Here is a 57,671-nt window from a genome sequence, read left to right on the forward strand (position 1 = left end):
GGTGGTAGAAAGTGGTAGAAAGTGGTAAAAGTAACTTACTTTTACTCATTAAATCATGCCATAGTCTTAAAATGTCCTATTTAACCGGTGAATTTGAATGTAAGCTGGATCCTAAATCAAGGATGATGATACCTGCTGGGCTCAAAAAAAAGCTTCCTGAAGCTGAAACTGAGGGCCTGGTGATCAATCGCGGATTCAAAAACTACCTGGTTATATATACTAAAACAGAATGGGACAAAAGGCTGGATGAACTGAGCAAACTTAACGAATACGAGGAAGATAACATAGAGTTTATCAGATATTTCACCCGTGGCGCTACTGAGCTTTCGCTTGATGCGGCCGGTAGGGTGTTGTTGCCGAAGTTTTTGTTGGATTATGCAGGTATAAAAAATGATGTAGTGCTGGCTTGTCAGTTAAATAAAATTGAAGTGTGGGATGCTGATGCGCATAAGACTGCGTTCTCCAATGAGCCGCAAAACTTTAGTGCGTTGGCGCAGCGGGTTATGGGTAATAAAGCAAGGAGGGGTGATGAGTGAGTATCATGTACCGGTTATGCTCGATGAGTGTATTGAGGGTCTTGCCATTAAAAAGGACGGAACTTATGTGGACGTTACTTTTGGTGGTGGCGGTCACTCACGTGAAATATTAAAACATTTGGGGCCCGATGGCACTTTGTTGGCTTTTGATCAGGATGCCGATGCGCAGCAAAATTTGATTGAGGACAAACGTTTTGTATTTGTTGATCAAAACTTTCGCTATCTCAAAAACTTTTGCCGTTTGCACGGCGCTATCCCGGTTGATGGTATACTGGCCGATCTGGGTGTTTCATCCTATCAGTTTGATCAGGCCGAACGGGGTTTTTCAATCCGCTTTGATGCGGAGTTAGATATGCGCATGAACCAACTGGGTGATCTTACGGCTAAGGATGTGGTTAATAACTATACGGTTGCGGAGTTACACCGGATTTTTGGCATTTACGGTGAGATTCAGAACGCGAAATCGCTGGCCGAAACTATCGCGACAGCTCGTTTAAACGCGCCGATAGTAACCATCGCCGATTTGAAAAATGCGATTAGCAACCGTATCCCCCGGGGTAAGGAAAATAAATACCTGGCACAAGTGTTCCAGGCGTTACGCATTGAGGTTAACCAGGAGCTGGAAGCATTGAAGGAGTTTTTGGTTCAGTCGGCAGAGGTTTTAGCTGTTGGCGGCAGACTGGTGGTAATGTCATATCATTCGCTGGAAGACAGGCTGGTGAAAAATTTCATCGCCAAAGGCAAGTTCAGCGGCGAGGTGGAGAAAGACTTTTACGGTAATAACAATAAACCATTGGATGCAGTAAGCCGTGGAGCTATAACCGCATCAGATGATGAGATAAAGAATAATAATAGAGCACGGAGCGCTAAATTAAGGATAGCTGTAAAAAAATGACAAATCGTTTGCGTACAGAAATTCAGGACGAAGAAGAATTAGAACAGGATCTTATCGTGGAGGAAAAACCTGCGCGCGAAATCCAGGACAATCTTTTTACCCAGTTTTTTGCCAAAGGCTTTATCACGAAAGAAACAGCCACAGGTGCGCTACCATTTATTATGTATATAGCCCTGTTGGGTATGATATACATTGGTAATATGCACCTGGCCGAAAAAACGATACGTGACATAGATGATATTACCAAAGAGGTAAAAGAGCGTGGCTGGGATTACAAAACCGCCAAAGCCGATATGGCCTTTAAAAGTACATTAACCGAGGTTGCTAAACGTGCCGATACCCTGGGGGTAAGGCAGTCTGTTGAGCCGCCGCAAAAAATAACAGTAAAGGAGGATCAGGATGGGAATTAGAACCAACATTCTGCTGCGGGTATATATCGCTTTCGGGCTGATATTGCTATTTGCTTTTGCTGTAGTAGTGCAGTTATGCCGTGTGCAATTTGTACAGGGTAAAAAATGGAAAGATATGGCAGCCAGTCTTTCGGCCCAGTATCAAACGGTTGAAGCTGCCCGTGGTAATATTTTCTCTGCAGATGGTAGTCTTTTAGCTACTTCTGTTCCGGAGTATGAGTTACACATGGATATGATGGCCGGCGGTATTGCCGAGGATAGCGTGTTTAATGACAACATTGATCAGCTGGCTATGAACCTGTCAAAAATGTATGGCGACAGAAGTGCCCGTGAATATTCCAGAATATTTCGCGATGCCCGCAAAGAGGGCTCGCGTTATCAGTTGTTAAGACGGCGGGTAAGCTATCAGGAATTAAAAAAAATCAAAGAGTTTCCGATTTTCAAAAAAAGGAAGACCAAAAACTGTTTGATTGTACTGCAGCAAAACAAGCGTATACGACCGTTTCACTCGTTGGCAGCCCGTACTATTGGATATAAAAATGAGAATGTAAAAAACGCTGTAGGCCTGGAGGGGGCCTATTCGTCTTATATCAATGGCGAGAATGGACGCAGGTTAATGCAGCGCATTCCAGGTGGAACCTGGATGCCTGTTGATGATGACGAAGAGATAGCCGCTAAAGATGGTGCAGATATCATATCCACCATCAATGTGAATTTTCAGGATGTGGCCCAGGAGGCGTTGATGAAACAGTTGACCAAAAGTGAGGCTGATCATGGTTGTGTGGTGTTAATGGAAGTAGCTACCGGCGAGGTGCGGGCAATAGCCAACTTTACCCGTACCAAGGAGGGGGACTACGAAGAAAGGATGAACTACGCTATCAGTAATGCTATTGACCCGGGTTCAACCTTTAAGCTGGCATCGTACATGACCTTGCTCGATCAGCATAAGATTGATACCAGTTCTATAGTAAATGCCGAAGGTGGTAAATACAAATTCCCGAAAGGGCCAACCATTACCGATACCGAGCATGATAACTATGAAATGAGTGTTAAACGGGCGTTCGAAGAATCATCAAACGTGGCGGCAGCTAAATTGGTGACCAGGTATTATCACGATAACCCGTGGGAGTATATCAATAAATTGTACAGTTATCATTTAAACGAAAGGTTAGGGTTGCAAATCCCGGGCGAAGGTAAACCGGTGATCAAAAATCCGTCAAACCGCAGCTGGAACAAGAACTACACCTTGCCCGAAATGGCCTACGGTTATGAAATGAACTTGACGCCACTGCAAATGCTGGCTTTTTATAACTCGGTACCAAACAATGGTAAGCTCATTGCACCCATTTTTGTGCGCGAGATACGCCGCCTGGGTAATCCGATAGAGCAGTTCCAGGCCCGGGTTATTAATGAGCATGTATGCTCGGACGTTACAGTAGGTAAATTGAAGGGAATGTTAGAGGGGGTGGTACTTAACGGTACTGGTAAAAATGTAATTAAAAACAAGCTTTATAGTGTAGCTGGTAAAACCGGTACGGCGCAAATAGCCGACGGACGTAAAGGTTATACTGCTCATAAAACATACCAGGCTTCTTTTTGCGGTTATTTCCCTGCCGATCATCCTAAATATTCCATGATCGTGGTGATCAATAACCCAACAAAAGGTAATTATCTGGCGGCCCTGGTTGCGGGTCCGGTTTTCAGGGAAATAGCCGATAGGGTGTATGCCAATGATATGGAGATAAACCAAAGTCCGGCTACAAATTTGGTGGGTAATACCAGTATGCCAAAAGTAAAGCAGGGTAATTTAAAAGCATTAAAAAAGGTGTACACCAAATTGGGTGTAAAACCGCTGTACGCTTCGGCAAATGCCAACACAGGCGGCGTTGATACCAGCAACGGTATCCCCTTTGAAGAAGTAAGATATAAGAATGGCACCGTTCCGGGAGTAACCGGCATGGGCCTTAGTGATGCCCTGTATGTATTGGGTAACGCGGGTTATAAAGTAACGGTACGCGGCAGCGGCGTGGTAACCACACAATCGGTTACCGGTGGCAGCCTCATACCAAAAGGATCACGAATAACAATTGAATTACAATGATGTATTTAAGTGATATACTGGATGGATTGGCTTTTACTGAATTACAGGGAAGCGCTGATGTGGAAATTACGTCTGTAACCTTTGATTCGCGCAAAGTTGAGCCCGGTTCATTGTTTGTTGCTGTAAAAGGCACGCTGGTTGATGGTCATGACTATATTGATCAGGCTATTAAAAGCGGTGCTATAGCTATTATTTGTGAAGATCTGCCCGCGCGTACCGTAGCTGAGGTGGACTTTCTGATGGTGGCCGATTCTGGTAAGGCATTGAGTATTGTTGCCGCCAATTTTTATGGACAGCCATCCGAAAAGCTTAAGCTGGTTGGTGTTACCGGTACCAATGGTAAAACTACAGTGGCTACTTTGCTGTACCAACTGTTTCGAGATTTGGGATATAAATGCGGTCTGTTATCAACTGTCGAAAACCAGGTCAATGGTACGGTAATTCCATCAACCCACACCACTCCCGATCCCATTGAGCTGAATAGCTTATTGGCAGAGATGGTGGAGCAGGGATGTGATTATTGCTTTATGGAAGTGAGTTCGCACGCCATAGCTCAGCACCGTATTGCCAACCTGGTGTTTTCGGGTGGGATATTTACCAATTTGACGCATGATCATTTAGATTATCATAAAACTTTCGATAGTTATCTGAAAGCTAAAAAGGCATTTTTTGATGGCCTGCCAAAAACCGCCTTTGCGCTTACCAATAGCGATGATAAAAATGGTAATGTGATGCTGCAGAACACCCAGGCGCATAAAAAAACCTACGGACTAAAAACTATGGCCGATTATAAGGCCCGTATCCTGGAAAATCAGTTTGAGGGCTTGCTGCTGCACATTGATAGTGAAGAGGTTTGGTTTAAAATGGTTGGCACATTTAACGCCTACAATTTGCTGGCGGTTTATGCCACTGCTATGTTGCTCGATCAGGATAAAGCTAAAGTATTAACCAGCTTGAGTAAACTGACGGGTGCCGAAGGTCGCTTTGAATATATAGTAGCGCCTAATAAGGTAATAGGCATAGTTGATTATGCCCACACGCCTGATGCTGTACAAAATGTACTGAGCACCATTCATGACATCCGTAAGGGTAACGAGAAAGTGATCACCGTAATTGGCTGCGGTGGCGATAGGGATAAAACGAAACGCCCGATCATGGCACGTGTAGCCAGCGAGTGGAGCGATAAGGTAATATTAACTGCCGATAATCCACGGACGGAAGATCCGGGTCAGATCATTAAAGATATGGAGGAAGGGGTTGATCCGGCTTTCAAAAGACATGCGGTGAGCATTGTTGATCGTCGCGAAGCAATAAAAACAGCCTGTATGTTGGCCAATCCAGGTGATATTATACTGGTAGCCGGCAAAGGGCACGAGAAATACCAGGAAATAAATGGCGTGAAAAATCATTTTGACGATATGGAGGAGTTGGAAGAGCAATTTAAGTTATTGTCATAGATGTGCAGATTTCAGATGTGCAAATGTGCAGATGAGGAAGAAGATGAAAAAATGACTGGATTGAAGTAATATAAAATGGATGAAAAGCCTAATCTGATAGTTGACCTGACATTTAAGTTCTCGTTGAAGATAATAAGCTTTACAGAAAAGCTGGAAACAGAAAGGAAATTTAATATGGCGAATCAGCTTTTTAGAAGTGGAACATCAATCGGAGCGAATATTTGTGAAGCACAGGGAGCACAGAGCAAGGCTGATTTTAAACATAAATGTAAAATAGCTTATAAAGAAGCCGAAGAAACAAGATACTGGTTAAGATTATGTCAACAAGCGGAAAGTTATCCATTTGAACAAGCAATGCTTGATGATATACAGTCAATAGTTAAAGTTTTAGGGAAGATAATTTCATCAACCAATTAATAAGTAACAAAAAAAATCAAAACATAAACCGCACATCTGCATATCTGCACATTTGAAATCTGCACATCTGCACATCTGCACATTGAAGAAGAGATGTTATATTATTTATTTACATATCTAAGTAAAAACTACAGTATTCCGGGAGCGGGGGTATTTCAGTATATCACTTTCCGTACGGCAATGGCTGTAATAACATCATTGCTCATTACCACGGTATATGGCCGCAGACTGATCGATTATCTGCGTTTTAAACAAGTGGGCGAAACGGTACGGAACCTGGGTCTGGAAGGTCAGATGCAAAAATCAGGTACGCCTACTATGGGTGGTATCATTATTTTATTGGGTATCCTGATCCCTACGTTGCTGTTTGCTAAACTGAGTAACGTATATATTATCCTGATGCTGATCACCACTGTGTGGCTGGGCGCTATTGGTTTTCTGGACGATTATATCAAAGTATTCAGAAAGAATAAAGAAGGATTGGCAGGCAGGTTTAAGATCATCGGTCAGGTAGGGCTTTCGCTGATCATCGGTTGGACAATGTATTTCAATACCGATATCGTGATCAGGCAGGAAGTAAAACCGCCTGTGAAGGTTGATGCCCCGGTGGAGTTCCATATGAAGAGGGATGTGCCGGTTTATACACAGGATGTGCGGTCGACAAAAACCACGATGCCTTTTTATAAAAACAATGAGTTTGACTACGCCAAGGTATTAAAATTCCTGGGTCCTGGTTATGAGCAATACGGACTGGTCGTGTTCCTGTTTTTTGTAATACTGATTATCACATTTATATCAAACGGAGCCAATATTACCGATGGTATCGACGGATTGGCCACCGGCACATCGGCTATTATCGGCATTACGCTGGCTATACTGGCTTACGTATCTGGTAACATTGCCATGGCCGATTACCTGAACATTATGTTTTTACCTAACTCTGGCGAGCTGGTAATATTTGCCGGTGCATTTGTGGGTGCTTGTGTAGGCTTTTTATGGTACAACTCGTATCCCGCACAGGTGTTCATGGGCGATACCGGAAGTTTAGCCATTGGTGGTATCATTGCTGTTTTTGCCATTGTGATACGCAAAGAATTATTGCTCCCGGTATTATGCGGCGTATTCCTGATCGAAAACATATCGGTGATTATGCAGGTAGGCTGGTTCAAATACACCAAGAAAAGATCGGGCGAGGGCAGGCGGATATTTTTAATGGCGCCGCTGCATCACCATTATCAGAAAAAAGGATTCCATGAAGCCAAAATCGTTACGCGCTTCTGGATCATTGGTATCATGCTGGCTATTATAACGATTATAACATTAAAGCTGAGATAGATTTTAGAACCAAGAGATAAGAATCAAGATATAAGACAAGAATTATAGTGCAATGAATCAACAGGGACACAAAACACAAAACTCATCACTCACCACTCAAATGTTAGCCATCCTTGGCGCTGGCGAAAGCGGTGTGGGTGCGGCATACCTTGCCCAGCAGCAGGGTTATGATGTTTTTGTTTCGGATTTTGGCGCTATTGCCGATAACTATAAAAAACAACTGCAGGATTGGAATATCCGTTTTGAGGAAAATCAACATACCGAGGCTGAAATACTGAACGCGGTTGAAGTGATCAAAAGTCCGGGGATCCCAGAAAAAGCTCCTATTGTTAAAAAGCTGCGTGAAAAAGGCATTCCTGTTATTTCTGAAATAGAATTTGCAGGCAGGTATTGCCATGCAAAGATCATCGGAATCACGGGCTCAAACGGGAAAACTACTACCACCAGCCTAACCTACCATATCCTTAAAAACGCGGGATTAAATGTGGGTTTGGCGGGTAACATTGGTAAAAGCTTTGCTTACCAGGTAGCTACTGAAAAATTTGAATATTATGTGTTGGAGCTAAGCAGCTTTATGCTGGATGATATGTACCGGTTTAAGGTTGACATTGCTGTTTTGCTCAATATTACGCCTGATCATTTAGACAGGTACGATTACAAGCTGGAAAACTACGCGGCATCAAAATTCCGTGTTACGCAGAATCAAACAACGGCTGATTATTTTATTTACTGCGCCGATGATCCGGAAACCATCAAAGGGATGACCAGGCGTATGTTTGAAGCACAGCAATTACCCTTTTCAATTGAAACTAAGATTAAACCGGGAGCATATCTCGAAAACGACAATATTGTCATCAACACACAACAAGAACATTTTCAAATGTCAATTAAAGAATTAGCCCTGCAGGGCAAGCACAACATTTACAACTCCATGGCATCAGGTATTGTATCAAAGGTGTTGGAGCTGCGCAACGAAACGATGAGAGAGAGCATGGGCAACTTTAAAAACATCGAGCACAGGCTGGAGTCGGTTGGCAAAATATCGGGCATTAGTTTTATTAATGACTCTAAAGCCACCAACGTTAACTCAACCTGGTATGCGCTGGAAAGCATGACTACTGATGTGGTATTGATCCTGGGTGGTGTTGACAAAGGGAACGACTACAGTATGTTGAAACAGCTGGTAAAGCAAAAAGTAAAAGCCATTGTGTGTTTAGGCAAGGACAACAAGCGTATCCATGATGCCTTTGAAGATGATGTGGAAGTGATCGTAAATACAGGTTCGGCGCAGGAAGCAGCACAAGTGGCATTTCACCTGGCCGAAAAAGGCGATACCGTATTGTTGTCGCCAGCTTGCGCCAGTTTTGATCTGTTTAAAAATTATGAAGATCGCGGCAATCAATTTAAAGCCGCGGTAAGGGAATTGTAGGTAAAGAGGTCCATAGTCTATGGTCGATAGTCAATGGAAAAAGAAAATAAGATCTATCGACCATGGTCCATGGACAAAAAATAAAAGTAAGGCAATGCACAGGATACTCAGTAATACAAAAGGCGACCGCTGGATATGGCTTATAGTCATATTGCTTTCTGTTATATCCCTGTTGGCGGTATACAGTTCAACCGGTACGCTGGCTTATAAGCGTGGCGTTGGGGTCGAGTCGATCCTGATGAAACACCTGGCTATGGTGGTAGGCGGTATCGCACTGATGTATATTTCCCATAAGCTCGACTATCGATATTACGCAGGTATCTCCAAGGTCATGATGATCGTGACTATACCTTTGTTATTATACACATTGGTATTTGGTAGTCACATCAACAACGCCAGCCGCTGGATCAATATCCCGGTAATTGGCTTGAGTTTCCAGACATCCGATTTGGCTAAACTGGCTTTGATCACTTACCTGGCACGTACATTATCGCGCAAGCAGGAAAATATTAAGGATGTTAAAGAATCCTTCCTGCCCATAATGGGTTCTGTTTGCCTGGTGTTTATACTCATCGCGCTGGCCAACTTGTCAACCGCGCTAATGTTGTTTGGGGTTAGTATTTTACTGTTGATCATTGGTCGTATCAGTATTAAACAAATAGCGGTGGTGTGTGTAGCCGGATTTATATTGTTAATGGGCGTTTTGTTCTTAGGGCCGCGCCGTCACATGTACGCTACTCGTGTAAGTACATTCCTGCATCCTGAGCAAGCTAAGCCCGATAAATCGTTCCAGTCTGACCATGCTAAAATAGCTATCGCCAGCGGCGGGATATTTGGCAAAGGTCCGGGTAACAGTACCGAAAGAAATTATCTGCCAGAGTCCTACTCCGACGAAATATACGCCATTATTATTGAGGAGTATGGACTTGTAGGCGGGTTTGCCTTAATTGGCATTTACCTGTTTTTACTATACAGGTGTATAAAAATTGTGACGAAGGCCCCCAAGGCGTTTGGGGCCTTGCTGGCTTGTGGTTTAAGTTTCAGTTTAACCATACAGGCGTTTGCTAATATGGCGGTGGCAGTGGGTTTAGGTCCAGTAACAGGTGTCCCGCTACCATTTGTGAGTATGGGGGGGACGTCGATATTATTTACCAGTGTGGCGTTTGGTATCATATTATCGGTAAGCCGTGATATTGAAGAACCCAAAAAAGTAGTGGTAGGAGAGATCAGAACGGCGTGAGCTTAATTAGTGAGTTGGGATTTTTAGGATTTAGAGTTTAGGTTTTAGAATTTAGTTTTTAGAGTTTATAAAAAATGGCAAAGAGAATAATAATTAGCGGTGGCGGAACAGGAGGACATATCTTCCCGGCTATTGCTATTGCCAATGCTTTAAAAAATATTGACCCAACTATCGAGATATTGTTTGTTGGCGCTAACGGGCGCATGGAGATGGAAAAAGTTCCGGCTGCCGGCTATAAGATCATTGGTCTGGATATTCAGGGGATACAACGTAAATCAGTTTGGAAAAATGTGATGTTCCCCATTAAGCTAATGAACAGTGTGCGCCGGGCGCTTAAAATTATTAAAGATTTTAAACCCGACGCCGCAGTAGGTGTTGGAGGCTATGCTTCGGGGCCGTTATTATACGCGGCATCGTTAAAAAATATACCCTACCTCATACAGGAACAAAATTCCTATGCAGGTATCACCAATAAGTGGCTGGGTAAAAACGCTCAAAAAATATGCGTGGCCTTTGACGGGATGGATAAGTTTTTCCCTGCCGAAAAAATTATTAAAACAGGTAACCCCATCCGCCGCGATTCGGTAAATGTGGCCGGTAAACATATGCAAGCCCTGGAATTGTTTAAGCTTTCGGCATTTAAAAAAACAGTACTCATAACCGGCGGAAGTCTTGGTGCACGTACGCTAAACAATAGTATAGCTGCCGGTTTAGATAAATTGATTGCCGCTGATGTGCAGGTGATATGGCAAACTGGCAAATACTATTATAAACAGATCATTGAAAAATTAGGTGAAGACCATCACCCCGATGTGAAGATCAGGGAGTTTTTAACCCGTATGGATCTGGCTTATGCCGCTGCCGATATCATTATATCACGCGCAGGGGCAGGTACTATTGCCGAATTATGCATGGTTAAAAAACCGGTGATCCTGGTGCCATCGCCTAATGTAGCCGAAGACCACCAGACTAAAAACGCGCTGGCACTTGTTGAAGAGGATGCCGCTATTTTTTTAGCCGACAGGGATGCCGAAGAAAAGCTGGTTGATAAAGCGCTTGAGTTGTTACACGATAGGAATTTACAAAAGAAACTGGGTACTAATATTGGTAAAATGGCTATGCCTGATGCCGACGAGGTTATTGCCCGCGAATTATTAAAAATAACAAGCCCCACCTAAATCCTCCCCGGCAGGGAGGACTTTAGAAAAGAGCGAAGTTAAAGTCTCCCCTTCCGGGGGAGATTTAGAGGGGGCTGAATAGTTAAACAATAAACAACAACAATTAAAATTATGGTCCTCCTTCTCCCCAAAAGAGGAGGGCCTTTTTTAAAATTAAAACAATGGAACTGCATAACATTAAAAGAGTTTACCTTATAGGTATAGGCGGCATCGGGATGAGCGGCCTGGCTCGTTATTTCCATCATTTAGGGTGTGTTGTTTGCGGTTATGATAAAACGTCTACAGACCTGACGAATGATCTGCATAATGAGGGTATACAAATCATTTTTGATGACCGGGCCGATTGGATTCCATTGAGTTTTCAGCAGCTCTGCGATGATACCCTGATTATTTATACACCGGCCGTTCCTAAGGATTCGGTTATCTTAAACTATTTTAAAAATAAGGGCTTCGAGTTGTTCAAGCGGTCGCAGGTTTTAGGGTTGATCAGTAAGAGCTCCTTTACTATAGCAGTTGCGGGTACGCATGGCAAAACTACCACATCAACCATGGTAGCACATATCCTGAAAGATTCTGGTAATGATTGTTCGGCATTTTTGGGTGGCATATCATCCAATTACCAGAGCAATGTATTGTATGGCAAAAACAATGTAATGGTGGTAGAGGCCGATGAGTATGACCGTTCGTTCCTTACCCTGTTTCCGGATGTAGCTATCATTACTTCAATGGATGCCGATCACCTGGATATTTATGGCGATCATGCTCATTTGACGGAATCGTTTCAGCTGTTCGCTTCACAGATAAAAAGTGGGGGTACACTGGTTCATAAAAAAGGGCTGCCTTTAGATACCGGTTATACTTACGCTATCAGCGATGTTACTGCCGATGCGCATGCAGCCAACGTACGCATTGAAAACGGTGATTTTTATTTCGATTTCATCAATGCCGATGTTACTATCCCAAACATCAGAATGGGCATAGCCGGCACGCATAATGTAGAAAACGCGGTTGCAGCTATCGAAGCTGTTTTGCGATTGGATATCAATACCGATGCTATAAAAAGCGCGCTTGGATCTTTCAAGGGTGTTAAACGCCGCTTTGAATATATCGTAAAAACACCACAGCATATTTATATTGATGATTATGCGCATCACCCTGAGGAATTAAGGGCATGTATATCCTCAGTAAAAAAACTGTATCCAAACAAAAAGCTGACCACCATTTTTCAGCCCCATTTATATACCCGCACACGTGATTTTGCCGAAGGCTTTGCCGAAGTGCTGGACATGGTTGACGAATTGATCATGCTGGATATTTATCCGGCACGTGAATTGCCTATAGAGGGCGTTAACTCAGAAATGCTGCTGAACAGGATGGAGCTGCAAAATAAACGGAAGCTAAGCAAACAGCAAGCGCTGGATGCGATAGCTCATGAAAAACCCGAATTATTACTGACCGTAGGCGCGGGTGATATTGATACTTTGGTAAACGCTTTAAAAGAAATATTGAGTAATGGATAAGAAACTCATTTGGAGGCGTGTGTTGATTATATCTGCCTGGGTAATTTGCCTGGGTGGGCTTATCACGCTCATGAGTTTTATTGAAGTAAAAAAGGCCGGTGTTATTTGTACGGCTGTAAAAGTTAACATACCCGGCAGTCAGTATTTTATTGACAAACAGGAAGTCGACCAGATCTTGCAAACCAGCAGTCATACGCTCATAGGGCGCAAACTGGAAGGAATCAATATACAGGACCTGGAGAACAAGCTAAGGGCGAATCCATTTATTGAATTTGCCAAGGTTTATACCGAAATGGATGGTGTTTTAAGGGTGGAAGTAAGTCAGCGTCAGCCTATACTGCGTATCATGAACCATTATGATATGGATTTTTATGTTGATCAGCATGGTTTAAAAATTCCGCTGTCGCCAAACTTTACCGCAAGGGTACTGGTGGCTAATGGCTTTATAGACGAGCTGTTTACCAACCACGTGGATTCATTGCATACCAAATTGGCCAAGGATCTGTTCCTGACTGCCGATTTTATTCGCAAAGATTCCCTATGGGATGCGCAGATAGCACAGCTGTATGTCAACAAAGATCACGAAATTGAACTGATCCCACGTGTTGGAAGCCAAAGAATATTGATTGGTAATGCCGATTCGCTGCAGGTGAAATTTGCAAACCTGATGGCGTTTTATAAACAGGTATTACCAAAAGTAGGCTGGGATAAATACAGCACTATCAGCATAAAATACTCCGGCCAGGTGGTTGGTATTAAAAATGAAAATATGAAGGCAGATTCGATCAAGGCAAGCAAGGCCAAAAACCTTAAGCCCGATTCTGTTAAAATGGAAAAGGATACATCTCAAATAAATTAGGAATATGGACAAAAGCTCAACTCAAGACAAAAGTTCGCCAATTGTAGTAGGATTGGATATCGGAACGACTAAAATATGCGTCATCGTTGGACGCAGGAGCAAGAACGGGAAGATTGAGGTATTAGGAATTGGCAAGGCCGAATCTGCGGGTGTTACCCGTGGTATGGTATCAAATATTGATAAAACAGTACAAGGGATTTCCCAGGCGGTTGATGTAGCCGGGGCGCAATCCAATGTAGATATTAAGGTGGTTTTTGTAGGTATAGCAGGCCAGCATATCAAGAGCCTGCAGCACCGCGGATTAATAACCCGTCGTGATCTGCAATCAGAAATTGGTCGTAAGGATATCGATAAGCTCATTGAGGATATGTACAACCTGGTGATGCCTCCCGGCGAGGAGATCATCCACGTATTGCCGCAGGAATTTACGGTAGATAATGAGCCGGGTATTAAAGATCCGATTGGTATGGCCGGCGTGCGCCTGGAAGCCAACTTCCATATTATATCCGGCCAGGTTACGGCTATTAAAAATATTGTAAAATGCGTTAACAAGGCCAGCCTGGATAGTCAGGATCTGATCCTGGAACCATTAGCTTCTTCCGAATCAGTATTGAGCGAAGAGGAAAAAGAAGCTGGTGTGGTACTGGTTGATATTGGTGGTGGTACAACCGACGTGGCCATATTCCACGAAGGTATTATCCGTCATACTGCGGTGATCCCTTTTGGTGGTAACAGCGTAACAGAGGATATTCGCGAGGGCTGCTCCGTGATGCGCAACATTGCCGAGCAGTTAAAAGTAAGGTTTGGATCGGCCCTGGCTGATGAAAATAAAGAGAACGAAATTGTTTGCGTACCCGGTTTACGTGGTCGTGAACCCAAAGAGATCTCGGTAAAAAACCTGGCTTACGTAATTCAGGCCCGCATGGAAGAAATTGTAGAACATGTGTACTACGAGATCAAATCATCAGGTTACGAGAAAAAACTGATAGCTGGTATTGTTATAACCGGTGGTGGCGCGCAACTGAAGCACTTGCGCCAACTGGTGGAGTTTGTTACCGGGTTGGATTGCCGCGTAGGTTACCCAACCGAGCACCTGGCCAAAAACGAAGTATTGCCAAAAAATATTTACGAGGAGCTGCAGAGCCCAACCTTTGCAACAGGTATTGGCTTATTAATAAAAGGTATTCAGAAAACGGAGTACATGACTGCAGCGCCTGCAACAGATACAAGAACTGAAAAACCAAAATACGAACCCAAGAAAGAAGGTGGTTTGTTTGACAGGTTACTGAAAAAAAGCATCACGTTTATAAAAGATGATATAAACGATGAGGACTTTTTGAAGTAGGTGAATAGTGAATGGGGAGTAGTGAGTGGTAAACTTGAATAGTTTAGAAACGAAACCACTCACCACTCTCTGCTCACCACTTACAAATTATTCACATAAAGCAACTTTTCCACATTATTGACAATTGTGGAAAACCTTTGTGGAAAAAGTGTTATTATTACGATGGTAAAATCTAAATATTGGTTGAATCACATATAGCTGAAAACGAAGATTATGCAGTTTGAGATGTTAAAAGAAAAATCGTCAATCATCAAAGTAATTGGTGTTGGCGGTGGCGGCGGTAACGCGGTGAACCATATGTACAGGCAGGGAATTACCGGTGTTGACTTTATAATTTGCAACACTGATGCCCAGGCGCTGGAGTTAAGTCCTATACCTAACAAGGTACAGTTGGGCGCAAGTCTTACTGAAGGAATGGGTGCCGGTTCAATACCCGAGGTGGGCAAAAACTCAGCTATTGAGAATATCGACGATATTAAGCAAATGCTGGGTGTTAATACCAAAATGTTGTTTATTACAGCAGGCATGGGCGGTGGTACAGGTACAGGCGCAAGCCCTATCATTGCCAAAGCGGCCCGTGAAATGGATATATTAACGGTAGGTATTATTACTACGCCGTTTTCCTTCGAAGGTAAACGCCGCAAAATGCAGGCGGATGCAGGTTTGGAAGAGCTGAAAAAATATGTCGATTCATTCCTGGTGATATCAAACGACAGGCTGCGTCAGATATTCGGTAACTTAACCATGAGCTCTGCTTTTGCACAGGCCGATAATATATTAACCACAGCTGCTAAAGGTATAGCTGAGATCATAACCTTACCTGGTTATATCAACGTTGACTTTAAGGATGTGCGCACTGTAATGAAAGACAGCGGTGTATCCATCATGGGTAGCTGCTCTGCCGAAGGCGAGAACCGTGCTTTAAAAGCGGTGGAAGGCGCGCTGGCATCACCGTTGTTAAAGGATAATGAAATTGAAGGTGCACGATATATATTGCTTAACATCAGCTCTGGTATACACGAAGTAACCATGGATGAGGTAAGCATTATTACCGATTACATACAGGAAGAAGCCGGCTTAGCTGCCGACCTAATATGGGGTAATTGCGTGGATGATAATCTGGGCGACCAGTTATCGGTTACCATCATTGCTACTGGTTTCCAAACCAAGGATGAGCGCGAAAAAGAGAACAGCAACAAAAAAATCATCTCTATGCTGGAGCCTGAGGCCAAACCTTTGGTAAAACCAGTAAATGAGTTTATCAACCCGGTTAAAGCCACTGCTACTGCCGAGCCTTATATTAAAGCAAAGGATGAGCCAAAACAAACTGGCTTGTTTGATATGTTTGCTGCCGGTCGTTCTGAAGAAAAAGAAGAAGTGGTAATGAGGTATAACCTGGACGAAGAGGAAGCAGAGGAAGATCATGAACCGGATACCGCAGGTTTTACTTTTAAAATGAGCGAGCCTGAATCATACGCGCCGGTTAGAGAAGAAAGAATGCCTGAGCCACCAGCTCCTGAACCGGAACCAGAGCCGGTAGTGGGTGCTGATGATCATAAAACAAATGAATCCATTGAGGAGCAATTAAAAAAATCGCGCGAGCGTATCATGAGGTTGAAAGACCTGAGTATGAAACTACGCAGCGGCAACATACAGGAACTGGAAAATGTACCTGCCTATAAACGCAAGGAAATAGCCCTGCAGGAAACCCCGCAATCTGACGAAAGCCAGATCTCAAGGTTCAGCCTGATGCCGGATAACGAAGGTAATACCGAGATCCGCAAGAACAACTCTTTCCTGCATGATAACGCGGATTAAGAAGTAGAATCAAGATTAAGAGTCAAGATACAAGACCTCAATAATTAAAGGCAGGAAAGCTATCATGGAAATAATTCTTAGATAACTTTCCTGTTTTTGCTTAAAAGGAAACAGGTTTTCAAGTCTTGATTCCTGATTCTAATAGTCTTGACTCTATCTCGTAGGTTATAACCTATTCTAAAAAGTTATAGCTATTGCTGCGAGCTGAATAAACGGCTATATTTGTATTTTAAATACTATCTACAAAAGCATACTATTTTGGATCTATTTGATAAAATAACGAAAAACTCTGGCGGCCCTATCGGTCAGCATCAAAAATGGTCGCACGGTTATTTTTCATTCCCTAAACTGGAAGGAGAGATCGGCCCGCATATGCAGTTCAACGGCAAAGAACATTTGGTTTGGAGCCTGAATAATTACCTGGGCTTAGCCAATCACCCCGAAGTAAGGGCGGCAGACGCGAAAGCCGCTGCCGATTATGGTATGGCTTACCCTATGGGTGCCCGCATGATGTCTGGTAACTCCATTCACCACGAAGAGCTGGAAAATAACCTGGCTACATTTGTAGGTAAACAAGCCGCTTTTTTATTGAACTACGGCTACCAGGGTATGGTATCCATTATAGATGCACTGGTTGACAGGAACGATGTTATTGTTTATGATGCCGAGTCACACGCTTGTATCATTGATGGTGTGCGCCTGCATATGGGCAAACGGTTTGTTTATCAGCATAACGATGTGGAAAGCTGCGAAAAACAACTGGAACGTGCTAGCCGTTTAGTGGAACAAACCGGTGGAGGTATATTATTGATTACCGAAGGTGTTTTTGGCATGTCTGGTGTTCAGGGCAAGCTGAAAGAAATTATAGAACTAAAAAAGAAATACGATTTTCGTTTACTGGTTGATGATGCGCATGGTTTTGGTACCATGGGTAAAACAGGTGCCGGTACGCATGAGGAGCAGGATAGTGTTGATGGCGTTGATGTTTACTTTGCCACTTTTGCCAAATCGATGGCAGGTATCGGCGCTTTTGTAGCTGCCGATGAGCAGATCATCCATTTTCTGCGTTATAATATGCGTTCGCAAACATTTGCCAAAGCGCTGCCTATGCCTATGGTAATGGGCCTGAAGAAACGTTTTGAAATGCTGAAATCTCAGCCTGAATTACGTGAAAAATTATGGCTGATCGCTTCTACCTTGCAAAAAGGTTTAAAAGAGCGTGGTTTTGACCTCGGGCAGAGCAACAGTATGGTTACCCCGGTATTTTTAAAGGGCGACTTGTTTGAAGCTACCAGCCTTACCCGCGATCTGCGCGAGAACTATGGTATCTTCTGCTCTATCGTGATCTATCCGGTGATCCCTAAAGGATTGATCGTGTTGCGTATCATACCAACCGCTGCCCATTCGTTAGAGGATGTGCAACGTACCCTTGATGCTTACAGTGAAATGGCTGAAAAACTAAAATCAGGTTATTACAAAGAGGACAAGCTGGAAATAGCTTAAGTTTTAAGATATAAAAGAAAAGCCCCGGTTTACCGGGGCTTTTCTCGTTTTTAAAACGATTGGATAGTGATTTCGTTAACTAAAAAAAGTATGTCATTTCGAACGAGGTACGAGGAGAAATCTTATAAAATATGCAAGATGGGCAATGCAAATTGTATAAGATTCCTCTCTTCGTTCGAAATGACATGCTTTTTGTTAACATAAGGCCTCTATTTCTTATCCCGAACGCACGTTAACTATTTTTCAAAATACTGGATTGCCTGATAGCCAAATTCGTTTTTAATACCTCTTTGATATATGCTCCTCCCGGCTCACTAACTTGTTTTAAAAAGATATTACCAGCTGCAACACCAATCTCAAATGCCGGTTGAGCAACGGTGGTTAACGGAGGATCAATAACAGTAGCCGTAGGGTCATCATTAAAACCGACAACAGCAATACCATGAGGGATGTTGATTCCCTTTTGCTTTAAGGTGAGCATTACGCCGATAGCTACAGGATCACAAACCGCGAATATGGCATCGATGGAAATTTGATCAGCCAGCATTTTTTCAGTTGTAGTTATCCCCTGGGCTCTTTCAAAACCGCATTCATAAATCAATTCGTCATTTACCGGGATGTTGTGCTTGCGTAAAGCATCTTTATATCCCTGCAACCTGTTTTGCGTCAGCGTAATGTTTAACGGCCCGGTAAAATGGGCTATCTTTTTGCATCCCTGCTCAATCAGGTGTTCAACAATTTTAAAAGCGCCTTCATAATCATCAACCGATACACTGTTACTTTGGATACCGCTGGGGAGCCGGTCGAAAAAAACCAGCGGAATATTTTTGTTTAAAAACAGTTGAAAATGATCCATATTAACAGTCTCTTTTGAAACAGACACGATCAGGCCATCTACCTTGGCCGACAATAATGTTTTCGATACGATCACTTCTCTCTCATACAGTTCGTGCGATTGGCAAATGATCACCTTATAGCCTGCTTTATAAGCCACTTCTTCTATCCCGGCTATTACTGTTGAAAAAAAGTAGTGGGATAGAATGGGGACAATAACCCCAATGGTTTTGGTCGATTTTTTAAATAAGCTTGCTGCAATAGCATTGGGTTGGTAATTATATTTCTCGGCCAGTTCCAATACCGCTTTCTTGGTGGCAGCGCCGATGGAATGATGATTCTGTAGGGCACGTGATACCGTGCTTTTAGAAACGTTTAATTCGTTGGCTATATCAATTAAAGTAACCTCTTTATTGGATTGATAACGATCCTCTATACTCATGCCTACTCAAATTTACTCATTTGTTCTGATATCAAACCTGGTAAAGATAGCATCCCTATAACCCGATGGCTCAACGATATATAAAAATAGGAAGCAAAAGCTTTTTTATGAATATTTTTATATATTTACGCAACCGGTTGCGTAAATATATATTTTACCATTATAAACTAAAAGAAGAACATGAGAAAAATTCAACTGATGGCAACTGCATTGGGTGCAGGTTGCGTAATGCTGCTATCGCAGTGCACAAAAGACGTAAAGCACAATCCCGTAAACAATGGAGTTTCGCCAATCACCGCAACGCCGAAAATACTCTCGGTATTGTTTAATGGTGATGCCTCCCGTGGATCAAGCAATGTATGGAAGGATGTAAACATCGAAGGCACAGGCGCGATGACCAGCGTTACTGATGAAACAGGCACACTTTGCTGGCAATTTACAAAACCGGCAGGCAGTCACCGCACCGAAGGCCACGGCGCCAAAAACTACCAGGCATTAAATGGCTCCGAGTTTTATATCGGGTGGACAGACAAACTGTATATGCCGACCTCGCTAAAAACGGATGCGGTATTTCAGTGGAAATCTTATCCTACCAGCACCACGGCCAATCATCCTTTAATGCTGCGTACCGTTAGTGGAACTTTACAACTACAGAACTTTGACGAGAACCATGTGGCCACTGTTCCCTGGTCAATCCCGCTCTCAGTGAGTACTTGGCAATCATTTGTTTTGCGTATAAAATTATCAACAGATCCAACTGACGGCTACATCGAGTTATGGTATAACGGCGTAAAGCAAACGTTTACCAATAATAGCCAAAGGTACTACTGCCGCACTTTCGACAGCGACTCCTGCGATCCGAAATGGGGCGTATATGGCGGTGATTCCTCCCAGGCAACCCACATCGTTAAAAAGATACGTATTGGTACAAGCTATGATGATGTAGCTCAATAAGGTAGAAAGAAAGCCCTGGTTTACCGGGGCTTTTCTTTTATCTTCCTCTTGTGCGTCATTGCTACGCCGCGCTCGCAATGACGTTATAAAATATTTTATTGTTCAATTGCACGCACACATTTTATTGCCATATTTGTTATCAAACTGATTTTAACAAATTATCCATTAATATAGGTACACATGCAAGAATTAGACCCCTCCGTACTACAAAAAGTAAATACATGGCTTCAAGGCAGCTACGATGCTGATGTTAAACAACAGATACAAAAATTACTGGATGATAAGGCATATACAGAGTTAACAGATTCATTTTATAAGGACCTGGAATTCGGAACGGGTGGTCTTCGCGGTATCATGGGGCCTGGCTCTAACCGCGTTAATAAGTACACCATCGGAACTGCTACCCAGGGTTTGGCCAACTACCTGAAAAAAACTTATCCCGGCGAAAAAATTAAAGTAGCCATAGCACATGATAGTCGCAACAATGCCGATTTTCTAGCCTCTACCACGGCCGAGGTTTTTTCGGCAAATGGTATTCATGTGTATTATTTTGAAGCGCTGCGTCCAACGCCTGAGCTTTCCTTTGCGGTACGTCACCTGGGTTGCAAAAGCGGTGTTATGCTTACCGCATCCCACAATCCAAAAGAATATAACGGTTACAAAGCCTATGGCAATGATGGAGGCCAGCTGGTTGCCCCGCATGATAAAGCCGTAATGGACGAAGTAGCGGCTATAAAAAGTATTGATGAGGTTAAATTTAACCGTGTTGAAGAAAATATAGAAACGATAGGTAAGGATATTGATGATCTGTACCTGTCAGAAATTGTGAAGCTTTCTGTATCGCCCGAAGCTATCAAAAGACAAAAGGATCTTAAAATCGTATACTCGCCCATTCACGGTACAGGTATCACTTTAACACCTAAAGCATTGCAGCTTTTCGGCTTTGAAAATGTGATACTGGTTGATGAGCAAACCACGCCCGATGGTAATTTCCCAACCGTGGTATATCCAAATCCCGAGGAAAAAGAAGCGTTAACGCTGGCCCTTAAAAAAGCTAAGGAAACAGATGCCGACCTGGTACTGGCAACCGATCCCGATGCCGACCGTGTAGGCATAGCCGTTAAAAATGACCAGAACGAATTTATACTGCTTAACGGTAATCAAACTGGCAGTTTGCTCATTAATTATCTGTTGACTGCATGGCAGGATAAAGGCAAGCTTACCGGCAAAGAGTACATTGTTAAAACCATTGTAACCTCCAACCTCATTGAGGCAATAGCCAAAGCCAAAAATGTAACCTATTATAATACACTTACCGGTTTTAAATATATTGGCCAGCTGATGACTGAATTACAAGGGAAACAAACCTTTATTGGTGGTGGTGAAGAAAGTTATGGCTACCTGATAGGTGAGTTGGTGCGCGATAAGGATGCTATTGTATCCAGCGCCTTTATTGCCGAAATGACAGCCTATTATAAAGATAAAGGCACCAGCTTGTTTGAGGCCCTTATTGATACTTATGTACAGTATGGTTTCTATAAAGAAAAGCTGATCTCGATCACAAAAAAGGGTAAAACCGGTGCTGAAGAGATCGTTGCGATGATGGATAAATTCAGGAACAATCCACCGGCTACCTTGGGTGGTTCTAAGGTGATCACGCTGAAAGATTATGAAAAAGGAGTAGAAACAGACTTGAACAGCAATACTACCAAAGCGCTGGAATTGCCAAAATCGGATGTATTACAGTTTATTACCGCCGACGGAAGCATCATATCTGCCCGTCCTTCAGGTACCGAACCTAAGATCAAATTCTATTGCAGCGTAAATGGTAAACTGGCCAGCAAAGCCGCTTACCACGAAACCGATCATCAACTGGAAGCAAAAATTGATACCATTATGAAAGATCTGGGAGTTTAAGTATATCCCATCAAACAACAAAGGCGCCAACAGGCGCCTTTGTTGTTTGATAATAAAATTTTGTCATGCTGAACGCAGTGAAGCATCTATTATACACCTTGCATCTTTTACAATAGATCCTTCACTGCGTTCAGGATGACAAAGGGAAGAAAGGTCTTGCTAAAACCTTTTAAAATAAAATCCTAATATCTTTCGGATAACCAAAGGCTTTTATATTTTTACGGCTACCATTAAAAAATCTTTATGCTCACCAGAAGACATTTTATCAAACTGAACGGCGTAGCCGCTGCGGGTATTACCCTGGGTGTTACACCGTCATTATTTGCCAGCACTTTGCCTGCGTTTGAAAGCAAACGCCCTAAACTGGCCGATCGTAAATTTACCAGTAAGGCGGTTGAGGCCATTATTCAAAAGGTGAAAAAAGATATTAAAGATCCGGAGCTGGCCTGGCTGTTTGAAAACTGCTATCCCAATACCCTGGATACTACCGTGAATTACTCAGAAGCCAATGGTAAACCCGATACGTTTGTGATTACCGGTGATATTAACGCCATGTGGATGCGCGATTCATCGGCACAGGTTTGGCCGTATTTGCCGCTCATCAAAACTGACACGGCGCTTCAAAAGCTGATACTGGGGGTATTGAGCCGTCAGGCTAAATGCGTACAGATAGACCCGTATGCTAATGCCTTTAACCAGGGCCCAACCGGCAGCGAATGGGATACCGACGGTACCGATATGAAGCCCGAGCTGCATGAACGTAAATGGGAAATCGACTCGCTTTGCTATCCTGTACGATTAGCTTATAATTATTGGAAGATTAGCGGCGACAGTAGCTTTTTTGACGAAAGCTGGCAAAAGGCAGGTAAAATCATCCTGAAAACCTTTAAGGAGCAGCAGCGTAAAGAGGATAAAGGCCCTTACCATTTCCAACGTAAAACCGAAGTGGCCAGCGATACCGCACCTAACAGAGGCTATGGTAACCCGGTTAAACCAGTAGGTTTGATCTGTTCTATCTTCCGCCCGTCTGACGATGCTACCATTTATCCGTTTTTGATACCCTCAAACTATTTCGCGGTTACCAGTTTAAACCAAATGGCCGAAATGTATGCCACCATTGGTAACGATAGCGGAACATCTGCTGCCTGCCGTGCCCTTGCTGCCGAAGTGGAAGTCGCCCTTAAAAAATACGCGACAACTCAACATCCGGAATATGGCAAAATATTAGCTTTTGAGGTAGATGGTTATGGTAACCAATTATTCATGGACGATTCCAACGTGCCTAGCTTGCTGGCCCTGCCTTACTTGGATTCGTTGCCTGTTACCGACCTGTTATATCAAAACACACGTAAGTTTGTGCTGAGCGAAAACAATCCATACTTCTTTAAAGGAAAAGTGGCCGAAGGTATTGGCGGCCCTCACGTGGGTATAGGTTATATATGGCCTATGGCTATTATTATGCGTGGCTTAACCTCTACACATAAAGACGAGATCACGGAGTGCCTGCGTTTATTAAAGACCACTCACGCCGGTACAGGCTTTATGCATGAGTCGTTTAATAAGGATAATGCCGATGATTTTACCCGAAAATGGTTTGCCTGGGCCAATACTTTATTTGGCGAATTGATCATTAAAACACACCAGCATTACCCGGATATATTGCAGAAAATGATTTAATACGGTTTTAATATATGAATGGTATTAAAATATGCTTTGTTTTAACTAAAATTATATAAAATATTATTATTTTAAGTTATTTTTTGTATTAAATATTTATATATAAGATATTGTTAAAAATATTTTATTGTTTTTTGTTTTTAATATAATATATATTCACTTAAATATTCACTAACCCTTTAAAATGTGGAAAAAAACCACTTTTAAGGCAGTATTTTTTTGCTTTAAAAGTTTTTAATTAAAAAAAAACATTATAGATTAGCTTTAGTTAAAACAATAAACCTCAATAATTTTAAAAGGAGTAATTAAATGAAAAAATTTACTGAAGTAAAAGAGCTTGTAGCTTCATTGGAGGCCGACGCCGACAAATTCTACAACAAAGGAAACAGCGCTGCCGGAACACGTGTTCGTAAAGGCATGCAAGATCTTAAAAACCTGGCACAGGCTATCCGTCTGGAAGTACAGGAAGCTAAAAATAAAGAAGCTTAGTAAGATTTTTCTTATTCCAATAAAAAACCCGGTTATCATATAACCGGGTTTTTTTGTTCGGGATAATTTGTTTGTTTTTTTATGACAACTTTCCTGTTTCCAATTTAATGGCCTCGGCTATCTTGCTGCTTACAGGTACCAGTGGCAGGCGCAGGTGCTCATCGCAAACGCCCAAATGTTTCAGGGCGTTTTTAGCACCGGCCGGGTTGCCTTCCACAAACATTAGCCGGGTAAACTCAACCAGGCTGGCATTTATTTTTTGCGCGGCTTTGTAATCGTTAATCAACAACAGGCTGATCATGGCCGATAATGGTTTGGGCACAGCATTGCCAATAACTGATATCACGCCCACGGCTCCCATCGCCATCATAGGCAGGGTAACCGGATCGTCGCCAGATATTACTAAAAACGCCTCCGGCTTATCGCGCATCAGTTGATTAAACAAGTCGAAATTTCCCGAAGCCTCTTTAATACCAATGATGTTTTTAAAATCGCGGGCCAGGCGCACGGTTGTTTCCGCAGCTACAGTGCTACCGGTACGGCTGGGTACGTTATATAAAATTACCGGAAGTGGTGCTGCCAGTGCTATAGCTTTATAGTGCTGGTATATACCCTCCTGGGTAGGTTTATTATAATGCGGACTTGATGATAGTATGGCATCGTAACCGGTAACATCAAACTCTTTTATTTGCTCAACTACCTCATGAGTATTGTTACCGCCTATGCCGGCAACCAGGTTTACGCGCTTCTTGACAACTTTCGCGGTAAATGCCCAAACCTGCTTTCGCTCGTCGGCATTCAATGTGGCGCTTTCGCCGGTTGTACCTAATGATACCAGGTATTGCACCCCGCCATCAATCAAATATTCAATAAGGTTTCTCAAACCCTCGTAGTCAACTTGACCATCCGCCTGAAAAGGGGTCACCATGGCTACCCCTGTTCCGTAAAATATATTCATGAGTAAAATTAAAGGACGCTAATATAGTGATTAGTGGTGAGTAGTGAGTAGTGATTAGTGAGTTTTGAGCAATGAATAATAAGCATACAGGGTTTAAACGTGGTTTTTACTTCGTTTATAAAAAGAACTGTCATCTCGAACGAGGCACGAGGAGAGATCTTATACGTTGGATGTGCAAGTTGTACAAGATTTCTCCTCGTGCCTCGGTCGAAATGACAATCAAGGAGGACTAAATATTATTTAGCTACTCAAACTTAAAAGCTCACTCCCAGCCTGATAGCCGAATTGGTGTTGCTGCCGCTGTTGAATGATTTGCCATACATCAGCCTGATATTTAAATATTGCAGACCGAAACCCAGCTCGGTATAATTTTTAAGGGTAGGAGTATACAGGTAATTTACGTCGACGATTTCCTGTAGTTTTAACTTGCGAATGAGCGGTATCTTATTGGTAATAAAGCCCATGAAGTTGTGCTCCAGGTGACCTTCGGCATATTTATCGGGTGTGCTGAAATTGTAATAATCTAACAGCAGGAAGCGGTTAATGCCCGGGGTATAAGCCAATAGCTGGTTGCCGTCGAAGTGTTTATAATCCGGGAAATATAATTTATTGGCATTCAAAAATTTACCTGCACCTACAAAAAAGGAGGTTTTGCCATAAAAGCCCATGTCAATGTCTGATTTAGATATATCGGCGCTTAGCAGGTCGTAGTCTACATCAGATCCCAGTACATTTTTTATGCCCTTGGTATAATTTATCCCGATGGTAGGATATTTTGATGGCAGGTACCTGCGACCCGATGGATAGGTTTCATACTGATCGCTAAAATCATAGCTGGTACGTAAAGCTATTTTGAACGACTGGTTTTCCGGAAACAAAGGACTATCCTGTGCAGGGTTTAAAGGATTGTTGGAGGTGAACTGATGATTCTGCGGACTAAAAAAACTATAGGTAGAAGTGTTACTCAGTGATTTGCGGTTGGCCCACTCTACGGTTGCACCTGCCAGCCACCCGCCCACTACACGACCAGACAGTGAAGCCGATACAAATTGCTTTTGATAAAGCTTCTGATAGTTTTGCCGCTCAAACAAACTGTACAGGGAGTTAACCAGGGTAGATACCGGCTGCTGGTTATTGAGATCGGTGATATCTGATCCGCCGCGGATACCCAGAGTGAACCGCTGACCTACAGGTATAGCTGCTCCCGCGTTGCCATTCAGTAAATGGTTGGAGAAACCATAACGCACATGGCCATCCAGCAGCAGCGAACGGTGGTTAAGCGTGTCGATCAGTTTCCTGTACGATATCCCGTAGTTGATAGCGAAACCCTCCACCGTATTATAAAGTGCGGATCCCAGCAAACCATCATAATGCCAAGTTTCCTTTTTATACCGGTTACGGACATCAACACCGGTGAGTAATATCCCCAGTGGTTTAATCTCGTTATTGGCTTTATCCAATGAATCGAGGTATTGTTTCGATTCGCGCTTACGGGCCAGTTTATCCTTGTTGATATAATCGGTTTTTTCTTCACCGGTTAGGGGAATAGGGCGTTGCTGGTTCCAATAGGTCGAATCTTTTTGGGTGCCTTTATCAATACGCAAAACCTCGGCAAAATTGGTTTTGGCAAAGCTGGGCTCCAGGTCGTAATTTTTGTATATGGAAATGTAATAGCCGCCTACTTTAAAGCCCAGTAGGCCACCGGTAAATTCAAATTTAACGCTTGCCGGCATCCAGGCGGTATTGTTCACCGGGTAAAACTGCTGGTTTACTTTAAGGGTATCAACCAAATTGATATTGGCCTTTTTAGTGATGAACAGTTGCAGGGCCGATAACCGCCAGCTATCATCCAGTATATAAATATAGCCCTCAAAGCAGGGGTCATGAGCGCGTTTTGGGGTTACCTGTATCTTATTGATGGTTTCGCCGTTCTCAACAGAAATACCCATCCATTTGTAGTTATAATAGAACAGGGCGTTATCGGCAATAGGCGATACCAGCGGACGGTTGCTCAGTCCTTCCCAGGTTTCAAAATTCTCATAAAAATTAACCGCCATATCTGATGCCCGGTTAAAGCTGAAAGCCCTGTTTTGCCCCGATACTTTGGACGACACCTGTACCTCATGTACCTTGTTGGGCCGTATAAAGCTATATTTTGATTCAGATTCTGATAAATAAACAATGCCCCTACGGTTGGAGTCGAGACCTGCCTCGTTAGTAGCTTTTTGCACGTCGAAACCCAGGATCTTTTTTGGTGCGGCCAGCAGCTTTTGAAGGCCCTTGATATAAATATCGCAGGTGTAGGCTTTCACCTCGTTTAAGTAAGTTTTACGCTTTTTAATGGCTTTACGAATGATGGCGTAAGCCGGATCTTCGCCGCCGGCATGAATGGCTACTGCCTTAAGCTGGTAAGTTTCTGTTTGGAGCGAGATATTGATTACCTGGTTGCCGGTAAGGTTTACCTGGCGGCTTTGCTGTCCATAACCAACCGCTTTATATTGCAGCTCATAATTACCTGCGCTTAATTGCAGCTGATAAACTCCTTCGCTGTTAGCCGAGGTTCCTTTGGATGTATTTTTGACATAGATGGATGCAAAAGGGATAGGTTTGTTATGCTCGTCGGTTATTTTGCCGTTGATATTAAGTTGCTGCGAAAAAACACGGACGCCGGATATTAAAAGTAGGATAGATAGTAATGTAAATTTCATGTAGTAAGGTAGTTTGTACTAAGATGAAGCTTATTTACTAAATGTTACAACACAGTTTTGTTAAATAATGTGAAATTAATTGAAGACAGAAGATAGGGATTGATTTTTATCTCATATCTCAATCATCGCCAATAGTTCTTCATCGCTGATGATGGGGATGTTTAGCTTTTGGGCTTTTTCCAGTTTGGCAGGTCCCATATTATCGCCGGCAACCAGGTAGCTGAGTTTAGCCGATATGCTGCTCAGTATTTTACCACCATTTTGCTCTATCAGGTCCTTCAGTTCATCGCGTGAGAATTTCTCAAATACGCCGGATATGATGAAGCTTTGCCCACTTAACTTTTCGCTGGCCAGTTTCACTTCTTTTATTTCGACTACGAATTGTAGTCCCAGGGCTTTTAATTTTTCAATTTCTTCCCGGTGCTTTTCATCCGCGAAATAATCAACGAGGCTTTGAGCTATGCGCTCGCCAATTTCATCGGCGGTTACCAGCTCTTCCTGGGTGGCAGCCATCAGTCCGTCTATCGATTTAAAGTGAATGGCCAGCTTTTTGGCAACGGTTTCGCCAATATAGCGGATGCCCAGGCCAAACAGGACTTTTTCAAAAGGCATTTGTTTCGACTTTTCGATACCATCCAGCATGTTGGTAATGGATTTGTCGCCAAAACGGTCCATCTGTTTGAGCTCATCGGCATGTTCATACAGCTTATAAATATCGCTGATATGGCTAATAAATCCCCGCGAGTACAAGGTTTCGATAGTTTCGTCGCCCAGGCCATCAATATCCATCGCCTTGCGGCCAATAAAGTGCTGCATTTTACCCACAATTTGCGGCGGGCAGCCTTCATCGTTCGGGCAATAAAAAGCGGCTTCGCCTTCCTTACGTTCCAGTGGGGTATCACAGGCAGGGCAGGTGGTGCGGTATACTACGGGTACGGCGTTCTGTGCCCTTTTATCAGGATTTACACTGATGATCTTCGGGATGATCTCGCCGCCTTTCTCCACAAAAACGGTATCGCCTTCGTGCAGGTCCAGGCGGATGATCTCGTTGGCATTATGCAGGGTAGCGCGTTTAACGGTGGTACCGGCCAACAGTACCGGTTTCAAGTTAGCTACCGGGGTAACGGCACCCGTGCGACCAACCTGGTAGCTTACGCTCAGAAGTTCGGTCTGCACCCGCTCGGCTTTAAATTTATAGGCTATGGCCCAGCGTGGCGATTTGGCCGTAAAGCCAAGCTCCTGCTGCTGCGAATAGTTATTTACCTTGATCACAATGCCGTCAATATCATAGCTCAAACCAAACCGGTCTTTATCCCATTTGGCTATAAACTCAAATACCTCATCAATGTTATTACAAAGGCGGCTATGCTCGTTGGTATGGAAACCCCAGCTTTTAACAGCCTGCAGGCTTTCCCAATGGGTTTTAAATACGGGTTTTTCGGTATACAGAAAATATAGGAAACAATCCAGCGGGCGTTTAGCCACCTCGGCCGAATCCTGCATTTTAACAGTGCCAGAGGCAAAGTTACGCGGATTGGCATAAGCAACCTCTCCGTTCTCCAAACGTTCGTTATTGAGGCGATCAAAGGCCTTGCGGTGCATAAAAACTTCGCCGCGTATGTCAAAGTAGTTAGGATAGTCGCCGCCTTCGTACAGGCGTTTAGGTATAGTGTTGATGGTGCGTATGTTGGCCGTCACTTCATCGCCCTGAACGCCATCGCCACGGGTAACGGCACGTACCAGCTTGCCATCCTCATAAGTTAAACTCATAGACAGGCCATCAAACTTCAGTTCGCACACATACTCAAAATTATCCCCAATGGCCTTGCGGATGCGCTGATCAAAATCAAGCAATTCCTGCTCGTTATAGGTATTACCTAATGATAGCATCGGCCAGCGGTGCCTGTAGGTCACAAACTCCTTGGTAATGTCGCCACCAACTTTTTGCGTAGGCGAATCCGGATCTGCAAACTCCGGGAATTCCTTTTCCAGCTTGTTCAGCTGCTCTAATTTCTTATCGAAATCAAAATCGGCAATGGTGGGCATGGCCAGCACATAGTAGTTGTAGTTGTGCTGTTTTAACTCGGTTGTTAAGGCCTTGATCTGGTTTTTGGCTTCCGCTGGTGACATAGATGCGAAGTTAAGAAATTACTTTATTCCATAGTTTACAAACTAAAAACTCTGTTTTGGCCAAATATAAAAATGAATAAAAAGTTCAATTGTTGCTTAATAATAAATATTTAGTTTCGTTATGCGCAATAATAGCCAAGTATTTAATTATTATTCAACTTAAACCAAAACAAAAATGAAACAAATTAGACTGCTGCTACTCGCAGTATTGCTGATGCCTTTCTTTGCACAGGCACAGGTATCCAAAAAACATCACAGGCTACATGCCAAACATCATGACAAGAATGGCCTGGTAAGGGGCATCAGTTATGCCGACTTTGTAAAATCGGTATCGGACTTTGCCGACAGTACCAAAAAGCCATTAGCCGACACCGCCTGGAGGCTCTGGAAAGAAGAAAAATGGGACAAATTGGAACAATTTTTTACCGCCAACAACCTCAATGGTGGCTGGCCGCCAAACCGCGGCGCGGTCGACCTAAAAATAGTGACCTTACCAGCTGGTATAGACATTGACCGTTACGGTGGCTATTTTGATGCCGACAGCGTGTTCCAGGATCGCGGTACCTTTGTATCCAAAACAGGCGTGCCTTTTCCGCAGCGTGCTTTACCCGATAAAACACTAAATTCGCCTTACCGTGTTTATACCATTTTAAAACCTATAGCTAATGTAAGGCAGGGCACCATTATCCCCTGGTTTGGTAAACCGGGTTTAGGTATCCAATACGAAGTGCCCTACATTATTAACGACCTTAAAAAAGAAGGTTACATCGCAGAGAAAAAAACTAAATAATAGAAGCATGATCATAAAACAGGAGAAGATAGGATCATTGATCTTTGACGGGAACGAACAGGATGTGGTATCCCGCTCCTTCCAACCGGATACCCAAACAAACCTTGGAGGCGCTATTGCATTTGATGATTTTATCAATCATGATTTTGAAGATCTGCAGGGGCTTATTGGCGATGATGATTTTGAATCCATTATCAAAACCGGGGATTTTACCCGCGATGGTGGCTTTTTGCACCAATACCATGGCAGCGATAACCTGAAGCTATATTTCTTCCAAAGAGATAAAACAATTGTTGTTTTTGCCTATGGCGAATTTCAGCCAACGCGGTATAAGTTGTACCTGGAAGGAGTGTGGGTAGTTAAGTAAAGATTACTGAAGACTGTCATTTCGAACGAGGTACGAGGAGAAATCTTTTGCGACCTGCAATTTGCACCTAAACACAGCAGAAGATTTCTCTTTCGCACCATGCTCAAGCCCACCCATGCTCTATCGAAATGACATCCGTTTTATATAAAAAGCCTTTGCATGTTATTCCTGCAAGGGCTTTTTCTTTTGGTATTCAATCAATTACTTATCCGTAGTTACCGACTCATTCACCACGCTCATCGGGAAGCTCACGCCGCCGGGTACTTTGGGGTTATCTTTTATATCTACCGTACCGCTGATCACTTGTTTGGTTTTGGATTCGCTGATCCAGCCGGTTACTTTGTCGACTTTAATGTCGGCGGTCATGGTGCCGGTCATGTTATATTTCATGGGCATATCGCCTACTCTTTTAAAATCGTCGGCAGCGTTGGTGGCCAGTTTTCCTTCGCCATGGATTGAATAGCTGGTTGGGCCGATATCGGTTAACTGGTAAACGGTACTTACCTTGGCCGACATGGCACTTTCCAGGTTGGTATTGATGGTCCATTTATCATTTTTGGATACCGGTGTTTCGGGGAAAACGGCTATTGCCAGTTCAATACTCCCTTTAATAGCTTTGGCACCAAACGATTGCAGGAACTGGGCTTTGATCTGCTCTTTCTGCGGCCCCTGTACCTGCGGGAAGCTATCCAGTACCGATGAGATCATGTTCTCCACATTCTCTACCGATTTTACTCTGCCGCTTTTGGTAAACGTAGCCGTAAAAGGTTTGTTCACCAGTCCGCCCAGGATACCCGACATAAAATCGTTCGGGTCATTTTTTTGCGAATCATAGCTCACGGGGCCGTTGGGGAGCTGCATTTTTAAGGCCAGGCTTTTATAATTAACCTCCATGTAGTATAAGGAATCGTCGGCATTTAATACCTTGAATGAGGTAGTGCCATTAATGGTGATTTCGATATGATTATCCATCCCGCTAACGGTTTGCTTAATGGCCGATGTAGTATTGGTTACCATATTGTACGTATTGCCTTTAACCAGGTGCAAGGCCAGTTTTATTTTTTGCGCTTGTACCGATAGGCTAATGCTGAGTATGATAAGCAGACTAAAAAGATATTTCATAGTGTATTTATTGCGTGTTAAAGTTATTACAAAAATCTTCATCAAAAAATGCAGCAAAACATAACAATTATTTAAAAGTAATTTCGTTAACTTTATAGTAATCAATGCTCTTTATATTTCATTAGTATATTTTAACAACGGAAAGGGGTTTTTATGTTACAGCAAATAGCATTTATACCACAGCACCAGTTTCATGTGTTGATCAATTTTAAGGATGATGAACGCATTGTAGCCGTTTTACCGAATGAAGCAGGACGATTCCGCGTGGTTGATCAGGGTAAAGTTATTGCAGAAGTTGATCTGGATGATAGCAAGCACAATGTGGTTTGCTGCCAGGGTAAGCTGGAGGATAACATATTAGCCCAGCTGGAGTACCAGATTATACATCATTACGAAAATCATTACGCCTAGTAAAGCATACAAGAATTTGATAGTTCATGGGTGATGGCTTATGGTTCATAGTCCATGAGTTTTTATTATTCATGGGCTATCTCTTTTTTTGGGGAGCCCCACCCAAACCCTCCCCAGAAGGGAGGGCTTTAAAATAAAAGGACAATCAAAAGTCTCCCCTTCCGGGGGAGATTACTCACATTTTATTTATTGTTTAATGCGTTCATGAGGGCTTCGCCGTTTAGAGGGGGCTTAATTCTTACTCGCAGCCGGTTTGGCCAGCATGGCCTCTTTAATAAACTTAACCGGGGCGCTGCCATAGCTCAGGAATTTCTCGTTAAAATCCTTCAGTTTATATTTATCGCCCATTTTTATCTTGTAGGCATCGCGCAGGTCCATGATCTCTTTGTAGCCGGTGTAGTAGCTGGTTAACTGTACACTGCTTACGCTTACCCTTTTCCATTTACCTTCGGCTTCAGCCTGTTGCTGAAAGGCTTCGGCAGTGAGTAATTTGATGGCCTGTTCTTTGGTCATGTCGTTGTTATGCACACTGTAATCCAGTATGGTATTACAAACCGAGCGCAGGTTCCATTTATACCACATCAACCGCATTTCGGGTTCGTTGTTGCCATAGCCATTATCCAGCATCATTTCTTCGGTGTATACCGCCCAGCCCTCATTCATTGCGCCATTGCCAAATACCGATTTAATGATGCTTGGCGCTTTATTGGCATAAACGCCCTGCACATAATGCCCCGGGACGGCCTCATGGATACATAATATCTGGATAATGTACTGGTTATATTCGCGCAGGTAGCTTTCGGCCTTTTCGGGGCTCCAGCCGGCCAGGCTGCCTACGTTGAAATAGGAATTCCCATTTTTATCGTACGGACCCGGGCCGCTCATAGAAGCGCCGGCTACACCCGCCATATAACCCGGTTCTTTACGGATAATAAGTGGTTTGGTAGGATCAAGCGTAAGCAAGTCCTTGGTTTTTACAAAGTCTTTTAACTTGGGGATCAGCTGCACAATGGCCGACTGAAACTCATCTGGCTTCACGTGTTTGGATGATAGCGTATCAATCATAGCCCTGATCAATAGGAGTGTATCACCCGGCATCGCTTTACTGCCAAAATATTTTGGCCATAGTTCGCGGCTTATTTTAGCCATTTGGCCGTGCAGGTATTTTTTACGCTGCATAGCCGCGTTATAAGTTTGCTGCCCGTTACTGGCCGCTACGTTTTCGTACTTGAATTTATCTTCATACAGATCTTTCCCCAGGCGGAAACTGCGCGGATGATCGTTCTTCAAAGCCTTAAGCCAATCGGTATATCCTTTGATAGCCTGCACCGCAAGCGCGGCACGATCGGTCATCTGTTTTTTTTCGGCTTTGGGGATATCGGTTTTTTTGAGCGAATCGGCAAAATCTTTTTCCATCACATCAAGGCCGCCCAGGTTTTGTTCAATAGCCAGTGCGGTAAGTTCGGTAACTGGGTTTTTAACCTGTTTTTCGGCTTCTTTGTAATAGGCAGGCACACTGGCCAGGCGCTGATAAAAATTGTGCAGACGCTTAGCCAACGGAGCATAATGCTCATTGAGCATATAAGCAAAAGTGCCAATAACGTTATAGGTCGCCGGATCCCACTCGTATGATTTCAGTCGTTCAATTTGCCATTGGGTAAAGTCCAATTGGTTTTGCATTATTTTATAATCAATCCGGTTACCTTCGTTCAGGGTGTTTACCTCAAAACGACTTAAAGAATCGATCTGGAATTTCACAAACTCCAGCATTTTGCTCCGGCTTTGTTCGCTGGGGATGTACAATAAGCTGTCGTACTTGTGATACCCAACCGAAGTGGCCCAATTGGGATTAAGCTTCCATAAATGCTCCAGGAAGGAATTTTCATAAGTGGCAAAAGCTGCGTCGTCCTTACCTAACAGCGCGCCGCTGCCGGCACCGCCCATATCTTTTTTACAGCCGGTAAAAGCAACAAGGAAAATAACAATGGCCAGGGCCAGCCTTACGAATATATTTTTTATGATCACGGGATAATGAGATTTTTAATAATGCACGATAAACTTAAAACATTTAAGGCATATAAATCAAACCGTAGATTAATTTGTTACTTTATTGGACTTTTGGGACTATGGGATTTTTGGACTTGGAGACTTTTGGAGCAAAGATATTGGGACTTTTAGACTATGAGACTTTTGGACTTTGTGCGAAGACTTTTTTAATCTTTCACCTCTTGCTTTTTGTTCCAAATATCTTTGTTCCCAAAGTCTTTACTTTCTTAGTCCTCGCTCCCAAAGTCCCAAAATCCTAGAAGTCCAAAAATCCAAATGTCTCAAAAAAACTAATTATAATGGAAGAACACCAGATATTGATAGATGAACTGCTGCACCTGCTGAACGGGGGTAATGCTCATGCCGACCTGAAACGTGCGCTGAAAGGCTTGCCTGCCGATTTAAGAGGGGCGAAACCCGATAAGCTGCCTTACAGCATTTGGCAATTGGTAGAACATATCCGTATTGCCCAATGGGATATGTTGGAGTTTAGTAAAGACGGCAGTCATGAGTCGCCGAACTGGCCCGACGATTACTGGCCCAAAGAAACAGCCCCAAAAAGTGATGAAGCCTGGAACAAATCTGTCAAACAGATAGAGCTTGATCGGGAGGAATTTATGGATCTGATCAAAAAGGGCGATCTGTACAGTAAAATACCGCATGGCGATGGGCAAACCATCCTGCGGGAGGTTTTGCAGGCTGCCGATCATGAGGCTTACCATGTAGCCGAGATTATTGTGATCAGGCGGCTGATGGGCGCGTGGTGAGCCCCCTAACCCCCTGAAGGGGGTAGTATCGAATAGGAAATGTTGAATATCGAATGATGAACTTTTGAAGACCGGGGAATGTGCGATTCCTTCCTTGGGGAAGGGGAGGAAGGGGTTTGACCAATAGGTTTTATGGTATAGAAACCCCTCCCTGCCACACCACAAATCATCGCGCCCCTCCCGTGGGGAGGGAACTGGAATATTGAAAATTGAATGAGGAAGGAAAAACTTCGGTGTTGAAAATTCAGGATTCGCTATTCAATATTATTGAGATAAGCTTTTTTCTTCTGCCGAAATTTTCGTATATTTATATAAACCAAACAGCCCGGTTCTCTTTGATCAGAGAACCGGGCTGTTTGGTTAAGAACAAAACGGGTCAAAAATCGACTGTTTTGTATATAGTTATTTGAATATCAATAGTTTAATTCTTTTTAAAGTTTTCAAAACGCATTAAAACCATGTTGAAATTTGTTAAAAAGTGTTAAAATCGATGGTTTTGGATCAATTTTTAAGCGTTTTTACCTCGTTTTTGAGCAGAAATGTGTTAAAATTTAAGGTTTAAAAAGTTTTCTCTTCAGCTTATTTAACATTTTACTTCTGCTTATTTAAAAAGCTGATCAGGGCTTTTACAAATTCAGGTTTCAGAGGGAGTTCGGGTTCGTTGTACGTGGCTATATTTTTTTCCTTGTCGGCCGGGGCATCTTTCAGGATGTGGTTCATGTCCGGGATGATATCCAGTATCGCATCTGATTTAGCTTTCTTTAGTTTTTCGGCATCGGCTACGGTTACCTGCAGGTCGGTTGTACCCTGAACAATCAGGATAGGCATTTTTATCTTTTTGATCTCGCGGATAGGATTATACCTGAACCACGACATCAGGTACTTTTGAATGCTTGGCCTTGCATACGGGTAAAGGGAAGGGTCGATATTATCGGTGGTTTTACCTTTCTTCAGGCTATCCAGCATGCGATTAAAGCCATCGGATATCAAGGCACCTTTTGATTTCATCTGCTCGGTCATGATCTTATCTGCAGAGTCACCTGCTCCGGCAGCGGATATAAAAGCCTTAACAGGCTGACCATTAGCGGCCATCATGCCTACCAATGAGCCCTCGCTGTGGCCCAGGATAATGATCTTGGAAAAGCGTTGGTCGTCATTCAACATGTTGATCAGCCCAACAGCGTCATCAACATAGTCCTCAAAGCGCAGTTCGTTCTCCTTGGTGGAGCTAACACTTTGGCCAACCAGGCGCTTATCATAACGCAGGGAGGCAAAACCGTTCTTACCCAATTCGTTGGCTATCATTTTATAGGCATTGCTGATTAAGCCCAGCTTAGGACTATTACCGTCGCGGTCTGTTGGGCCCGAGCCTGCTATGATAAGCACAACGGGTATTTTGTCGGCAGCGTTTTTAGGCATGGCCAATGTGCCAGAAATAGATCCCGAAAAAGTTTTTAAAGTTACCGGCGATTCGGTGACTGATGGATCGATAGGCAAAGTTGAAGCAGGTTCAACCTTAGCGGCTTCAGTTACGGGGGCCTGATAAGGTTTTAAAAGTAAGCCTGTAAACTGGGTTTGTGAGTTTACCGATAGGTTCAACAAAAAGGTGCCTTTTTGAAAAGTGGCTTTATAGTAAGCTAATGGCGCTTCATATTTGATGAAATCGGCATCGGTAAGGTTGCCCAGCTGTGTTTTTAACTGGAGCGTAGTGCCTTTGAACTGATCGGCAGGTAAGGCCGCTTTCATTTCGGAGCTAAACATACTAAATATGCTATCTGGCTGACCGGCATTGTACAGCCGTTTAAACTTGCTTAAGGCAACTGCATAGTTAGCCGGTGCCGGCTGTGCCGCTGCTATAATGCTGGTTGTAAAACAACAAATGATCAGAATAAAAAAGCTTACTTTCTTCATGTTTATGGTAATCAAAACAGTATAGTGGTCTGTTGGGCCGAAATTAAATAAAAATTGGTTGTTTTTAACTTATTGGGTATAGATGTTCATTTAAAAAAAAAGATAACGTTTGCAGGTTGACACTAAATTATGAAAATTAAAATCCCGGCAACATTTATTATTTAGGTATCGTAAAATTATCAATATGTGATTTATAAGGTTTAATATATTGTTACTATATTGCGGTACAATATCAAATCCAGAATATAGAAAATTTCTACACTACTTATTAATGAAGGTTTTATTTGGGGGCTTATTCTCGGCGTTTTTAGTCGGGATGTGTTTTTTTTCTTTTGCGCAAACAAAACTTTCGGCAATACAGGGCAAAGTTCTGATGGAAAACAATGAGGTGGCCGAGGCTGCGACCGTTGTTTTGTTAAAAGCTGCCGACTCATCGGTGGTACGGTCGGGTCTGGTAGATGCGGCCGGTAAGTTTGAATTTACCAGTGTCGCCCCCGGTGCGTATCTTCTTTTAGCCACCAGTATGGGTTGTAATAAAGTTTATTCAAATCCTTATAAAATTTCAGAGGGACAAACTCTAGTAGCCGGAAATATAGTTCTAAAGCGTGTAAGCAACCAACTACAGGAGGTTAAGGTGGTTGCCAAAAGACCATATATTGAGGTAAAGCCCGGGAAGATAGTACTTAACGTGCAGAATAGCTTAACCGCCGAAGGAAACTCGGCTTATGATATACTCCGGCAATCGCCAGGGGTGCATGTAAATAGTACCAACGAAGCCCTGATGATCAGCGGAAGGCAGCCAGCTCTGATCACTATTGACGGCAAACCCACCAACTTAACCGGCGACGATCTGGTGAACCTGTTGCGCAGCTTGCAAAGCAGTACTATTGACCAGATAGAGATGATTACCAGCGCATCGGCAAAATATGATGCCTCGGGAGGGGGGATCATCAATATCATTTCAAAAAAGGGTACTAATGTGGGTACCAACGGTACCGTTACCCTGGGTGGCGGGTATGGCAAATATTACAAAAGCAGGGCGGGCATCACCTTCAACAACCGCACGGCTAAGCTCAATATTTTTGGTAATTATACATTTGACGATAATAAGACCAACAGATACATTAATACTAACAGGAATATTATTTATAAGGATGTTTTAAGCAATTACGATGTTGATTATAATAATATCCAAAAAACATATAATCACAATTTTAAGCTTGGGGCCGATTATGCTATATCATCTAAACAAACTATAGGTGTGCTGGTAACCGGGGTTGTGCGGGAAGATGATTTTCTGAAGAATAATAACTTGAATATATCCAACCAGAACCGGCTCGACTCGGTGATCATTGCCAAATCAACATTGGACAGAGGGAGTAGCTTTTTAAATTACAATATCAATTATAATGGCACACTGGATAAAAGCGGCAAAAACCTCTCGGCTGATGTGAATTATTCAACGTATCATCGCCATTCGAACGAGTATATAACCAATAATTTTTATACCCCGGCCGGCGTAAAGTACCGGGATTCGCTGCAATTGGAAAACCTTTCTCCATCTGATATCCGCATATGGACAGCAAAGATTGATTATGTAAATCCCCTTTCCAAAACCTCCAGGCTGGAGGCCGGTGTGAAATATAATTACATCCAAAGTGACAATAATCTGGTATTTGGCCCTTTGATAAATAACACCTACCGGGCCGATCCTGATTACACTAACCGTTTTATATATACCGAAATTGTAAGCGCGGCTTATTTAAACTATGTAAATAAGATTGGTCAATTTAATATTACAGCAGGGCTGCGGGCCGAAAAAACAAACACCACAGGCAGTTCAATAGGAGTTGATCAATCCAGCCAGGTAAGCAACAAGAATAACTATTTTAATCTATTTCCGCAGGTACAGCTCAATTACGAGGTGGATAAGAAAAATGTATTAAACCTGAGCTATAACCGCGGTATTCACCGCCCCGATTACCAGGATATTAATCCGTTTTTATACTATACTGACCTATACGACTATAACTCGGGCAACCCTAATTTAAAACCGGAGTACACCAACTCTATACAACTATCGCATACCTATAATAATACTTTTATAACCACTTTGTATTACAATGTTACTAATGATGCTTATGACTTCCCGGTATATGAGCAAAATGATTCATCAAAGGTTAATATAACCATACGGCGGAATTTTGGGAGAATATTTGTTTACGGAGCTACATTTTTTGCCCCTGTTCAATTTAACAACTGGTGGAACGCCAGCTTTAATCTGGATGCTTCCTATCAGCGTTATACCTCTTATGCCATATATGGCAATTTTAGCCGCGGCATGGAGGATATTATTTTTAATACTACACAAAACTTTACCTTGAGCAGCACCATAGCCGCCGAACTATCGGGCATGTACGAAACACCAACACTTTATGGCATAAATGAGCTTAAGCAACGCTATACCGTAAATGCAGGGATAGGCAAACAGATCTTTAATAAACGCGGCAATTTAAAGTTGAGTGTTATTGATATTTTTAACAGCGACCGGTACCGGTATCATGTAGGGTATCAGAATATTGATTTCACTGGTATCGACAAGAGAGAAACCCGCAGGGTAATGATCAACTTTACGTACCGTTTTGGTAAAACCTCCGTTAAATCGGCAAGTAAGCATAGTACCGGTAATGATGATGAACAACGACGTACGGGTAATAGGAACTAACCGTTATCTGACGCGTAGTTCAGGATATTTGCCTTTTATTTTAGTGGAAAAATAATTGCCCAGCGAGTTGGAATTAATAAACTTTTGGTAGGCGGTTACCGGAAACCCAAAGTATTGCCATACGCCGCCGCTATCCCTGAATTCTACTTCTAAAATTTTGGTTGAGGGATCGTAACCTAAACTATTTAATGCTGCTGATTCAACTACATGCCGTTGCATATATATTATAATATATATTGGCAGCAAAAAGTTTTAAATAATTAATTATTGTTAGAATATTTAACCGGCATGGCCGCTAAGCATACTGGCCATAATGATAAGTAAAACCAACACAGTGATGCCAATATACAGGTAATCTTTTTCAAGTATGAAACCGATGGCCGAAAATATTACTCTTATAATAGGCGTGGCAATAAGTAAAATAATACCTGCCTGTATAATAGCCCGGCCCCTGAAAGTAATGATGCCATTAAGTATGCCCCTGGTATTATGCACGAAATCTGGGACACCCTTAAATGTATGGTAATCGGCAGTAACATGACCATGCCTGTAAAGGTATATGATACCTCCTATAAAAATAATACTCATAGACAGCAATACACCAAGGCGTAATATCCAGCCGATAACGGCTTGCATGTCGGTATCTCTAAAGGTTTTGTTCATTATCTTTTGGTCATTAAGTCATTGGTGTCATTAAATCATTTACATTAATGATTTAATAACAATCATCAATGACCTAAACTATATTTTCCCTATAAATCCGTTATATATCATTTGTACTGCCAAAAAGGTCACCACCACAGCAAACACCCAGCGTAACCAGCCCGATGAGTTGGTATGTACCAATATTTTTGATCCGCTTAAAGCACCCAATAGCACACCAATAGCCACAGGCATCGACAGACCAGGATCAATGTATCCGCGCTGGAAATAAACAACGGCACTTGCAGCGGCGGTAACGCCTATCATAAAGTTACTGGTAGTGGTTGATACTTTAAAGGGGATACGCATAATGGTATCCATCGCCAATACTTTTAATGCGCCCGAGCCTATGCCTAGCAAGCCGGATATTACTCCGGCAAAAAGCATCATGAAAAAGCCACCGCCTACGTTTTTTACGCTATAGTTTACAGGTCCGTTAGCCGTTGGGAAGCTGCTGTTGAGCTTTAATTTTTCGGCCAGTAAGTTTTTTTCCTGGTTGATCAGCTCCGCTTTTTTACGTAACGACATAATAGCCGATATGATCAGGATAATGCCGAACAGGATAGCGATAAAGTTGGTAGGGATATACACGGCTATCAAGGCTCCAACCATGGCTCCGGCAGTTGTGGCAATTTCCAGGAACATGCCCAGCCTGATGTTGGTAATACCTTCTTTCACATAGGCCGCTGCCGAACCGGATGAAGTGGCGATCACCGATACCAGCGAGGCGCCAATAGCATAATGAATATCAACATGCAGTACCAGGGTAAGCAGCGGAATGATAACAAAACCACCACCTAAACCGGTTAATGACCCTAATAAACCCGCAAAGTACGAGCCGATAAAGAGGATAAGCGTTAATACAATTACCGACATCATTTGCTTTAACTTGAACTGCGAAAGTAGCAAAAAATGGTCATTTAAGTCGTTGAATCAGAAAGAGATTAGGTATTTAAAATGTCTATAATATCTACAGATAAAATAACTAACCACTTAATGTCCTGACCATTAAATACATGTCCTGAAAGTAAAAATGACTAAAGTACAAATGTCCCAATGACTAAATTTGCTACTTTCGTGGCATGGGTTACAAAAGTTTACAGGCCTGTATTGCCGATCTGGAGAAAAATGGTCACCTGGTGCGTATTAAGGAAGAGGTTGATCCGTATTTACGGATGGCAGCTATTCATTTGCGGGTATTCGAAAATCAGGGGCCGGCCATACTGTTTGAAAAGGTAAAAGGTAGTAAGTTTCCGGCTGTATCCAATTTATTTGGTACGCTGGAACGCTCTAAATTTATATTCAGAGATACGCTGGATAAGATCAAAACCCTGGTTGAGCTCAAGAACGACCCTTTAAAGGCCATTAAACATCCTTTTCAATATACCAACGTGGCGCTCACGGCGTTATCGGCCCTGCCCATGAAAAAACGTGTTGGTGCACCGGTTAACTTCGGTAGATGTAAAATAAGTGACATTCCACAGATCGTAAACTGGCCTATGGACGGCGGCCCCTTTGTCACCATGCCGCAGGTATATACGGAGGATCCAGATAAACCAGGAATCATGAATGCCAACCTGGGTATGTACCGCATACAGCTGGCTGGTAACGATTATATCCTGAATGAGGAAATAGGCTTGCATTACCAGATCCATCGCGGTATAGGCGTGCACCAAACCAAAGCAAATGCCAAGGGGCAGCCTCTAAAAGTAAGTATATTTATCGGTGGCCCGCCATCGCATCCGGTAGCAGCCGTAATGCCGCTGCCCGAAGGCTTATCAGAAATGACCTTTGCCGGTGCATTGGGCAATCGCAGGTTCCGTTATTTTTATGACGATGAAGGTTTCTGTATCTCCTCTGATGCTGATTTTGTGATTACCGGGACAGTAATGCCTCATGACAACAAACCAGAAGGGCCTTTTGGTGATCACCTGGGTTATTATAGCCTGGTACATCCATTCCCATTGCTTAAAGTGCATAACGTATATCACCGTAAGGATGCTATATGGTCGTTTACGGTGGTGGGGCGCCCTCCGCAGGAAGACACCAGTTTTGGGGCATTGATCCATGAAATAAGCGGCGCGGCTATCCCGAAAGAAATACCCGGTTTGCACGCGGTGAATGCTGTTGATGCTGCTGGTGTACATCCGCTGCTGTTTGCCATTGGCAGCGAACGTTATACGCCTTATATTAAAGAACGTAAACCCCAGGAAATATTAACCATTGCCAATCATATACTGGGTAAAAGCCAGCTGAGCTTAGCTAAATACTTGCTAATTGCAGCAAAGGAAGATGATCCGGCATTGGATGTAAATAATATCGGTGCGTTTTTAAATCATATCCTGCAAAGGATCGACTTAACGCGTGATTTACATTTTTATACTCGCACCACTATCGACACGCTCGACTATAGCGGCAGCGGATTAAATTCGGGCAGTAAAGTTGCCATTACCGTGGCTGGGGATATCAAACGCGAACTCTGGACAGAACTGCCCTCATGGTTCGACCTGCCAAGGCCTGTCAACAATTACAAAATGGCCATGCCCGGTGTGCTGATGGTAGAGGTACCCAAACATGTAAATCATAAGGATATTGATAACATAGTAAGCATCATCGAATACAGGTTAAAAGAGGAGGAAGAAGAATTGGAGGGTCTGCCGCTAATTGTGCTTTGTGATGATGCCGCTTTTGCGTCCCAAAACGTAAATAATTTTGTCTGGGTAACCTTTACCCGCAGTAACCCTTCACATGATATTTATGGCGTAGGTAGCTTTACCGAGCATAAGCATTGGGGCTGCACAGGTCCGCTCATTATTGATGCCCGCATCAAACCACATCATGCCCCGGTACTTGAAAAAGACCCCGAAATTGAAAAACTGGTTGATAAAATGGGCGAAAAAGGCGGAGCATTACATGGAATAATTTAGGATTTTTGGAACAAGAAGCAAAGACTTGGGGATAAAGGATAAGAGACAAAAGAAATCATGAAATCCTTTAATCCTAAAAATCATGGTTCAGAAAAAAATCAGCGAAATCAACGTAATCACAAAAATCAACGGTTAACTTTGCCCCTTATGAAAAATGCCCTGCTTTGTTTAATAATTATCATAGTCGCTTTCGGCTGTAAAAAAAGAGATGTACCGCATTATATCGTATCAAGAGTGGTTAAAAGCGATACGGCCAGTAAGCTTATTGTTAATATAGGTACACGTTTAAGCCAGACTGATCTGCTGGGTATTGCTGCTAAAATTAAAGGAGATAGTTCGGCATTGAGCAATTTACAGCTTTGCTATATGTTGCCAGGGCATAATGATAAAAATACAGGGCCCGATAACTTTTACGCTATCGCCAAATACCCCAATGCTTCTGTAACCACTATGCAGGATACCCTGAAAGATGTTGATGGTAATGTGGTGCGTTTAAATATCAAAGGCTTATCGGCACAGGATGCCAAACATTTATTGGAGCTTGCCCCTAAGGAGATACAAGGTAAAAATATCCTGGGAAAGTTTATCGATGATAGTAATCATACGTTGATAGTGCCTTTTACAGAGGTTAATGATCCCAAGAAAGAAGTATACATTATTGAATTCGATCATGCCGGCAAAGTGGTATCGGCAACCGTACCCATGCGCGATAATAAGGATGGGATCGAAAAGCTTATTGTGACCCACCGGGGCGATTATTGTACGTTAAAAGATAGTATACTTACCCAATATTCCATTGACGATTTGGGTTTGCCGTACAATAGCATTAAATCAGGTATTTAATATTCCTGTCTTAAAATTAGCAAATTGTTGGATTAGTATGCGAAAATCACTCAAAACTAATAGCTTAGTTAAAAAGCCGGGTTAAATAGTAATAATCTTTACTTTTTATAGAATATACTAATATATTTATAGAGTATAAAATATTATAGTATATGACCCGAAACTTTACCAAAATTTTAGCACTAAGTGTTGCTGGGGTTTTTAGCGTTTGCTGCGCTATAGCCCAACCCCGATTGCCGGAAGGTTATTTCTGGAAAAAGCTTCCAAACGGCCTGGAAGTAGTAGTTATTGAAAACAGTAAGGTACCGCTGGCCACCATTGAAATTGCTGTAAAAAACGGGGCCTATACCGAGGGTCCCGAATTTAGCGGATTATCGCACCTTTTTGAGCACATGTTTTTTAAGGCCAATAAGGATTATCCAAATCAGGAGGCATTTTTAAAACGTACACAGGAACTTGGCGCCATCTGGAATGGTACTACAGATGTGGAACGGGTTAATTACTTCTTTACGTTTGACCGCGATAGCCTTAAAGCGGGTTTAAAATTCATGAATGCAGCTATCCGCTTCCCGATATACCGCGAAGAAGATATGAAAAAGGAACGCCCTGTTGTTGACGGCGAATTTCAGCGTGCCGAGAGCGATCCGGGTTTCCAGCTTTGGTTTGGTATCCAGCAAAAGCTTTGGGGCGATCTCATCACCCGCAAAAACCCTATCGGGATCCATGAAGTGATCAATACCGCCACACCAGAGAAGATGATGGTGATTAAGGATAAATATTATTTCCCCAATAACAGCCTGGTAACCATTTGTGGTGATGTAAAACATGAAGCCGCGTTTGCCCTGGCCGAAAGTATATTTGGCGATTGGGCCAGCAGTGGCTTTAATCCGCATGAAAAATATCCTATCCCACCATTCAAGCCTTTAACCAAAAGCGAGTATTTTATTAAAGAAACTTCTATTGCGCAAACACCTTATATGCAGCTTTCATGGCAGGGGCCGGCTTACTTAACCGATTCTGCTTCAACCGTTGCTGCCGATGTGTTTTCGACAATTGTTGGTTTAAACGCATCTAAATTTCAACAATCACTCATCGATAAAGGACTGGCCAGCTCTGCTTCTTTGGGGTATACCACCAGCCGGTTTGTGGGCCCTATTGATATTTTTGTGGTGCCCAATCCCGGTAAATTAAAAGAGTGTTATGATGAATTGCTTAACCAGGTTAGCCAGTTCGTGAAATCAGATTATTTTACTGACGAACAGTTAAATGATGCCAAAGCTATTTTATTGAGAAACAGTGTTCACCGCAAAGAGAAACCATCTACACTGGCAAGCCAGATGAGCTACCAGTGGTGCAGCACCTCACTTGATTACTATACCGATTTGGACAGCAATTACCAGAAGGTGAGCCGTGCCGATATACAAAAGTATGTAAGCACCTATATAACAGGTAAGCCGTATGCAGCAGGTATTATCATAGCACCAGAGTTAAGTAAACAACAAAATGTAGCTTCATTTTTTGTAGCTAAGTAAAATTAAAATCTTATCATGATGAAGAAATATGTATTCACCCTGCTGATTGCAGCGGCGATAGGAAATATAAAAACGGTACAGGCACAAAATAAAGCTTATGAAACCACGGTTGATGGCGTAAAGGTGATTGTGCAGCCAAGCGGCAACGATATTGTAGAGATACAAACTATTATAAAAGGTGGCGTACAAAACTACAAGGCTGATAAAATGGGCATTGAAGCTATGGCCATGGCCGCGCTTACCGAATGCGGAACCATCAAACACGATAAAAATGCTTTTAAAGATCAGTTGGATAAAGTGAGTGCTACGGTTGATGGCAGCAGCAACAAAAATTACGCTACTATGCGGATGAATTGTATCAAGAGTGATTTTGATATAGTTTGGCCTTTGTATGTTGAAGCTTTAACACAACCACGTTTTGATGCCAAAGAGTTTGCACGTATTAAACAGGATGCGATCAATAATATTAAACAAGCTGATTCGCAGCCAGACCACGCGATTGATCAACTGGCAAATAAAACGGCATTTGCTAACCGTGATTATGCAAAAGATCCTAATGGTACGGTAGATATCGTATCTAAATTAACTCCCGAGGAAACCAAAGCTTATTACCAGTCCATATTAACCCGGTCGCGTTTGGTTATTGTGGTTGTAGCCGATTTGGACAAGGCGGTTATCGAAGCAAAGGTAAAAGCGATGCTGGGCGGTATAAAACAAGGTACTCCGTTTGAGTTTAAAAAATCATTCTTCCGCGTATACAAAAACTCATTCAATGCCGAATCGCGCGATCTGGCTACCAATTATGTAGAAGGCATTACCAGCGGTCCGCAGCCGGGTGCACCAGATTTTGATGCGTTCAACGTAGCGATGAGGATATTTGCAAATCGTCATTTTTTAGATGTGCGTACCAACAATGGTTTATCATACGCGCCACAGGCCTGGTTTAGCGTTGGACAAACATCTACAGCCAGATTCTCGGTATCAACAACCCAGCCCGATAAATACATTGCCGTATTTGATAAACTGGTTGACAAAATAAAAACAGAAGGTTTTAAAGCTGAAGAGGTTGCTAATATGAAAGTTACCTATCTTACCGGGTTTTATTATAAAAACGAAACCAACAGTGCGCAGGCATTTTCTATGGCATCAAACGAAGTGTTGTTTAACAACTGGAAACGGTCGTTAACGCTGGTTGACGATGTTAAAAAGCTGACACTGGAAGAAGTAAGCGATGCTTTCCGTAAGTATATCAATAATATTGTTTGGGTTTACCAGGGCGATCCTAAAAAGGTGAACCAGGTATTATATATCAATGGTACCTTAAATAAAGGCGATAACCCGGTAAGTCATTAATCAATCGGAGCCAAATAAAAAAGCCAGGCAAATACGCCTGGCTTTTTTTTATTGAAGGTGTTGAGTCTTATCTAACATCTCTTTTAACCTTGTTCAAGGTACTTTGACCTGGCAAATAGATCTGGAAGCCAAAATCTAAAGTCAGTTTGTTTTGATAACCTAAGCTACCAAAACCAGCGGTACCGTTGTATTTTAGCAAAGTTTCTAAACCGATGCTTGGTGTAATAAAATAGGCAAAACCAGGGCCGAAGCTAAAATCTAAACCATTGGTTGAACCACCCGGACCGCTTGGATTGAAACCGCCCAGACCAACAGTAGCTTCACCAAAAAAACGACCGTGTTTTAATACCTCAACATCCGACCCGGTGTAGTAGCGACCTAATGCACCTACTCCGTAACCAACATCCGTACCGGCTCCTTTGGCTGTAGCAAGATCTAATTTAGCATAGGCACCAAGGGCAACATTGTCTTTAATAAACCAGGCTGCTTTAGGCGTAAGATCCATAGTGAAATTTTTGGCACCGTTTAAACCCAGTGAAAAGTTGCCGATGTCACCACCCATTAAGACATTTCCTTTCTGTATTTGTGCGCTTGCTGTGAAGCTGAAGCCGATAAATGCCAATACGGCTAATAATGTAAACTTTTTCATAGTGCTGTTTTTTAAGTTTTTAACTTTAAGTAAATTTTAATAAGAACTCATTAACAATTGCTGTGCCATTAGAAATATGGAAGGATAAAAACAAGTTCTGCCAGATTGAAATATATTGATAATAAAGCGGTTATATGATAGTTTAACCCTTTAATAGTTGAGTGGATTTACAATTATATGTATATTAATAAACATCGCGATGTATGTTAATTTATATACAGTTATTAAATAAAACAGGGAGTCTGGTTGTAGTAATATACCGGATGGTAGCATGGGGAGACAGTACTGATCTAGTACTTTAAAGCTGATTGTAGCGTAGTTAATAACGAACAAAGCTCGCTGATATGCGGGCTTTGTTCGTTACTTTGATAAATTAAAGTATGTTATTTTAATAAATTTCTCCAGCTAACCAGGTCGCCGATAATTTTGTCAAGCTGATCGGCAGGAACGCGTTCCTGTTGCATGCTATCGCGGTGGCGTATGGTTACGGTATTGTCTTCGAGGGTCTGGTGATCAACCGTGATACAGAAAGGTGTACCAATAGCATCCTGACGGCGGTAGCGTTTACCGATAGCGTCTTTTTCTTCGTACTGGATATTGAAGTCTATCTTTAGTTTATCCATGATCTCGCGGGCTTTCTCGGGTAGACCATCTTTCTTGGTGAGCGGGAAAATGGCGGCTTTAACCGGGGCCAGGCATGGGTGCAGGTGCAATACGGTGCGGCTATCCTGTTTTTCTTCGGTGCTCAGATCTTCTTCCTCGTAAGCGTTGATCATGGTTAACAGGAACATCCTGTCTAAACCGATAGAGGTTTCAATTACATAAGGCACATAGTTACCGTATGGTTTGCCGGTTTCCGGATCAACCTCAGGGTCAAAATATTGCATTTTTTTACCAGAGAATTTTTCATGCTGGCTCAAGTCGAAATCGGTACGGCTGTGTATACCTTCCACTTCTTTAAAACCGAATGGGAATTCAAATTCAATATCATAAGCAGCATCAGCATAGTGAGCCAGCTTTACGTGCTCATGATAACGGTATTTAGCCGCGTCGGTACCCAAGGCCAGGTGCCATTTGAGGCGGGCTTCTTTCCACTGGTTAAACCATTCTTTTTGAGTGCCGGGGCGTACAAAATATTGCATTTCCATTTGCTCAAATTCGCGCATGCGGATAATGAACTGACGGGCGATCACCTCGTTACGGAAAGCTTTGCCAATTTGAGCTATACCGAAAGGGATCTTCATCCTGCCCGATTTTTGTACATTCAGGTAGTTTACAAATATACCCTGAGCAGTTTCCGGGCGCAGATAAACCACGTCGGCATCATCAGCAACAGCGCCCATCTGGGTACTGAACATCAGGTTAAACTGACGAACATCGGTCCAGTTGGCTGTTCCACTAACAGGACATTTAATGTTTAGTGCTATTATTAAGTCTTTTAAACCTACAAGATCTTCATTTTTAAGGTGCTCATTAAGCTTAGTATTGGCTTCAATCGCTTTTTTAAAATAATCAGATTCTAAAATTAGATGGGTAAACCAGTTAAACGCCTCGCTTTTTCCACCAGGGGTGTTAATGTAACGATGCTCCCCAGCATTTATGTCTATACCTGAAACTATTTCATTAAAAAGGTTGACAGTTGATTTCTCATTATCAATTTGTTCTTCTAATTCGATGCGAGTATTATATTTTTGATTTGTTTTATTTTTAGCCTCGTCAACAGCCTCTTTGATCAAAGAAGCTATCTTGTCTTCCAGTAACTGGTCGGCACGGTAGCGTTTTTTAGAATCTTTATTATCGATCATCGGGTCGCTGAAACCATCAACGTGCCCGCTGGCTTTCCATATTTTAGGGTGCATAAATATGGCCGAATCAATACCTACAATGTTATCATGCATTTGCACCATGGCTTTCCACCAATAAGTTTTGATGTTGTTCTTCAATTCGGCGCCAAACTGCCCGTAATCATAAACAGCACTCAAGCCATCATAAATCTCACTTGAAGGGAAAACAAAGCCATATTCTTTGGCGTGCGATATAACATTTTTAAAAAGTTCGTCGGTTGATTTGCTCATAATAGCTGCAAAGATACAATTTAGGGAGAAAGCTGAAAGCGAAAGGCGAAAACCTTAAAATGATAAGTATCAATTTGCTAAATTACCCTAATTAAAACCAAAGGGCCTCTAATTTCATTATACTATAACCAATTAATTTACCGCAGCCATGGAACATATTGTAAGAATATTAGATATCCATAACGTTACCCATAACGTTAAACAATTTATAGTAGAAAAGCCTGATGGTTTTACATTTACACCAGGGCAGGCAACAGAACTATCCATCAATCAACCACAATGGGAAGGGCAGCGGAATCCATTTACGTTTACCTGTCTTACCGATGAGCATTACCTGGAGTTTACCATTAAAATATACAATGATCATCCCGGCGTTACCAATCACCTTGGTGAACTGGAAGTAGGCGATGAACTGATACTGCGCGAAGCCTGGGGAGCTATTGAATATAAAGGGCCGGGATATTTTATAGCCGGTGGTGCCGGTATTACGCCATTTATAGCCATATTGAGGCAGCTAAACCAACAAGGCGCTATAGGAGATAACAAGCTTTTCTTTTCTAATAAAACTGATGAGGATATTATCCTGGCTGCTGAGTTGAAAAGTATATTAGGCAAAAACGCCTTATTCACCATAACTAATCAGAAGGACAGCGCACATGACCAGCGCCGCATTAACGAAGACTTTTTAAAAACCGAAGTAAAGGACTTTAACAAGCACTTTTACGTTTGCGGCCCCGATGCCATGGTGCAGGAAATAACCGGGCTATTAGAAAAATTAGGCGCAAAGTCCGATGCTGTTATTTTTGAAAAGTAACACGGCATCATTGACAAAAAATCAATAAATCCGAAATCGAAATTCCGAAATCCGAAATACTCTTTTACATTTGAGCTATGAGTATCCGGGTTGAATCGTTGTCAAAAGTTTACGGAACGCAAAAAGCGGTTGATAGTATCAGCTTCAGCGCGGAGCCTGGTGTGCTGGGCTTTTTGGGCCCAAATGGTGCGGGTAAATCCACCACCATGAAAATCCTCACCTGCTTTATCCCCCAAACCTCAGGCACAGCATCGGTTTGTGGATTTGATGTCATGTCACAGTCATTGGAGGTGCGAAGGCACATTGGTTACCTGCCCGAGAGTAATCCGCTGTACCTGGATATGTATGTTAAAGAATCATTGGGCTTTATTGCCGGTATTCATAAGGTACAAGAACCCGAAAAACGCATAGCTGCTATTATTGAGCAAACAGGCCTGGGGCCCGAGCAGCATAAGAAAATAGGACAGCTTTCAAAAGGCTACCGCCAAAGGGTAGGACTGGCTCAAGCCATACTACATAACCCGGATGTACTGATATTGGACGAGCCAACCTCCGGGCTCGATCCTAACCAACTGATCGGTATCCGCCAGTTGATACTGGAACTGGGTAAAACCAAAACTATTATCCTATCTACCCATATTATGCAGGAAGTAGAGGCGGTATGCAACCAGGTAATTATTATTGATAAAGGTAAAATTGTGGCCAATGATACCCTACTGGGGCTTCGCCAAAAAAACAATGATCATACCCTGGAGCAGATATTTATATCACTTACCGGTGACAATTAAATATTTTGATTTTTAAAATAAACTTTTATTTTTGTGCCGCCTAGTTACTTTATTAACAAATAAAATAGATACGAACTCCCTGCCGCCCATGGTGAGTATCTATATTATTCTATTGATTATTACTTTATTTACGAATTAAACCGATACAAAAGCACCGCCGCCCAAGGTGTGTATCCCATATTATCTTTAGATTAATATGCTAAAATCACGTATTTAATAAAATATTAAAAGGAGATTGTAACGTTTGCTTAATAGCAGCGTCTATATTCTCAGGAAAAAACTGCGTTATAGGAAAATCCTATTAACGTTGTGTTAACAAACAAACATCAATCAATAAATTATGAAAAAAGTTCTATTAGCCTTAGCTATTATTGCTGGCACGGCATTCACAACCCTCGCGCAAACCAAATCTGGCGACAGCGGTAAATTCAGTATCGGAGTTGATCCGGCACTTCCACTTGGCAGTACGAAAGATATATCTTCTTTCGCTATTGGTGCAGATATTAAGTATGAGCTCCCAATTGCGCCAAGTACATTATTTACAGTTTCAGCAGGATACACTCGTTTTTTATATAAAAGCGCATTCAAAGACGGTCTGAAAGCATTAGGTATCGATAAATCTGGAGAGGGTTTTGTTCCGGTGAAAGTCGGTATTAAATACTATATCGAGAATGGCTTTTTTGTTGAAGGTCAGGTAGGTGCTACGTTTTCTACAGAAAGCGGTGGTGGTACTGCATTTGCTTACTCTCCAGGTGTAGGTTATACCTTTGACGGCGGTTTTGAAGCTGGTCTTCGTTATGAAGGCTGGTCTCACAATGGTTCAGTTAGCCAACTTGGTTTACGTTTAGCTTACCGTTTCTAAACAGAAAATTAACGATTAAAATTTAGGTAAAGCCCGGGGGATAATATCCCCGGGCTTTATTATTATAAATATTTTCTGGCGTATTAAACGTTGTGTGATCGTGCACGTCAAATAAACCGACAGCGGTAAAAAACAAATCCGCATTAATCTTATTACAAAATTATTTTATGAAAAAAATCCTATTAGCCTTAGCATTTATTGCCGGCACGGCTTGCACAACTTTCGCTCAAACTAAATCCGGAGACAGCGGTAAATTCAGCATCGGTTTGGAAGGTGGACTACCTGTTGGCGATTTCCACAACTACTCTAATTATATTATTGGCGGTTCGCTCAAATATGAGTATCCTGTAGCCAATAATTTATTTATTACTGCATCGGCCGGATATAGTAGTATCCACATCAAGAGTTTCGATCTTTCCTATAATGATCCGAATTTCAGTCTTCAATATCACAGTGACGGCGGTTCTTCTGGTATAATACCCGTAAAAGTTGGCGCCAAATACTATTTTGACGGACACTTTTTTGGTGAAGGCCAGTTAGGTGCAGCCTTTGCAACCGGTAATGGCAGCGGTACAGCATTCGTTTATTCGCCAGGCATTGGATATACATTTGCAGGCGGCTTTGAAGCAGGCGTTCGTTATGAAGCGTGGTCAAACAATGGTACTATCGGTCAGCTTAGTTTGCGTTTAGCATACCGTTTTTAAGCAAATAGCAACAATAAATGGAGGGCGCCGGAATAGTATTCCGGCGCTTTTTTTATATAACTACCACTAAAGGAATGTGGGCTTTTAAGCCAAATATTACGGTGAATAACGGCATAACTATTCGACATAAGGCAAACAATATGTTTACAGCGCTGTATTGTTAAAAATCACACAGTCTTAAAAAACATGAAAAAAATCTTATTAGCCTTATTCATTATTGGAGTTACTGCAATGCAAAGCTTTGCGCAATCCAGGGGCAGAAACAACGGAATATTCAGTATCGGTTTTGAAGCCGGTTTACCTACAGGCGACGCGCACCATCTTTTTGGTTCGGTATTAGGCGCTTCGCTTAAATATGAACTTCCGATTGAGCGTAGTACCTGGTTTACCATATCGGGTGGCTATAACTCATTTCAACCAAAAGGGGTATACAGCGATTTTGGTGGCCCCGCAATTAATGCCATTCCCTTAAAAGTAGGTGTTAAATACTATTTTGACAGGAACTTTTTTGCTGAAGGCCAGATAGGTGCTGCCTTTTATACCGGAAGGGCCAGCGGAACAGCATTTGCCTATTCGCCGGGAATTGGCTATAGCTTCAGGGAAGGTTTTGAGATTGGCCTGCGTTACGAAGGTTGGTCTAAGGACGGTACGCTTGGCCAGGCGGGTTTGCGTTTGGCATACCGCTTTAAATAGAAATAGCCATTCAAATTCAAGGCCCGGTGAGTATATTGCCGGGCCTTATTTATTATTAAGGCTTATGTTAATGAATGTTAAAAGCTATGGGGTGAAATAATATCCTGCAAAAATAAGCGTCTGTGTTATCAATCGGCCGGTGCAGTGGTACCCTGCGTGGCCGGTAATTTAACTTTACACACATTCAATATGAAAAAAATCCTATTTACGCTGGCCGCAGTATGCGGCACAGTGTGGGGCAGCTTTGCTCAAACATCAGCATCTGGTACAACATCAATAATACCGTCTTCTCCGGCAGATCACGCTCAGTTCAGTTTTGGGTTGGAGGGTGGAGTTACTTTAAATCATGTTCGGGGTAATTCTACAGCTATCTGGGGGGCATCGGTCAAATATGAGTTGCCTATCGCCACCAAAACCCTGTTTACCATATCGGCCGGATATACCTACCTGCCATATACCAGTTTTGAAAAAAGTTTTCTGAAGGCGGAGGGTAATAATAGCGCAGGGGCCAGTTTTATACCGGTTAAGGTGGGCATCAAGTATTATGTTAGTCATGGCTTTTTTGTGGAGGGCCAGGCTGGTGTTGCATTTGCTGTTAAAGGGCCTAATTACAAAACATCATTTGCATGGTCGCCGGGAGTGGGTTATACCTTTGGCAATGGTATCGAAGTTGGCGCCAGGTTTGAAAACTGGTCAAACAGCGGCGCCCTTAACCAGGCCAATTTGCGTTTAGCATACCGCTTCTAATAAACGAAAGATTAAATAAAGAGTCCTGAAACAGCTAGCTGTTTCAGGACTCTTTATGTGAAAAAGCATCTTCACGCTGATTCAGTCCGGAAAATACAAACGCTGTACGCATACACCAAATGATGGTTTACACTTTTATCACCATATTGGAGTTTTTTTTTGTATAATTATTTGATTACCAGTAAAATAAATAAATGTTAACCGTAAAAAGTGTAAACCATGTAAACCCACTTTTGAAGGAAAATGGGTTTACAGTCCTTGCTGTTACAGATATGCCTTGAGGGATAGCACAGTATATTAATTGTCGTAAAACACCCTGATAATGTCATTTTGCACCCTCTCTGCCGCTTTGTATAAGCGCTAACTTTGGTATAAACAAAATTAAATTATCATGACAACTAAAGAAATTGTGTTACAAGTTATTGACGCTTTTGATAATAACGACGTAGATAAAATATTAGACCTTTTTGCCGATGACGTAATATGGACAATGAAAGGTTCAAACCTCACCATCAGCAACGGGAAAGATGAAGTGGAAAAGTTTTTAAGCGGAATGGAAGATGTAAAGGTTGTTTCATCAACCTACGACCACCTCATTGTTGACGGTAATAAGGCTGCCGTTGATGGCTTTATACAATGCAAAAACAAAAACAGCGAGGAGATAAACATGCACTACGCCGATTTTTATGAGCTGGAAAATGATCGGGTGAAAATACTTACATCTTATATAGTTGATAAAAAGGATTAGATTAATTTTCTTTTTGAGAATTCAAAAAAAACGCGTCATTGCGAGGTACGAAGAAATCTTTAAGCTATACAGGGCGGCTCTGCTTATCGGGGATTGCTTCGTACCTCGCAATGACGCGTGCGAGAAGGAGGGCTTACCTTGCGCGATCACCAGGATAAGCACATTATACATAAACCCATAAACCAATAAAAAAATATTGTAATTTCGGCGCTTAACACCCGATCAAGAAAGTGCTAAGCATCCTTAAAAAAGAAATCGTTTCTTACCTCAGTTCGCTGGTGGCTTATGTTACCATTGGCGTGTTTTTATTGGTATTGGGTTTGTTTTTGTGGGTATTCCCAGATTCGAGCATTTTGGAGTATGGCTATGCCGGGCTCGAAAGCCTGTTTAGTACCGCACCATACCTGTTCATGTTCCTGATACCGGCCATCACCATGCGGTCATTGGCCGAAGAGCGCAAGGAGGGTACTTTTGAGCTGTTATTCACGCGTCCACTTACCGACTGGCAAATTGTATTAGGAAAATACCTGGCCAGTGTGCTGCTGGTGCTTTTTGCCTTGCTGCCCACGCTGGTTTACTATTTTTCAGTCAGTACACTGGGTACGCCTCAGGGGAATATTGACAGCGGAGCAGTTATCGGCTCCTACATCGGTTTGTTTTTATTAGGGGCGGCATTCGCGGCTATTGGTCTGTTTGCATCATCTATTACTAAAAACCAGATCATTGCCTTTACAGTGGCCGTTTTCCTGTGTTTCTTTTTTTATAGCGGGTTTGATTCGCTGAGCCAGCTGCTGTCGTTACAGGACCTGGGTTTACAAAATCTGGGTATCACGGAGCATTATCAATCGGTAAGCCGAGGTGTGCTGGATACGCGCGATCTGACTTATTTCATTGTAGTAACCGGTATATTTATATGGCTTACGCTGTTCGTGATTATCCGTCAGCGTAAAAAGAAACTGTTTTCGGCTACTATGATGGGATCTATGGCGGCACTCTTGCTTGTGGCTATTATCGGCAGTCTCGCTTTTACCCGTTTTGATTTTACTACCGAAAAACGATATACTCTTTCGCCTATCAGCAGGCAGATTATGGATGGTTTGCAACAGCCGGTAAAAATTACCGTGTATTTGCAAGGCGGAAGTCTGCCCGGAGGATTTAAACGACTGCAGGGAGCCACTCGCGATATGTTGAACGATCTGCAGGCATACAGTCATCGTAAACTGCAGTTTGAATTTGTTGATCCGCTGAAAAATCTCTCCGGCGATCAGCAGAATGAGGCTATCCAAAACCTGGAAGCCAAAGGTATTGAACCAACCAACCTCAGCGTAAAAACGGACGATGGCGTATCACAAAAATTGATCTTCCCCGGCGCGCTGGTATTGGCCAATGGTAAAGAGATCGCCGTGAAATTATTACTGAGCAGGATAGGGCTTTCGCCGGATGAAGTGCTGAACAACTCTATCCAAAACCTCGAATACGCTTTTTCATCGGCCATAAAAAAAGCAACCAGCGGTGGCAAACCCGAAATTGGTTTTACCGAGGGACATAACGAACTGAGCGACCTGCAACTGAACGACGCGATGAAATCGCTCTCGGATGGATATAAGGTTGGTCGGGTTAATTTAACTACTATTACTATAGCCGGTTTGCAACAGGTAAAACTGTTGGTGATACCCAAGCCCGATAAAAAATTTACCGAGCTGGAAAAATTCAAGCTCGACCAATATATTATGCATGGCGGCCGGGTATTGTGGACGATAGACCAGGTGAGTGCCGAGCTGGACAGCCTGCGCGGGCATGGCGGCGAGCAACTGGCCTTTGCCAAACAATTGAATCTGGACGATCAGCTTTTCCGTTACGGTGTGCGGATCAATTATGACCTGATTGCCGATATGAACTGCTCGCAAATACCGGTTACCACCGGTAGCTTGGGTGGGCAGGCG

The 57,671-nt window shown here is 42.6% G+C and carries 48 protein-coding genes (1 of these 48 only partly in view); 36 read left to right on the forward strand and 12 right to left on the reverse strand.

Annotated elements, in window-relative coordinates:
- Window positions 1-71: 71 nt before the first annotated feature.
- The 15 genes from mraZ (at window position 72) to BW976_RS17475 (ending at window position 18,043) form a co-directional block, all read left to right on the forward strand.
- The gene (gene mraZ / locus BW976_RS17405; protein WP_076374754.1) at window positions 72-536 is read left to right on the forward strand and encodes a division/cell wall cluster transcriptional repressor MraZ; all 465 of its coding nucleotides are present in this window, start codon (window positions 72-74) and stop codon (window positions 534-536) included.
- Complete coding sequence (rsmH, locus tag BW976_RS17410) at window positions 529-1,431, forward strand: 16S rRNA (cytosine(1402)-N(4))-methyltransferase RsmH (protein ID WP_084192245.1); 903 nt, start codon at window positions 529-531, stop codon at window positions 1,429-1,431. The genes mraZ and rsmH overlap by 8 nt, the downstream gene beginning before the upstream one ends.
- Entirely contained in the window at window positions 1,428-1,841 is a 414-nt protein-coding gene (locus BW976_RS17415; protein ID WP_076374758.1) for an FtsL-like putative cell division protein, read from the forward strand. The genes rsmH and BW976_RS17415 overlap by 4 nt, the downstream gene beginning before the upstream one ends.
- Window positions 1,831-3,942 (forward strand): penicillin-binding protein, encoded by a 2,112-nt coding sequence (locus BW976_RS17420; RefSeq protein ID WP_076374760.1) that lies wholly within the window; start codon window positions 1,831-1,833, stop codon window positions 3,940-3,942. Before BW976_RS17415 ends, BW976_RS17420 begins: the two co-directional genes overlap by 11 nt.
- Entirely contained in the window at window positions 3,939-5,399 is a 1,461-nt protein-coding gene (locus tag BW976_RS17425; protein WP_076374762.1) for a UDP-N-acetylmuramoyl-L-alanyl-D-glutamate--2,6-diaminopimelate ligase, read from the forward strand. Before BW976_RS17420 ends, BW976_RS17425 begins: the two co-directional genes overlap by 4 nt.
- A gap of 75 nt (window positions 5,400-5,474) precedes the next feature.
- Entirely contained in the window at window positions 5,475-5,816 is a 342-nt protein-coding gene (locus tag BW976_RS17430; protein ID WP_076374764.1) for a four helix bundle protein, read from the forward strand.
- A 93-nt stretch (window positions 5,817-5,909) separates the two neighbouring features.
- Complete coding sequence (gene mraY, locus BW976_RS17435) at window positions 5,910-7,151, forward strand: phospho-N-acetylmuramoyl-pentapeptide-transferase (protein WP_076374766.1); 1,242 nt, start codon at window positions 5,910-5,912, stop codon at window positions 7,149-7,151.
- 52 nt (window positions 7,152-7,203) lie between these two features.
- Complete coding sequence (murD, locus tag BW976_RS17440) at window positions 7,204-8,580, forward strand: UDP-N-acetylmuramoyl-L-alanine--D-glutamate ligase (RefSeq protein ID WP_076374768.1); 1,377 nt, start codon at window positions 7,204-7,206, stop codon at window positions 8,578-8,580.
- A gap of 94 nt (window positions 8,581-8,674) precedes the next feature.
- Window positions 8,675-9,820 (forward strand): FtsW/RodA/SpoVE family cell cycle protein, encoded by a 1,146-nt coding sequence (locus tag BW976_RS17445; RefSeq protein ID WP_076374968.1) that lies wholly within the window; start codon window positions 8,675-8,677, stop codon window positions 9,818-9,820.
- A 74-nt stretch (window positions 9,821-9,894) separates the two neighbouring features.
- Entirely contained in the window at window positions 9,895-10,998 is a 1,104-nt protein-coding gene (gene murG, locus BW976_RS17450) for an undecaprenyldiphospho-muramoylpentapeptide beta-N-acetylglucosaminyltransferase (RefSeq protein ID WP_076374770.1), read from the forward strand.
- A 161-nt stretch (window positions 10,999-11,159) separates the two neighbouring features.
- Window positions 11,160-12,518: a UDP-N-acetylmuramate--L-alanine ligase gene (gene murC, locus BW976_RS17455; protein ID WP_076374772.1), complete on the forward strand. Its 1,359-nt coding sequence runs from the start codon at window positions 11,160-11,162 to the stop codon at window positions 12,516-12,518.
- Window positions 12,511-13,377, forward strand: a complete 867-nt coding sequence (locus BW976_RS17460) for a cell division protein FtsQ/DivIB (protein ID WP_076374774.1) — start codon at window positions 12,511-12,513, stop codon at window positions 13,375-13,377. The genes murC and BW976_RS17460 overlap by 8 nt, the downstream gene beginning before the upstream one ends.
- Before the next feature lie 4 nt (window positions 13,378-13,381).
- Window positions 13,382-14,722, forward strand: coding sequence for a cell division protein FtsA (gene ftsA / locus BW976_RS17465; RefSeq protein ID WP_076374776.1), 1,341 nt, complete (start codon window positions 13,382-13,384; stop codon window positions 14,720-14,722).
- A gap of 213 nt (window positions 14,723-14,935) precedes the next feature.
- A complete protein-coding gene (ftsZ, locus tag BW976_RS17470; protein ID WP_076374778.1) occupies window positions 14,936-16,540 on the forward strand; it encodes a cell division protein FtsZ in 1,605 nt (534 codons plus the stop codon).
- A 258-nt stretch (window positions 16,541-16,798) separates the two neighbouring features.
- On the forward strand, window positions 16,799-18,043 hold the full coding sequence (locus tag BW976_RS17475) for an aminotransferase class I/II-fold pyridoxal phosphate-dependent enzyme (protein ID WP_076374780.1): 1,245 nt from the start codon (window positions 16,799-16,801) through the stop codon (window positions 18,041-18,043).
- Window positions 18,044-18,275: 232 nt separating this feature from the next.
- On the opposite strand, the gene BW976_RS17480 is transcribed toward BW976_RS17475, so the two are convergent.
- Window positions 18,276-19,319 (reverse strand): LacI family DNA-binding transcriptional regulator, encoded by a 1,044-nt coding sequence (locus BW976_RS17480; protein ID WP_076374782.1) that lies wholly within the window; start codon window positions 19,317-19,319, stop codon window positions 18,276-18,278.
- A gap of 180 nt (window positions 19,320-19,499) precedes the next feature.
- Here BW976_RS17480 and BW976_RS17485 point away from each other — a divergent pair, with 180 nt between their 5' ends.
- The 4 genes from BW976_RS17485 (at window position 19,500) to BW976_RS17500 (ending at window position 24,356) form a co-directional block, all read left to right on the forward strand.
- Window positions 19,500-20,273 carry a heparin lyase I family protein gene (locus BW976_RS17485; RefSeq protein WP_076374784.1) on the forward strand — a complete coding sequence of 258 codons (774 nt, stop codon included), beginning with the start codon at window positions 19,500-19,502 and terminating at the stop codon, window positions 20,271-20,273.
- A 180-nt stretch (window positions 20,274-20,453) separates the two neighbouring features.
- On the forward strand, window positions 20,454-22,190 hold the full coding sequence (locus BW976_RS17490) for a phospho-sugar mutase (protein ID WP_076374786.1): 1,737 nt from the start codon (window positions 20,454-20,456) through the stop codon (window positions 22,188-22,190).
- A gap of 243 nt (window positions 22,191-22,433) precedes the next feature.
- Window positions 22,434-23,867 carry a glycoside hydrolase family 125 protein gene (locus BW976_RS17495; protein ID WP_076374788.1) on the forward strand — a complete coding sequence of 478 codons (1,434 nt, stop codon included), beginning with the start codon at window positions 22,434-22,436 and terminating at the stop codon, window positions 23,865-23,867.
- A gap of 309 nt (window positions 23,868-24,176) precedes the next feature.
- Complete coding sequence (locus tag BW976_RS17500; protein ID WP_022830046.1) at window positions 24,177-24,356, forward strand: histone H1-like protein; 180 nt, start codon at window positions 24,177-24,179, stop codon at window positions 24,354-24,356.
- A gap of 79 nt (window positions 24,357-24,435) precedes the next feature.
- On the opposite strand, the gene dapA is transcribed toward BW976_RS17500, so the two are convergent.
- The 3 genes from dapA to ligA all read right to left on the reverse strand — a co-directional run bounded on the left by dapA (window position 24,436) and on the right by ligA (window position 30,152).
- Window positions 24,436-25,314 (reverse strand): 4-hydroxy-tetrahydrodipicolinate synthase, encoded by an 879-nt coding sequence (gene dapA / locus BW976_RS17505; RefSeq protein ID WP_076374790.1) that lies wholly within the window; start codon window positions 25,312-25,314, stop codon window positions 24,436-24,438.
- 254 nt (window positions 25,315-25,568) lie between these two features.
- Window positions 25,569-28,022, reverse strand: coding sequence for a DUF5686 and carboxypeptidase regulatory-like domain-containing protein (locus BW976_RS17510; protein WP_076374792.1), 2,454 nt, complete (start codon window positions 28,020-28,022; stop codon window positions 25,569-25,571).
- Window positions 28,023-28,133: 111 nt separating this feature from the next.
- On the reverse strand, window positions 28,134-30,152 hold the full coding sequence (gene ligA, locus BW976_RS17515) for an NAD-dependent DNA ligase LigA (protein ID WP_076374794.1): 2,019 nt from the start codon (window positions 30,150-30,152) through the stop codon (window positions 28,134-28,136).
- Between the two features lie 175 nt (window positions 30,153-30,327).
- Here ligA and BW976_RS17520 point away from each other — a divergent pair, with 175 nt between their 5' ends.
- Together BW976_RS17520 and BW976_RS17525 are read left to right on the forward strand one after the other, a co-directional pair.
- Window positions 30,328-30,942, forward strand: a complete 615-nt coding sequence (locus BW976_RS17520; RefSeq protein ID WP_076374796.1) for a TNT domain-containing protein — start codon at window positions 30,328-30,330, stop codon at window positions 30,940-30,942.
- 7 nt (window positions 30,943-30,949) lie between these two features.
- Window positions 30,950-31,309 carry a hypothetical protein gene (locus tag BW976_RS17525; protein ID WP_076374798.1) on the forward strand — a complete coding sequence of 120 codons (360 nt, stop codon included), beginning with the start codon at window positions 30,950-30,952 and terminating at the stop codon, window positions 31,307-31,309.
- A gap of 201 nt (window positions 31,310-31,510) precedes the next feature.
- On the opposite strand, the gene BW976_RS17530 is transcribed toward BW976_RS17525, so the two are convergent.
- Window positions 31,511-32,431 carry a DUF6263 family protein gene (locus BW976_RS17530; protein WP_139332331.1) on the reverse strand — a complete coding sequence of 307 codons (921 nt, stop codon included), beginning with the start codon at window positions 32,429-32,431 and terminating at the stop codon, window positions 31,511-31,513.
- A gap of 153 nt (window positions 32,432-32,584) precedes the next feature.
- On the opposite strand from BW976_RS17530, the gene BW976_RS17535 reads away from it, so the two are divergent.
- Entirely contained in the window at window positions 32,585-32,842 is a 258-nt protein-coding gene (locus BW976_RS17535; protein ID WP_076374802.1) for a hypothetical protein, read from the forward strand.
- Window positions 32,843-33,073: 231 nt separating this feature from the next.
- On the opposite strand, the gene BW976_RS17540 is transcribed toward BW976_RS17535, so the two are convergent.
- Complete coding sequence (locus BW976_RS17540) at window positions 33,074-34,867, reverse strand: DUF885 domain-containing protein (RefSeq protein WP_245834727.1); 1,794 nt, start codon at window positions 34,865-34,867, stop codon at window positions 33,074-33,076.
- 320 nt (window positions 34,868-35,187) lie between these two features.
- Here BW976_RS17540 and BW976_RS17550 point away from each other — a divergent pair, with 320 nt between their 5' ends.
- On the forward strand, window positions 35,188-35,655 hold the full coding sequence (locus tag BW976_RS17550) for a DinB family protein (RefSeq protein ID WP_076374806.1): 468 nt from the start codon (window positions 35,188-35,190) through the stop codon (window positions 35,653-35,655).
- 591 nt (window positions 35,656-36,246) lie between these two features.
- Here BW976_RS17550 and BW976_RS17555 read toward each other — a convergent pair.
- A complete protein-coding gene (locus BW976_RS17555) occupies window positions 36,247-37,566 on the reverse strand; it encodes a serine aminopeptidase domain-containing protein (RefSeq protein WP_084192246.1) in 1,320 nt (439 codons plus the stop codon).
- Window positions 37,567-37,837: 271 nt separating this feature from the next.
- On the opposite strand from BW976_RS17555, the gene BW976_RS17565 reads away from it, so the two are divergent.
- Window positions 37,838-40,291 (forward strand): outer membrane beta-barrel family protein, encoded by a 2,454-nt coding sequence (locus BW976_RS17565; protein WP_084192247.1) that lies wholly within the window; start codon window positions 37,838-37,840, stop codon window positions 40,289-40,291.
- Window positions 40,292-40,294: 3 nt separating this feature from the next.
- Here BW976_RS17565 and BW976_RS17570 read toward each other — a convergent pair whose 3' ends face one another.
- From BW976_RS17570 to BW976_RS17580, 3 genes are all read right to left on the reverse strand, one after another.
- Window positions 40,295-40,510 carry a KTSC domain-containing protein gene (locus BW976_RS17570; RefSeq protein WP_076374810.1) on the reverse strand — a complete coding sequence of 72 codons (216 nt, stop codon included), beginning with the start codon at window positions 40,508-40,510 and terminating at the stop codon, window positions 40,295-40,297.
- Between the two features lie 60 nt (window positions 40,511-40,570).
- Window positions 40,571-40,954, reverse strand: coding sequence for a DUF1634 domain-containing protein (locus BW976_RS17575; protein ID WP_076374812.1), 384 nt, complete (start codon window positions 40,952-40,954; stop codon window positions 40,571-40,573).
- Between the two features lie 78 nt (window positions 40,955-41,032).
- On the reverse strand, window positions 41,033-41,869 hold the full coding sequence (locus BW976_RS17580) for a sulfite exporter TauE/SafE family protein (protein WP_076374814.1): 837 nt from the start codon (window positions 41,867-41,869) through the stop codon (window positions 41,033-41,035).
- 206 nt (window positions 41,870-42,075) lie between these two features.
- Between BW976_RS17580 and BW976_RS17585 the strand changes: the two genes are divergently transcribed.
- The 4 genes from BW976_RS17585 (at window position 42,076) to BW976_RS17600 (ending at window position 47,648) form a co-directional block, all read left to right on the forward strand.
- Window positions 42,076-43,920: a UbiD family decarboxylase gene (locus tag BW976_RS17585; protein WP_076374816.1), complete on the forward strand. Its 1,845-nt coding sequence runs from the start codon at window positions 42,076-42,078 to the stop codon at window positions 43,918-43,920.
- 147 nt (window positions 43,921-44,067) lie between these two features.
- Entirely contained in the window at window positions 44,068-44,763 is a 696-nt protein-coding gene (locus tag BW976_RS17590) for a hypothetical protein (protein ID WP_139332332.1), read from the forward strand.
- A 152-nt stretch (window positions 44,764-44,915) separates the two neighbouring features.
- The gene (locus BW976_RS17595; protein ID WP_084192248.1) at window positions 44,916-46,295 is read left to right on the forward strand and encodes a M16 family metallopeptidase; all 1,380 of its coding nucleotides are present in this window, start codon (window positions 44,916-44,918) and stop codon (window positions 46,293-46,295) included.
- A gap of 15 nt (window positions 46,296-46,310) precedes the next feature.
- Window positions 46,311-47,648 (forward strand): M16 family metallopeptidase, encoded by a 1,338-nt coding sequence (locus BW976_RS17600; RefSeq protein ID WP_084192249.1) that lies wholly within the window; start codon window positions 46,311-46,313, stop codon window positions 47,646-47,648.
- A 67-nt stretch (window positions 47,649-47,715) separates the two neighbouring features.
- On the opposite strand, the gene BW976_RS17605 is transcribed toward BW976_RS17600, so the two are convergent.
- The gene (locus tag BW976_RS17605) at window positions 47,716-48,297 is read right to left on the reverse strand and encodes a hypothetical protein (RefSeq protein WP_076374822.1); all 582 of its coding nucleotides are present in this window, start codon (window positions 48,295-48,297) and stop codon (window positions 47,716-47,718) included.
- Between the two features lie 383 nt (window positions 48,298-48,680).
- Window positions 48,681-50,372 carry a glycine--tRNA ligase gene (locus BW976_RS17610; protein WP_076374824.1) on the reverse strand — a complete coding sequence of 564 codons (1,692 nt, stop codon included), beginning with the start codon at window positions 50,370-50,372 and terminating at the stop codon, window positions 48,681-48,683.
- 148 nt (window positions 50,373-50,520) lie between these two features.
- On the opposite strand from BW976_RS17610, the gene BW976_RS17615 reads away from it, so the two are divergent.
- The 8 genes from BW976_RS17615 to gldG all read left to right on the forward strand — a co-directional run.
- Window positions 50,521-51,186, forward strand: a complete 666-nt coding sequence (locus tag BW976_RS17615; protein WP_076374826.1) for a ferredoxin reductase domain-containing protein — start codon at window positions 50,521-50,523, stop codon at window positions 51,184-51,186.
- A 77-nt stretch (window positions 51,187-51,263) separates the two neighbouring features.
- The gene (locus tag BW976_RS17620) at window positions 51,264-51,974 is read left to right on the forward strand and encodes an ATP-binding cassette domain-containing protein (RefSeq protein WP_076374828.1); all 711 of its coding nucleotides are present in this window, start codon (window positions 51,264-51,266) and stop codon (window positions 51,972-51,974) included.
- A 340-nt stretch (window positions 51,975-52,314) separates the two neighbouring features.
- Window positions 52,315-52,836, forward strand: a complete 522-nt coding sequence (locus tag BW976_RS17625) for an outer membrane beta-barrel protein (RefSeq protein WP_076374830.1) — start codon at window positions 52,315-52,317, stop codon at window positions 52,834-52,836.
- A gap of 167 nt (window positions 52,837-53,003) precedes the next feature.
- Window positions 53,004-53,540, forward strand: coding sequence for a hypothetical protein (locus BW976_RS17630; RefSeq protein WP_076374832.1), 537 nt, complete (start codon window positions 53,004-53,006; stop codon window positions 53,538-53,540).
- A 186-nt stretch (window positions 53,541-53,726) separates the two neighbouring features.
- The gene (locus tag BW976_RS17635) at window positions 53,727-54,233 is read left to right on the forward strand and encodes an outer membrane beta-barrel protein (RefSeq protein ID WP_076374834.1); all 507 of its coding nucleotides are present in this window, start codon (window positions 53,727-53,729) and stop codon (window positions 54,231-54,233) included.
- Between the two features lie 189 nt (window positions 54,234-54,422).
- Window positions 54,423-54,980 carry an outer membrane beta-barrel protein gene (locus tag BW976_RS17640; protein ID WP_076374836.1) on the forward strand — a complete coding sequence of 186 codons (558 nt, stop codon included), beginning with the start codon at window positions 54,423-54,425 and terminating at the stop codon, window positions 54,978-54,980.
- Between the two features lie 391 nt (window positions 54,981-55,371).
- A complete protein-coding gene (locus BW976_RS17645; RefSeq protein ID WP_076374838.1) occupies window positions 55,372-55,728 on the forward strand; it encodes a nuclear transport factor 2 family protein in 357 nt (118 codons plus the stop codon).
- Between the two features lie 230 nt (window positions 55,729-55,958).
- Window positions 55,959-57,671: the 5' portion of a gliding motility-associated ABC transporter substrate-binding protein GldG gene (gldG, locus tag BW976_RS17650; RefSeq protein WP_076374840.1), read on the forward strand. It continues 684 nt past the right edge of the window; only the first 1,713 of its 2,397 coding nucleotides appear in the window; it begins with the start codon at window positions 55,959-55,961; the stop codon falls past the right edge of the window.

Source organism: Mucilaginibacter lappiensis (assembly GCF_900155965.1).
Lineage (GTDB): Bacteria > Bacteroidota > Bacteroidia > Sphingobacteriales > Sphingobacteriaceae > Mucilaginibacter > Mucilaginibacter lappiensis.

Coding starts and splice junctions, on each gene's coding strand:
- mraZ (WP_076374754.1), top strand. CDS start 72: ATGTCCTATTTAACCGGTGAATTTGAATGTAAGCTGGATCCTAAATCA.
- rsmH (WP_084192245.1), top strand. CDS start 529: ATGAGTGAGTATCATGTACCGGTTATGCTCGATGAGTGTATTGAGGGT.
- BW976_RS17415 (WP_076374758.1), top strand. CDS start 1,428: ATGACAAATCGTTTGCGTACAGAAATTCAGGACGAAGAAGAATTAGAA.
- BW976_RS17420 (WP_076374760.1), top strand. CDS start 1,831: ATGGGAATTAGAACCAACATTCTGCTGCGGGTATATATCGCTTTCGGG.
- BW976_RS17425 (WP_076374762.1), top strand. CDS start 3,939: ATGATGTATTTAAGTGATATACTGGATGGATTGGCTTTTACTGAATTA.
- BW976_RS17430 (WP_076374764.1), top strand. CDS start 5,475: ATGGATGAAAAGCCTAATCTGATAGTTGACCTGACATTTAAGTTCTCG.
- mraY (WP_076374766.1), top strand. CDS start 5,910: ATGTTATATTATTTATTTACATATCTAAGTAAAAACTACAGTATTCCG.
- murD (WP_076374768.1), top strand. CDS start 7,204: ATGAATCAACAGGGACACAAAACACAAAACTCATCACTCACCACTCAA.
- BW976_RS17445 (WP_076374968.1), top strand. CDS start 8,675: ATGCACAGGATACTCAGTAATACAAAAGGCGACCGCTGGATATGGCTT.
- murG (WP_076374770.1), top strand. CDS start 9,895: ATGGCAAAGAGAATAATAATTAGCGGTGGCGGAACAGGAGGACATATC.
- murC (WP_076374772.1), top strand. CDS start 11,160: ATGGAACTGCATAACATTAAAAGAGTTTACCTTATAGGTATAGGCGGC.
- BW976_RS17460 (WP_076374774.1), top strand. CDS start 12,511: ATGGATAAGAAACTCATTTGGAGGCGTGTGTTGATTATATCTGCCTGG.
- ftsA (WP_076374776.1), top strand. CDS start 13,382: ATGGACAAAAGCTCAACTCAAGACAAAAGTTCGCCAATTGTAGTAGGA.
- ftsZ (WP_076374778.1), top strand. CDS start 14,936: ATGCAGTTTGAGATGTTAAAAGAAAAATCGTCAATCATCAAAGTAATT.
- BW976_RS17480 (WP_076374782.1), bottom strand. CDS start 19,319: ATGAGTATAGAGGATCGTTATCAATCCAATAAAGAGGTTACTTTAATT.
- BW976_RS17485 (WP_076374784.1), top strand. CDS start 19,500: ATGAGAAAAATTCAACTGATGGCAACTGCATTGGGTGCAGGTTGCGTA.
- BW976_RS17490 (WP_076374786.1), top strand. CDS start 20,454: ATGCAAGAATTAGACCCCTCCGTACTACAAAAAGTAAATACATGGCTT.
- BW976_RS17495 (WP_076374788.1), top strand. CDS start 22,434: ATGCTCACCAGAAGACATTTTATCAAACTGAACGGCGTAGCCGCTGCG.
- BW976_RS17500 (WP_022830046.1), top strand. CDS start 24,177: ATGAAAAAATTTACTGAAGTAAAAGAGCTTGTAGCTTCATTGGAGGCC.
- dapA (WP_076374790.1), bottom strand. CDS start 25,314: ATGAATATATTTTACGGAACAGGGGTAGCCATGGTGACCCCTTTTCAG.
- BW976_RS17510 (WP_076374792.1), bottom strand. CDS start 28,022: ATGAAATTTACATTACTATCTATCCTACTTTTAATATCCGGCGTCCGT.
- ligA (WP_076374794.1), bottom strand. CDS start 30,152: ATGTCACCAGCGGAAGCCAAAAACCAGATCAAGGCCTTAACAACCGAG.
- BW976_RS17520 (WP_076374796.1), top strand. CDS start 30,328: ATGAAACAAATTAGACTGCTGCTACTCGCAGTATTGCTGATGCCTTTC.
- BW976_RS17525 (WP_076374798.1), top strand. CDS start 30,950: ATGATCATAAAACAGGAGAAGATAGGATCATTGATCTTTGACGGGAAC.
- BW976_RS17530 (WP_139332331.1), bottom strand. CDS start 32,431: ATGAAATATCTTTTTAGTCTGCTTATCATACTCAGCATTAGCCTATCG.
- BW976_RS17535 (WP_076374802.1), top strand. CDS start 32,585: ATGTTACAGCAAATAGCATTTATACCACAGCACCAGTTTCATGTGTTG.
- BW976_RS17550 (WP_076374806.1), top strand. CDS start 35,188: ATGGAAGAACACCAGATATTGATAGATGAACTGCTGCACCTGCTGAAC.
- BW976_RS17555 (WP_084192246.1), bottom strand. CDS start 37,566: ATGAAGAAAGTAAGCTTTTTTATTCTGATCATTTGTTGTTTTACAACC.
- BW976_RS17565 (WP_084192247.1), top strand. CDS start 37,838: ATGAAGGTTTTATTTGGGGGCTTATTCTCGGCGTTTTTAGTCGGGATG.
- BW976_RS17570 (WP_076374810.1), bottom strand. CDS start 40,510: ATGCAACGGCATGTAGTTGAATCAGCAGCATTAAATAGTTTAGGTTAC.
- BW976_RS17575 (WP_076374812.1), bottom strand. CDS start 40,954: ATGAACAAAACCTTTAGAGATACCGACATGCAAGCCGTTATCGGCTGG.
- BW976_RS17580 (WP_076374814.1), bottom strand. CDS start 41,869: ATGTCGGTAATTGTATTAACGCTTATCCTCTTTATCGGCTCGTACTTT.
- BW976_RS17585 (WP_076374816.1), top strand. CDS start 42,076: ATGGGTTACAAAAGTTTACAGGCCTGTATTGCCGATCTGGAGAAAAAT.
- BW976_RS17590 (WP_139332332.1), top strand. CDS start 44,068: ATGAAAAATGCCCTGCTTTGTTTAATAATTATCATAGTCGCTTTCGGC.
- BW976_RS17595 (WP_084192248.1), top strand. CDS start 44,916: ATGACCCGAAACTTTACCAAAATTTTAGCACTAAGTGTTGCTGGGGTT.
- BW976_RS17600 (WP_084192249.1), top strand. CDS start 46,311: ATGATGAAGAAATATGTATTCACCCTGCTGATTGCAGCGGCGATAGGA.
- BW976_RS17605 (WP_076374822.1), bottom strand. CDS start 48,297: ATGAAAAAGTTTACATTATTAGCCGTATTGGCATTTATCGGCTTCAGC.
- BW976_RS17610 (WP_076374824.1), bottom strand. CDS start 50,372: ATGAGCAAATCAACCGACGAACTTTTTAAAAATGTTATATCGCACGCC.
- BW976_RS17615 (WP_076374826.1), top strand. CDS start 50,521: ATGGAACATATTGTAAGAATATTAGATATCCATAACGTTACCCATAAC.
- BW976_RS17620 (WP_076374828.1), top strand. CDS start 51,264: ATGAGTATCCGGGTTGAATCGTTGTCAAAAGTTTACGGAACGCAAAAA.
- BW976_RS17625 (WP_076374830.1), top strand. CDS start 52,315: ATGAAAAAAGTTCTATTAGCCTTAGCTATTATTGCTGGCACGGCATTC.
- BW976_RS17630 (WP_076374832.1), top strand. CDS start 53,004: ATGAAAAAAATCCTATTAGCCTTAGCATTTATTGCCGGCACGGCTTGC.
- BW976_RS17635 (WP_076374834.1), top strand. CDS start 53,727: ATGAAAAAAATCTTATTAGCCTTATTCATTATTGGAGTTACTGCAATG.
- BW976_RS17640 (WP_076374836.1), top strand. CDS start 54,423: ATGAAAAAAATCCTATTTACGCTGGCCGCAGTATGCGGCACAGTGTGG.
- BW976_RS17645 (WP_076374838.1), top strand. CDS start 55,372: ATGACAACTAAAGAAATTGTGTTACAAGTTATTGACGCTTTTGATAAT.